Here is a 57,671-nt window from a genome sequence, read left to right as displayed (position 1 = left end):
CCTTTCTCTGGTCTGGAAGTGAATTGATTGCAAAAATTGACGGTCTCTGGGCTTCGCAAATGCAGTTCCCTGTAAGGATATTTTAGGCTTGACTTCTCCGGGTTTTGCAGAGGCGGCTGTGATTCGTTATACTTTGCAGGGTCATAGACCGTGCTTTTTCACCAGCCCCAAGAATGGTAAAATTGTCACAACCCGAACAGAAAATTAGTCCCGAGCCCTTAATTGGTTACTCGATATCAATTTACTTCAAAATCCTCATAGGGAATCAACCTTAGCTCTTGACGAAACGTCTGCCTTTTGAGCCATACTTACGGCTTTGCTTCGCGATTCTATAATTTGACCTATCTCGCGCCCCAAGCTTGGTTGGCGTTCAATCATCGTATTTACAGCATCTGAGTAGATGACAAGAACTTGCAAATCGTCAACGGCGGCGATTGATACCGGACTCGGTTCCCCACTAAATAGTGCCATTTCCCCAAAAAACTCACCACGCAAGATAGTCATTACCTCCAACTCCATGCCAAACTGGTTCCTGACTGTGACCTTAGCCTGACCCGCAATGATAATGTACAAAGCATTACCAGGCTCGCCTTGCCGGATGACCTTCTCTCCCGCACCAAACTTCTGTAAAATAGTTCCCTTAGCTAAGTCATCCAAATTTTTGGGTTCTCTAGCTAAAGGCATAAATCCAGGAATTGAGTGCAGGCTTTGGGCTAACTTAGTTGAAGCGCTATCTGCCTTATCAGCAGCTTCCACAGGATATGAGTATCGGTAACGATATAACGTTAAGTTGTTTCGCTGTGCTGCGTACCAAATTCGTGTCATAAATCGATCGACTATCTGGTCTACATCCTCAAAGTTTTTGATAAAGAACTCCACCTCATACATAATTGCAGTCTCATCATAGGATTTGGTTTTGATATTTGGTTGGGGTTCGGCTAATACTCCTTGGGTAGCCAAGGCTGTACTTGTTAGTACCTGCTTCACGAGGTTAGGCGGGCTATCGTAGGAAAAACCAATATTGAAGCGTTGGTTATAAATGCGTTCTGGTTGGCTGTAATTATGGATGATTCCTTTTCCAATGAACTGATGAGGAACGATTATCATCTGGCGCTGGAGAGTGAGCAGGCGAACCGATCGCCAATTGATATCAACTACCTCACCTTCGATATCTCCAATCCGCAACCAATCACCAACACTAAAGGGACGTTCTAGAAGCAGCGCCATGCCAGACATGACGCTACCTAGTGTATCCTGAAGCGCCAAACCGATCACAATTGAGCTAACGCCCAATCCAGTAGCAAGACCGGCCAAATCAGCACCCCACACTGCCGCTAGCACGATCGCACTTCCTACAAGCACCAAAAAAAACTTAGAAAGATCGATCAGCAATTTGGGCATCCGTGCCCGCCATGTATTAGCCTCAGCTTCTTCAAACAAAATCACATTAAGCAGCGAGAGAGATGCGTAGATGGCAGATATCCAGAACAGTGTTGCTACGAGCTTGGGAAAATTCCCATTAACGTCAAGCTTCAGGACATTCCTGATTAAAATCATCACCATTAAGACCGGCAGGACAAGGTTTTTTATAACCAGCAGGGTAGTCGCCAGCGGTCTAGCGTGCCTTTGTAGGTGATAAATAACCTCTCCTAATAAAACGACGAGGAGTGGGAACCCTAATCCGACAATTACTGCCCACATCTCCCAGTCGTTTGAAGAGCTTAAATTATTCATGGACTTCCTCCGATCCAACATTTACTGGAAGCTTATAACTTGTGATTTGCCAAGCTATTAACTTTTCTTTTCCAGATTCTTGAATTTCACCAACCAACTCAAAATCGTAGAGATCGTGCAGGCGATCGTAGATATCTTGAGACACAAAGATTGCACCGGGGGGACAAGCCGACTTCAATCTATTGGCAATATTTACGGTCTCACCCCAAACGTCATAGAGCAATTTATTTTTACCAATGACACCTGCAACTACATCTCCTGAATTGATACCGATTTCTACGTCTAGATCCAAGCCTTTTTCATAATTAAATCGGTGGACAAATGCCAGCATTTCCAAGGCAAAATCTACCGTGCGTTTGTCATGATCCAAACGTGGCACACTCAGCCCGCATACAGCCATATAACCATCACCAATAGTTTTAATCTTCTCCAAACCGTATTTTTCGGTCATTTCATCGAAGGCTGTTACCAGTTCATCAAGCAGATCGATAACTTCGGGAGCTGACATGGTTTGAGAGAGCTTAGTAAATCGATGGAGGTCGGAAAACAAAACCGAGACATGAGAAATCTGATCGGCAATTGCTCGATCGCCCTGTTTGAGGCGTTTGGCTATTGCGGGACTAAATATATTTAAGACTAATGCTTCATTTTCGCGATTTTTCTGTTGAATTAGTTGAGTTTCGGCACGAAGGCGGCCTATCGTTTGGTTAAATGATTTAGCTAAGTCTCCAAATTCATCTTCTGAACCCGATTTCACTACCGCGTCAAATTCCCCAGCCCCCACCAGGCGGGTGCTAGCGATTAACTTCTTGATGGGTCTGACAAAGATTGCGGTCAGCCACATGGCAACAACCGTGATTAGCGCGATGATTGCAGTAGCTGCGATCGCAATTGTTTTTTCAAAGGAGTGAATTGACGCATAGGCTTCGGAAACATCCATCTCCGCCAATATCACCCACCTCAATCCATCAATATCTAGTGGAGAATAAGAACTCAAAACAGGAATACGACGATAATCGTCGATCACCTGCGTGCCCTGTTTCCCAAACAACGCTTCCTTCACTGCTGTTGTTTGCGCTGGCTGTAGGAGGATTGTAGTATTGAACTCTTTGATTTTCTTGATGGTCTTTTCATCAGTACCGATAGAGGCTAAAATTTTTGCATGACCTTCTGGGTCTTCAATCTGGAAACGAGATGCAGAGCGCATTAGATAATCCGACCCAACCAGATAAGTTTCTCCTGAATCGCCCAGACCGCTTTGTTTCCAATTTTTGTTACCAGTCATCACATTGTTAATTTTGTCAACGGGAAACTGGAACGCCAAAATACCAATAAATTCCGAGCCGTTAAAGATTGGGGCAGCGATAAAAGCCGCAGGCGCACCGTAGGAAGGGCTGTAGGGCTTAAAATCTACTATTTTCACATACCCCTTTCCCTTTGCCTGTCGTGCCGCGGCGATCGCGTTCGCTAGGTTACTCTCTTTGTACGGGCCGTCGATCAAGCTTGTGGTAAAGTCGGCTTCTTTAAAAACCGTGTAGACAACAGTTCCTTCGCGATCGATCAAAAACATATCGTAGTAACCATATTTTTCAACTATATTGCGAAAAAGAGGGTGGTAGCGGGCGTGAACGCGGCTGTAAGCGCTGGCGTCGCCTGGAGTATCAAGGAGAAGTTTCTTGCCAGCGGGGTTGGGATTAGCAGCGATGTAGTGGTACTGTAGGTAACGAGCAGCGGGTGTTTTTGGCCTGTATGCTGCCAGAACAGGCGAACCCTCGTTAGTTCGCGTTAGTTTGGTTAAAAATTCTTTCTGGTAGTAGGTATCAATTTTTGCGTCAAAATTCGCTGGAATTTTAGATTTTTCAAGTTCGCTGTAAGCTGTCTTAAATTCCTGTAGGGCGGCGACTACTGTCAAGTCTTCGCTGAGGGTTTGGGTGTGGTTTTTAAGGGTTTCAAAATAATCTTGGATTTGATAAGCTTTCACAGCCCTAAGGCTGGTTAATTGATTGAAGACTTTTTCGGTCAGAATAGCTTTCCCACTGCTAGAGCATATAAACGTGCTCGCAAGCATAGCGCAAAGGCTGACTACCAGCAACATGACTATGAGTTTTGTTTTTATACTTAAATGATTCACTAATTGCATAGGATTTTTCCTGAGAGTCTGGGTATTATTTCTTTCATCTCTAAGAAGTTAAAGAGTAATCTTTCACCATTGGTAGCGATCGCTTTTGATTTATAGAACCCATTTGACATTTTTTAGCGATCGCCTCACAACAGTCGCTCTACTGCCCAACAGGACAAAAAGAGAAATCCTGGATAGCAGATTCTAAGCTGCTGTGCATCTATATTGTAGAATATCAACATATCATAGGCCAATACGGATTACTTAAGGCTTGGGAGGCTTTCAGATATTAAAGATTCTTTGTTATTCCAGTACCTCTGTGTTTAACTTTTTTGGATTTAAATCTTGAAACCGTTTTTTTAACAACTCTTGGTTTTTTCTCTTGACTCTTGGCGGTAAACTTGCATCAAGTATTTCCAAATTTAACCAAGTTTTAAAAAGCAAATTTCTTGTGGTTATAACCGCTAAATTTTTGGAACAGCACGACGAATAATTCGTGATGTAACCGTGAAAGAAAGACTTAATTGGGAAATTTATGCACTATGCGCTGTTGACGAATTAATGACCGCACAGGTGTGTCATAATAATAGACCATAAATTTATTGCACTACTTTTCTTTGTCTTTGATAACGAACATGAGTTTTTCGTTATAACAGATGTACTTTGAATTCATGAATTGTATTTTCAACTTCCCAGCTTTGATGATATAGCCTTTCTCAAAAAGGTGAGGTATAATTGACAGCTTACATAACCTCCCAGACAAAGAGGGCTGAAGCCCAACAACGTACCTCATCTTTCTGAGAACCGCTATATTCGGCAGCCAATAATTTAGTACGAAATTTTTGAGTATCCCATAAACTTGTAATTAAACGATATCTAATTTCTGCTGTTGGGTCGTTTAAATTTTAAATTGTGTACTCGATTACTCTGATTTGTATGGGTTCAAATCGCATAACTTTGCAACAAAAACTAACAGGAATTACGAAGGCACGCTATATGTAGCGTGTCTGTGTTTCGACAATAGCGATCGATCGCGCAGCGCTCTAAAAGTTGTTCGGGAGAAAATGAGAATAGAGTTTAAAGCAAGCTCAAGTTAACAAAAAATAGCGCATCCGAGCGGATTCATAGACTTCACATGATAAACATTGTGCTAGAATCCATCAATACGTAGTCGTAGGTTGGGCACAGGCCGAGAAGAGCAATCTTCTTGCAGTCTAGGGGAGGTTGTAGGTCAGCCACCATTTGGGTCTTCCCAGTTGAAAGCCACCCTGCAACATGAGCCTGGAATCTGCAACCGCAGCCGAGTGCGGCTTTTGCGGTGGGAGTGTCGCGCTAGAATTGGCATTACGAGTTAACACTCGAACAAAAGCGCTCGTTGTGCGAGCGTGACCTCAAAACGGGCACATAGCAGGTGGGAATAAACCATGTTTGAACGCTTCACAGAAAAAGCAATAAAAGTAATCATGTTGGCCCAGGAAGAAGCTCGCCGCCTGGGTCACAACTTCGTAGGGACAGAACAGATCCTCCTGGGTCTGATCGGGGAAGGAACCGGAGTTGCGGCTAAAGTCCTCAAATCTATGGGGGTTAACCTCAAAGATGCTCGGATTGAGGTCGAAAAAATCATCGGGCGCGGTTCGGGCTTCGTAGCAGTCGAAATTCCGTTCACCCCGCGCGCTAAGCGGGTTCTAGAACTGTCCCTCGAAGAAGCTCGCCAACTCGGACACAATTATATCGGCACTGAGCACCTGCTGCTGGGCCTGATTCGCGAAGGTGAGGGAGTCGCGGCCAGAGTTCTGGAAAATCTGGGAGTAGATTTGTCGAAAGTCCGCACCCAAGTGATTCGGATGCTGGGAGAAACGGCAGAAGTCGCAGCCACCGGCGGCGGAGCTCGCACTAAAACCCCAACCCTGGACGAATTTGGTGCCAACCTGACTCAAATGGCGGTCGATGGTAAGCTTGACCCCGTAGTCGGACGGCAAAAAGAAATCGAACGGGTAATTCAAATCCTCGGTCGCCGTACTAAAAATAACCCGGTACTCATTGGCGAACCCGGAGTCGGCAAAACTGCGATCGCCGAAGGCCTGGCCCAACGCATCGCTAACAACGATATCCCAGATATCCTCGAAGACAAGCGCGTCGTCACTCTCGACATCGGTTTGCTGGTCGCCGGTACGAAATACCGGGGGGAATTTGAAGAACGCCTCAAAAAAATCATGGATGAAATCCGCACTGCGGGTAACGTGATTTTGGTGATTGACGAAGTGCACACTTTGATCGGTGCTGGTGCGGCTGAAGGGGCGATCGACGCAGCCAACATCCTCAAGCCGGCTTTGGCGAGGGGCGAACTCCAGTGTATCGGCGCTACAACCCTCGACGAGTACCGCAAGCACATCGAACGCGATGCCGCCCTAGAACGGCGCTTCCAGCCCGTGATGGTCGGCGAACCGACAGTAGACGAGACGATCGAGATTCTGTTCGGCCTGCGGGAACGCTACGAACAGCACCACAAGCTGAAAATCTTGGATACAGCCCTGGAAGCCGCAGCCAAACTGTCTCACCGCTATATTTCTGACCGCTTCCTCCCAGACAAAGCAATTGACTTGGTAGACGAAGCTGGTTCGAGAGTCCGCCTGATCAACTCCCAACTGCCGCCCGCAGCTAAGGAACTTGATAAAGAACTCCGCCAAGTCCTGAAGGATAAAGACGAAGCGGTGCGTTCTCAAGACTTTGACAAAGCAGGTGAATTGCGCGATCGTGAAATGACGATCAAAGCCGAAATCCGCGCTATTTCCCAAGCCAAAAAAACCGACTCGGCGGCCCGCGGCGAAACAGATCCATCGCCAGTAGTTACCGAAGAAGATATCGCTCAAATTGTGGCAAGTTGGACGGGCGTACCGGTCAACAAACTGACTGAATCTGAATCCGAAAAACTGCTGCACATGGAAGATACCTTGCACCAGCGCTTGATCGGCCAAGAAGAAGCAGTGAAAGCCGTTTCCCGCGCCATCCGCCGCGCTCGCGTGGGCTTGAAAAATCCCAATCGCCCGATCGCCAGTTTCATCTTCTCCGGCCCCACAGGCGTCGGCAAAACCGAACTGACGAAAGCTTTAGCCGGCTACTTCTTCGGTTCCGAAGACGCCATGATTCGGTTGGATATGTCCGAATACATGGAACGTCACACCGTCTCCAAACTTATCGGTTCTCCACCAGGGTACGTCGGTTACAACGAAGGCGGCCAACTCACAGAAGCAGTCCGCCGCCGTCCTTATACCGTCGTACTGTTCGACGAAATCGAAAAAGCCCACCCCGATGTCTTCAATATGCTCTTGCAAATATTGGAAGACGGCCGCTTAACAGATGCCAAAGGTCGTACCGTGGACTTCAAAAACACGCTGCTGATTATGACCTCCAACATCGGTTCTAAGGTCATTGAAAAAGGTGGCGGCGGCCTCGGTTTCGAGTTCGGCGACAACCAAGCTGATGCTAATTACAACCGCATTCGCTCCTTGGTTAACGAAGAACTGAAGAACTACTTCCGCCCAGAATTCCTCAACCGACTTGACGAAATTATCGTCTTCCGTCAGTTGAACAGGGAAGAAGTCAAGGAAATTGCCGTTATCATGCTCAAAGAAGTGTTCGGCCGCTTGACGGAACAGGGAATCACTCTGGAAGTAACCGAAAAATTCAAGGAACGGCTAGTAGAAGAAGGCTATAACCCCAGCTACGGAGCCAGGCCCCTGCGCCGCGCGATCATGCGGTTGTTGGAAGACAGCTTGGCTGAGGAAATCCTTTCTGGCCGCATCAAAGATGGCGATATCGCTGTTGTAGATGTGGGCGACGACGGAATTGTCAAGGTGCTGCAAGGTCAAAAACGGGAATTGCTGCCCCAAGGCGCTGAGTAAGATTGAGTAAGTGCGATCGCGAGTAAAGTTGCGAAATAACCAATCTGGCGATCGCAGATAACTAGAAATCCTTACATAAAAAAGGTAGAGAATCTTAATTCTCTGCCTTTTTCATGAGTTAATATCAAGAGTAGACTTATAGCGGTTTTCAGAAAGATTCGCGGACGTTGTTGGGCTTGGGCCCTCTTAGTGGAACTGGTTATGTAAGCTGTCAGTCGTACCTCATCTTTTTGAGAAAGGCTATATTAAATCAATTTTTGATTGATAGGGAAACCGCAGATAAATGCAAATAAACGCAGATAATTGTAAGATAGTTTGCAATTTGTGCAGTTCAAGTCTAATAATTAACAGCGATATACAGCGGTTCTCACAAAGATGAGGTACGTTGTTGGGCTTGGGCCCTCTTTGTCTGGGTGGTTTTGTAAGCTGTCAGTCATACCTCATCTTTTTGAGAAAGGCTATATAGCCTTTTTTAGAAAGATGAGGTACGACTGGGCATAGGATATACCTTACTTTTTCGAGAACCGCTATATTTCAAAGGTAAGCTGTTCGTAGTGCGGACTTAAGTCCGCTCTCAGGCTGCGGACTTAAGTCCGCACTACAAACCCATTTTATGTCGCAACAGCTTATTAGATAATTTGTGGCAATTATTATAGAGAGGACTCAATGACATCTGAAGAAAAGAAGTTAGGTACAGAAGTAGCAGAAATGCAGCCTGAAACATGGTGGCAGAAAGCCTGGAAATCGCAGCGAGAAAATCTTCAGATAGTGATTATTGCTTTGGGTTTAGCAATAGTGATTCGATCGTTCGTGGCAGAACCGCGCTTCATACCCTCAGATTCTATGGTACCAACTCTGCGCGTGGGCGATCGCGTCGTAGTCGAAAAAATATCCTACTACCTAGAACCTCCAAAAACTGGTGACATCGTAGTATTTGTGCCGCCGGAACAGTTGCAAGAACAAGGCTTTACCCAAGATCAAGCATTTATCAAGCGGGTAATTGGCTTGCCCGGGCAACAAGTAGCTGTCAAAAAAGGTCTAGTTTATCTCAACGACAAACCCCTCGTCGAAAAATATATTGCCGAACCTCCTAAATACCAGTGGGGGCCTTATGTCGTCCCGGAAAACCAATACTTCGTCATGGGAGACAACCGCAACAACAGTAACGACTCTAGCAGGTGGGGATTTTTACCTAAAAAAAATATCATCGGCCGGGCTGTATTGAGGTTTTGGCCGTTTGAACGCATCGGACAAGTTTGAAGAAGTCAGTTGACAGTTGACAGTTGACAGTTGACAGTTGTCAGTTGTCAGTTGTCAGTTGTCAGTTGTCAGTTGTTATTGCAAGCCCAATGCCATAAAGACCCCATGCCCCATCCCTCGACTTGGCTTCGCGCAATTCCCAATTCCCGATGCCCATGCCTTATCCTGTACGGAAATTGCTACTAATTTTTGCGCCTTGAGCGGTAGAGAGTTCCTCCGGCAACTGATAAAATAGTACCAAAAGCAGCGGGATTTCCCGCCTAGATCAAAATCACTTCAATATTAAAAATTAGGAAAGCTATGGGATTTTTTGATTCAGAAATTGTTCAGCAAGAAGCTAAGCTGTTGTTTGAAGACTATCAATCTCTCGTCGCACTAGGCGGGAATTACGGCAAATTCGATCGCGAAGGCAAGAAGATGTTCATCGCTCAGATGGAGTCAATGATGGAGCGCTACCGTATTTTTATGAAGCGCTTCGAGCTGTCTGAAGACTTCATGGCTCAGATGACAGTCGAGCAGTTAAAAACACAGCTAAATCAATTTGGGATTACGCCCCAGCAGATGTTTGAGCAAATGAACTCAACGCTGGAGAGGATGAAATCTGAACTGGAAAAGCAATCATAAGTTGACAATTGACAGTTGACAGTTGACAGTTGGTAATTACCATTACTTCTTTCCTCCTTGCTTATTCCTTTACTCAACTTTTAACTGTTAATTATTAACTGTTAATTCATCCTTATTCCTTCGCTCAACAATCAACAGTCAACTGTTAACTATTCCTTCGCTCAACAGTCAAATGTCAACTGTCAACTAAGAGGGCTCTCACGGGGGCACTGCCCCTACAACTGTCAACTGTCAACTGTCAACTGTCAACTGATAATTAAGGTCGTTCAAAAGAGGAAGGAGATTTGAAATCTTCTTCAGGAACGCCCTGCAAAGCTTGGCTCATAAAATCGCGCCAAACAGGGGCAACGATAGTACCGCCAGTAGCACCGTAGCTCATCGGTGTGTAATCGTCATTGCCTATCCAAACAGCCACCGACAACTGCGGCACGTAACCCACAAACCAGATATCCCTTTCTGAGGAGGTTGTGCCAGTTTTCCCAGCAGCGGGCCTCCCAATTTGGGCAGCCTTGGCAGTACCGTTGTAAATTACTCCTTGCAGGGCGCTGTTGACAGATGCCGCAGCCCAGGCGTTGAGTACCAATTTGGGTTTGGGCGTGTTGTCTAGTAATACATTGCCGCTGCTGTCGGTGACTTGCACGATAAATGTGGTGTCGGAATGCCAGCCGTTGTTGGCGAAGGTAGCAAAAGCTCCGGCCATTTCTAAAGGAGTGAGGTCAACTGCACCCAAGGGTAAAGAAACTACGGGTTCCATGGGGCTTCTGATGCCGAGCACCCGGCAAATTTCAATTACTTTATTCAATCCGACTTCTTGGCCGAGCTTGACAGCGGGAATGTTCAGTGATACTTCCAAAGCTCTGCGGATGCTGACGGCACCGGAGAAGCCGCCGCCGTAGTTTTGAGGGTAGTAGTAGCCGTCGCCGTCGCGGTAGCCGACAGGGGAGTCGTAGACAACTGAATCGGGGCCGTATTTGCCTGTAGCAAAGGCAGCGTAGTAGATGAAGGGCTTAAAGGAAGATCCGGGCTGGCGGCGTGCTTGAATGGCGCGGTTGAATTCACTCTTTTGGTAATCGACGCCACCAACCATGGCTTTGACGAAGTGGGTGCGGGGATCGACGGCTGCTAGGGCAATTTGACCTTGGTCGCGATCGTAAAAAAGTCCTTGATAGTAAAGTCGATCGTGCCACGCTTTGACGGTTTCTTCGGCGATGCGCTGTAGTTTGAGGTCGATCGTAGTTTGAACGCGCATTCCACCCTTAACCACGGCATCTCGCCCAAAACGCCGTGTCAACTCCTGGACGACGGCTTGTGTGACGTAAGGAACTTGAGAGCCGCCAAAAGAAGTGATTTTGCCCAGCTTAATTTTTTGCGCTCGGGCGCTTGCTTCTTCAGCTATTGTAATCCACTTGAGTTCCCTCATCCGGGTTAAAACGATTTCCTGCCGTTCTTTTGCCAACTTGTAGTTGACGAAAGGACTGTATTCTTCGGGGGCGGAAATTAAGCCGGCCAGCATCGCTGATTCTGCAAGGCTCAAATTCTCGGCTGACTTGTTGAAATAGCTTCGAGAAGCTGTCTCTACGCCGTACAAGTTGTGACCTAAATAGATTTGATTTAGGTACAGTTGCATAATTTGGTCTTTGTTGAGAATTTGCTCCAAGCGGATAGACATTACCGCTTCAGCTATCTTGCGACTAAATTTTGATTGGGGAGATAGAAACAAGTTCTTGACTAGCTGCATCGTCATAGTCGAGCCGCCTTCAACAGTTCTACCTTTCTCTAGGTTGACTATGAGAGCTCGGGCTATCCCGCCGGGGTTGATACCTTTGTGGGTAAAGAAGTTGCTATCTTCGATCGCCAGAACAGCCCGTTTCAGGTTCGGGGAGATTTTTTCAAGGGGTACGACATCGCGGTTAGCTTCATCGTGGATGCTGGCTAGGGGCCGGCCGTTGATGTCGTAAATGTGGGTAGTTTCGGTGGGAGAGTAGGTTTGCAAGATGCGAACATCTGGCAAATTGCGGAAGCTGATCGCTAGGCCAACCAGTCCGCCGGCGACTACGGAACTGGCAAGCATTGTCATGCTGAGTATGGTTCCGGCGGTCACTTTGCTGACTGACTGAACAAACTCGAATACAGGGGCTGGGTTTTCCGTATTTTTGCGGACTGCGTTGGTTGACACGTGGATTTCACTTCCTCACTCGATTTGGGGTTTAAGACTTTTAATTTTAGATGGCAACCCTGGAGGCTGTCAGTCGATCGATTTTAGATTTTAGATTTTAGATTTTAGATTTTAGATTTACTCCAAAGATAAATTTAGGAGTTTGAACCTTAGTCTAAAATTGTGGGATGTCGGCGACTCCTGTCGGGGTTGGTATCCGTTTCTGGATGGGTTTGCTAATAAAAGCCGGTCAGCTTTGGGATTATAGTAGCTTTATAGTTTTGTGTTTATGTGTCAATCAGTGAGTGTAACGAATTATGCTGCACTTTGGCAAAAATATCATGGACGATCGCTCTTTTATGATTTCTCCTAACTTTTCTGGAATTTACCGCGGCATCAGCGAAATTTTTCCCGATCGACCTGATTCTAGCAACCCTGACGAAAATCTGGCCCAACTGCTGGCAAAAGTCGATCGACCGTTGCGAGTCAAACTGGGAATCGACGCCACAGGGGCGAACATTCACTTGGGACACAGCATTTGCTTCCGCAAGCTGCGAGCTTTTCAGGATGCAGGCCACACGGCGGTACTGGTCATCGGAGATTTTACCGCAAGAATTGGCGATCCGACAGGGAAGTCGGAGACGCGCGCTCAGTTGACAGCCGAACAAGTGGCGGAAAATGCCAAGACTTATTTAGACCAAGTGCGTCCGATTCTAGATTTTGACACGCCCGGACGTTTGGAAATTCGCTATAACTCCGAGTGGTTGTCCAAATTGGACATGGCGAAGATTTTGGAACTGCTAGGCACGATGACGGTGCAGCAGATGCTCGCTAAAGAGGGATTTGATAACAGGATGCAGCAGGAAAATGCGATTTTCCTGCACGAGTTTCTGTATCCAGTAATGCAGGGTTACGATTCAGTAGTCTTGGAAGCGGATGTGGAGTTGGGCGGAACCGACCAAAAGTTTAATATTGCGGTGGGGCGAGATTTGCAGCGGCATTTTGGGATGAAGCCGCAGTTTGGTTTGCTGATGCCGATTTTGATCGGGACTGACGGGGTGCAGAAGATGTCGAAGTCTTTGCATAATTATGTGGGTTTGTCGGAAGATCCGCTGACGATGTATTCTAAGTTGGAGAAAATATCCGATCGCTCGATCGCCCAGTATTTCGAGCTATTGACAGATTTGCCGCTTGATGAATTGCCAGAAAATCCGCGCGAAAAACAGAAACTTTTGGCTGTGGATGTGGTAAGCCAGTATTATGGTTCGGAAGCGGGCGATCGGGCGCAACAAGATGCGATCGCATTAGTGAAAGGCGCAGCGGGACAAGCTGATGCTGTAGCGGAGTTTTCTTTGCTAAGCGTGCAGTTTCCGGCCAAGTTGTTTTATATTCTGAGTGCTAGCGGGCTTTGTAAAAGCAGCGGCGACGCGCGGAAGTTGATGCAAGGCGGCGGAGTGAAACTGGATGGCGATAAAGTTTCGGATGTTAATCTTACCTGTGAATCTCCTGCTGAATTGGCAGGTAAGGTTTTGCAAGTGGGCAAAAATAAATTTGTCCGCTTAGTGGATTGAGTTGGGATTTGTTAACCGCCATTGATGTCAACTTAAGTGTAGAACCCTTGATAAATCTCGCTTTTCTCCGAGGCCAGATCCCCCTAAATCCCCCTTAAGAAGGGGGACTTTGAGAATACTCTTGTCCCCCCCTTCTTAAGGGGGGTTAGGGGGGATCTAGACCCAAACGCCAAACAGCAGTCTGTGACTACGTTTGACGTTTTGACACCAATCGGTATGAAGTTATTACTACGAAAGGTACTATGGTCACAGATAAAATTATTGTTCCTTTAGATGTCCCGAGTCAAGAAAGTGCGATCGCCCTGATCGACCAACTCCCCGATGTATCATTTTGGAAAGTCGGTTTAGAGCTATTCGTTAGCTGCGGGCCGGCAATTATCGAGATTCTCAAAGAGAGGGAAAAACGGATTTTCCTCGATTTGAAATTTCACGATATCCCGAATACTGTAGCTGGCGCTTGTCGGGCTGCTGCTAAATACAATGTAGATTTATTGACTATCCATTCTACTTGTGGTAAAGATGCTCTAAAAGCGGCACAATCAGCTTTAGTAGAAGGGGCGCTGGCGGTTGATAAACCGACTCCTAAATTGATTGCAATTACGCTGTTAACGAGTTTGAATTCGCGACAGTTGGCTTTTGAGTTGAAAATACCTTTAGAGTTGCCGGAATATGCTTTGCACATGGCATTGTTAGCTAAGGAAACGGGTTTAGCTGGTGCGGTTTGTTCTCCCCAAGAAGCGGAACAGTTAAGAATGAGTTGCGGGGATGATTTTTTGTTAGTTTGTCCGGGCGTGCGTCCGAAATGGGCCGATGGTGGCGATCAAAAGCGATCGATGACTCCGAAGGCTGCTTTGAAAGCTGGTGCGGATTATTTGGTGATTGGGCGGCCGATTACGGCGAACGACGATCCGGTGGCGGCTTTTGCGCGCATTTGTGAAGAGTTGGGATAAACAGAATCGATGAACACAGATCAACTTCCATCCGCGTTAATCTGTGTTTATCTGCTAACATCTGCGATCGCAAGTCCGACTTTGGCTGCTAATTTTGTCACAAAGGGCGATCGCATTATAAACGCAAGTCGGTACAGTTTGTTAGCCCGATCGCCCTGTCCGACTGATTTGGAAGCTTTAGTCGATCGCCTGTTGCCAGATTTGCCGAGTTATGCTAACCGCGTAATTGTGCGATCGGGCTTTGCTCCTAACAATTCTAGGGCGATCGGTTACATACCGCGTCAAATAATTTTAGCAGGTCGCCCGGAGTTTGAACCGCTACCTTTAAATTTTGAAGAACCACTTCCTGAAAATGCCAGTCAAGTTTTTATTACTACTTTGGAAACGCAGTATCGCGGAGGAAAACGAGTCGAGATTCAGCAATATCACTGGCTGTTTTTAACTAAAACTGAGAAGGGGTGGGAATTGGTAAAAATTGTTTCTCGGTTTGGTACAATGGCGGATGTTCGTCCGTTGTTGCAACTAGAGGACGAGAAAAGCGCAATTGCTGAGGCGATTCGTTTGTGGTTGCGAGATTGTCGTGCAAAATGAGAAGTGTAAATGTCTAAAACTTTAGGCAGGCGCACAGAAAACCCAAAAACACATGATACCTTTATTGTCTATCTAAAGAGAACGACCATAATAATATTAGTTCGTAATGAGGGGTGCGAGTCAAGAGTCATGGATGCGGACTAAAGTCCTCACTACGAACCGTTTTTATTGCGGGTAATTCAGCTAAGATAATATAGTTAACGATTAACTTACTGCTTTGAATTCATCCAATTTGGCTTTTACTGTCTGCATATCTTGCCACATAAACCATTTTGGTGTCTCGGGTTCGCGGGAGGGATTTCGCAACAAGTATGATGGGTGAAAAATTGGCATACACAAACGTCCTTCCCATTCAATCCATTGACCTCGAATTTTACTAATTGGTCGCTTATCGCTTAACAAACCTTTCAGGGCTGTTGCACCAGTTAATAAAATTATTTTGGGGTCTAAAATGCGAATTTGTTCGAGCAAGTATGGTTTGCAAGCTTCGATTTCTTTGGCTGTCGGAGGGCGGTTGTTGGGTGGGCGACATTTGATGACGTTCGCTATGAATACGTCGGTTTCTGTGCTCAATTCTACGGATTCTAAAATCTTATCTAACAGTTTACCCGATCGCCCTACGAAGGGTAATCCGGTTTCATCTTCATTTTGTCCGGGCGCTTCTCCCACAATCAAAATCGAGGCTTGAGGATTGCCGCGCCCGATGACGGCGTGAGTGCGGGTATTTCCCAATTCGCAGCGGTGACAGCGGTTGCAGTGTTCGCCGATTTGTTCCATGTTTTGATAGGTGCCGGCGGGAATGGGAATTTTGGCATTTGCTGGGATTGAGTCGTTTTGGAAAGCGGCACTTTGATTGCTATCAAACAGGCTGAGTTGCAAGTCGCTGGACATATGTTTAAACAGTTGACAGTTGACAGTTGATAGTTGACAGTTGGCAGTTGACAGTTGATAGCGAAAATCAGATCTAGGTTTTGCTGTAATTGTCTGCTGTCAATTGTCAACTGCTAAAGATGAGGGAGATTTTTCGGAAGCTAGAGTTTATAGTTTAGATCGGGTTGGCTCTTACAGGCAGGAATATGTTGTCTATTCCGTTTTTTGACGATCGCGCCGATGCAGGCGAAAAACTGGCCGAGGCAGTTGCAGACGAGCTCTGCCAGTTGAATTTAACAACACAGGATACTATTAAACCGATTGTTTACGCCTTGCCGCGCGGGGGTTTGCCGGTTGCTGTACCGATTGCGCGCCGCCTGGGCTGTGCTTTGGATGTAGTAGTTGCAAAAAAAATTACTCGCCCAGATAATTTGGAATTGGCGATCGGGGCTGCAACTGCTGACGGCGAGGTTATCTGGCAAAAGCAAACTCAGCAAAATTTACGCTTGCAAAAATCAGCACTCCAGCAGGCTGAAAATAGCGCTCAATCTCTGTTGGCAGATTTGGCTTCGGGACGGCCCAATGTCAGCGCGGCGGGGTCATTGGCGATTTTAGTGGACGATGGGATTGCGACGGGGATGACGGTGGCTGTGGCGGCGCAGGCTTTGCAGTCGCAGCAACCGGCGGCTTTGTGGATTTGCGCGCCCGTCGCCCCGCCAGAGTTGATGGGATTTTTGGCCCAAATCGCTGATAAGTCGATTATTCTGGAGACTCCTCACCCTTTTTACAGTGTCAGCAGGTTTTACGCCCAGTTTCCGCAGGTGGAGACGGGGGAGGCTTTGGTGTGTTTGCAGCGACAGATTGAATGGCGATCGTAGGTTAAGCTAGAAGGCTACATCCAAAAGCTCGATCGTTAAAACATGAGAAGTTGGGAATATTGGTTGAACACTGTGATTCTGTCTAGCCAGCAAAATCCGCCTCGCTTTGTTGAGTTGGTGATGTTGACTTTGGCGATGATTTTTCTCGGGCTGTGGAGTGTAACGTTGCAGTGGCAGTATTTAACTCTGTCTTTGAGTTATATTATTGGTTCGTCTTTTTCAATTTTGGTGCGGGAATCTATGGGGCCGCGGCCTCAATTTCAGTTAACTCATTTGACTGCTTTGTTGTTGTTAATTATCAGTTTTTATAGTTTTGCTGAATTGATTAGATAGTTGAGGGGTTTTCAATGAACCACAGGCGGGACGCCTGTTCCACTGAGGAAGAGGAACTCGATGGTTGATAGCAAATCCGGCTGTACCGGAATGATTGAACCGCAGAGGCCGCAGAGGACACAGAGGAAGAGAGTAGAGAGATGAATCATGCCGATGAGGAGGGGATTTGAGATTGCAAATCATTAACTCTTATCTACTGATTCGATTGATGCAAAATTATGCGATTTCCGGCGGGATCGAAGGCATAGATTTCTAAGCCGTGAGAAGCTTTAATAATTTCTCCGGCGGGGGGATATCCTAAGGCCCAGATTCGGGCGATCGCAGTTTCGATGTCGCTGACTTCTAAACACAAACTCATGCCTGTTTTTGCCCGATTTGCAAATTCCGATTTGTGGGAGTCTTTGGGTTTGAATATGCCGAGTCTTAAGCCGGGGAGTTGAAATTCAGCATAGGTATTCGGAATATAGGGGTTCGGTTCTAGGTCGAGAAATTTTGTGTAAAATTTAACGAGAACTTCTTTGTCAATGTCTGCTAAAGTCACGAAGGCGGCGCTGTATTGGAAACTCATATAAATTTATAATGGGGAATTGGGGGAATTGTGTTCAATCATTGGTATGTGACTAATGACTGTGGCGAAAACTCTAAACTAGATTATCATATTCTAATACAACAAATATTTCTCTATGGAACTCACCAATTTTATTGCTCTGTCTGTGATTGTTGTGGCTGCCCTGGGGATTGGCATGGGAACAATGACTTGGGCTTACTCTGGTAAGGGCAGTATTTCTGTACTGTTTAAAGAACCTATTTTAAACTCGCCAGAATTTCCCGATACAGACAGCGGTAGGAAAGCTGCCGCTTATTTCCAAGCTGGAATTGAGGCTTATCAGTCGGGAAATTACCGCAAAGCTCAAGATAAATTTACTAGCGCTTTAGCACAAATTTCTACCTTGGCTGAAGCTTACCACAATCGCGGTTTGATTTTTGCGAATTTGCGATCGGATGGCGAGGCTGTTGCAGATTTGATCCGTGCTAGCGAATTATACCAAGAGCAGGGTAATGGAAGTGCGATCGACAGCATCAAACAAAACCTGGCAGCGTTGAAGCAGCGCAAGTTAGAACGGGAGAAGCAAAAATAAATCAAAAAATAATAACGAAATTCCCGGCTTTTTTAAGAAGTCGGGAATCAGAGAAGGCAAGCTGAATTTACGTTTGGTGCCAATCAAATTTAAATATTAGTTATGATTTTAAAATAGTCTGGTATCTTCGATTCTGTCAATTTGAGCAATCAACATTTCTCGGCTACAAGCAACGTGTCGATAATTAGTAATTGGATCGTAAGCTTCCCATTCTTGAGTTACTTCGCGGTCTTGCCACATAAACCATTCGCGATAAATTTCGCCTTCATCAATATCGCCGCATACAGCCAGCCAATCATCTCCTCCCAAACTGCTGTAATCTCCTCCCACTAAGTCGATCCAAGCAGCAGCGATACAATAGTCCATGTTACTGTGAGAATTCATCCCATGATTGTTGGAATTAATTTTTTGAGAGTGTACGGAAGTTTCGGGAAAGCAAAGAGTAGATTTCATAAAAAAGTTCGGTAAGTGGGAAACTCAGTGGCTTCAGAGAAAGAGAGGGAAACGAAGAAAGCGGTTTCAACCGCCTTGAATCCCCTTGCGGGGTTGGAGGGGTATGGTTGCCCCTCCGGTGAGGTATGGTTGCCTCGATCTCCCTTGCGAGAGTAATGTTCGCCTCGCCAATGTTATAAAAGCTTTTTAGGCTAGCAGCACTGTCTCAGTGACTTTAAGACTGTTTAACCACTAGCGGCAGAGCGGAAAACTGGCGTCGCATTCTCCGGTGTCGTGACTCAAATAACGTAGTCAGTTAAGACTTAGGCTGGTCAGTACAGCTCGCGAGAGATTTCTCTTACAAGCTCAGTCCCTTTAGGGCTGAGTTACTGACATGTATTTCCTGAATGTCATGTTGTTACTTTAGAAAAAATCCCTGAGTCATGGTGTTCGCCAAATGCCACTATCCGTACCTTCACACTTTTTCGCTCGATCGCGGATGACGGGCGATCGCACTCAACCTTTTGTGCTGTATAACTTAAGAGTCTGTTTCTGCGTACAAGCAACAGACGCTAAATTCAGCCAATTCGCCAAGTGGCACAAGGGCGAAGCTGGAACCCATAGTTAGGAATCACGGACTAAGGTTATACTTGCTCAGGGGGTGAGTTTCAGTACAGTTTGCGAAGTCGATCGATAATTAATCAGGTCAATATGCTAGAGCTTCACTGCCATACAACTTACTCCGACGGTACTCTCACCCCCAGCCAACTCGTAGCAGCCGCCGCTGCCTCAGGAGTTAGGGCTTTAGCCATCACGGATCACGATACGATGTCGGGTTGGGACGAAGCCTTCGCCGCCGCTAGCTTGTACGATATTGAAATCGTACCCGGGCTGGAACTGAGTACGGTACATAACGGTCGATCGCTGCATATTTTAGGTTTTTATCCCGATGCCAACAAGCTGCGAGCTCCTTTGAACGATCGCCTGGAAGGACGGTTTCGGCGATCGCAGGAAATGGTAGACAAATTAGCAGCAATGGGATACGCGATCGAACTGCCCAAAACATCCCCAGGAATGGCACCGGGAAGGCCTCACATTGCTACCGCGCTGGTACAAGCAGGTTACGCCAAATCATCGCGGGAAGCCTTCGATCGCTGGCTGGGAGATGACGGCCCCGCCTACGTGCATTACGAGAAATTCTCGATCGCAGAAGGCATCGATTTACTCAAGAGTTGCGGTGCAGTTCCGGTATGGGCTCACCCTTATTTGTTTCGTGGCGGCGCGGTTGAGGAAGTCTTGAAAGAATTAGTAGATGCTGGTTTAATGGGAGTTGAAGTATACCATCCCAGCCACAGTTCCAGCCAAATTCATAAGTTAAAACAATTGTGCCTCGATCGCGGTTTGCTGATGACAGGTGGCAGCGATTATCACGGCCCGGAAGTAGAAAGAAATGAAAGGAAAGGTGTTGAAACTACTCAGTTGAATATGCTGCATATACCGCTAGAATTGCTCGAACCGATTAAAGTTGCTGCGGCGAGTTTAAAATAATAACTGTAGTTACTGTAGGGTGCGTCAGTTTAGAGCAGAGTAAATCGAAATAATCAAGTCATTCTGACGCACCCTACTACTAATAAAAATCAAAATTAACATGAATTAATGTGAAGTTATCGAGCAACTTCTGTCGATCTAATGTTAGGGTGGTAGTAGCGTTCAACTACTCAATGGAGCTGATTATGAGTACAGAAGACAGAGCAAAGGCGATCGGCAAAAACGTAGAAGGCAAAGCTCAAGAAATTTTCGGTAACATCACCGGCAACAAAAAAGATCAGGCAGAAGGCAAAGCAAAACAAGCAGAAGCAGCCGCCCGCCACGCAGCAGAAGATGTGAAAAATGCTGTTAAAAATATGGCGGATAAGGCTAAAAAGGCGATCGACAAATTGTAAGCTGTCGGGCATCTAGATTGTAATTGTGGGGGCGGGCGAGACGCCCGCCCCACAAGAGATAGAGCTTTCATTTAAGATTGAAATACATTTTGGGCGATCGAATGCTGTGTAGTGAATAGGGTTCGATCGAATTTATTGTTGGAATTTGCAGAAACTGATTGACTCCTGCGACATCTCTTCAAAAGCGCAATGGAGAAGTCCCTATGATGGTTAATTATACAACTGAAACGGAGAAAGCTTGGTATAAGTCTCCTGCGATTGTCGCTGCTGTGGGTGTCAGCGCGATCGCCCTTGCAGCCTTCATTTACCCAGAACTCGCCAGTCAACCCATTGTACACTACCGGGCTGACGATAATTCGCTGTCAGCCGATCGCTACACCTTACAGCGACAAACCCACTGTCAACTCAGCAGCCAACATTACAAACCCGGAGATACCGCTGTTAGCATTCCGTTTGCCGATCGAGCCGTAGTCACCAAAACCATCTCCATTGCCAACAGTTTAACCCTGATGGGGGAATGTCAACACAACGGGCGATCGATTACCAACAAACAACCCGGAACCTCTCTTGTTGCCTTATTGGAACGGAGTCAAAGTGCCATTCAACAACAGCATCAAACCAACAAAAATCCAGGCATACTAACCATTGTAGCCAATGACTTTGAGCCACGTCAAGGGGAGCGGGCGATCGATTTTAGTCGAGTCAAAACCCTCGTTGATGACATCGAAAAACAGGGAGTAGTTATCTCATTCATCATACCTCAAGGTCAATTATACGAAAACTTAACTAACGAGTTGAGCAGCAAAGAGAGTGTGTGCGTTTTAGATGAAAGCAAAGACGAAGATGCAGTAAGGCGATCGATGACACCTTGTATTGATGCAGCCTTTACCAAAGCCAGAAAAATGACAACTAAATCCAATTAATTGTATTCGGATATTTCTTAGTCCGCGAAGGCGGACTTTGTGTGTGTAGACGCGGTTTCAACCGCCGAGTCATAGAAGGGATATCTCAAATATCCCCTTTATTTCTTAGTCCGCGAAGGCGGACTTTGTGTGTGTAGACGCGGTTTCAACCGCCGAGTCATAGAAGGGATAGCCAAACATTTCTCCGAATTCTGCCTAAACCTGCAACCCGCAGCGACACTATCTTATCAACCAAAAACAACGAGGTAACACCAATGAACTCCACCAATAATCACTATAACTCTACCGCCAGCATCGTCGCATGGCAATACCTGCACCAAGAATTAACCGCCCTACTCCCCGAACAAATCAAATCCCAAATGAGTCAGCGGGAAAAACGATATGCAGAAGGAGAAAAAGCCAAAACACGCATTAACGATTTAACCCCTTTAGCAAAGCGCAACCCCAACCCTGAAACCAAGAAAATAGTCAATATTTTGGTAGGATTAATCAGTGCGATTACCTTCAGTGCAGGGGCGCGAATATTGACTTCTGGCATGGGAAGTATGAGCATTCCAGCAAGTTTGTTCATCGGTGGCGCTGCGGGAGTAGTAGCCGATAAAAAAGTGATGAAAGTCATGGAGCATTCTCGCAAGAAAAACAGCACTCAGCAAGCATTGCAAGATATCCAAAAACAAAAACAAGCTCATCCCCCCAAAAATGAATTTGGCGAACTTTATTACGAATCTCAAACCGCCTTAGTGCTACAAGTAGAAGGTCAATTTTTGGATAAACTACCCTTCAGCGATGTCGGTTTAGCCCTGGGATTGAGCGGCACGGAATATGCGATGTCTCTGGGGATTGTGATCGGGTTGGGATTGCCGGGGGGAATTGTCTTAAATGCGATCGCCGCCAGCCTGCCCGTAGTAATGTTATGGGGAGCAGCGTCCCTGCAAAACGACGCCTTTGAAATGCCCGGACACGCCCGCTCATTAATTGGGCAATACGAAAGCAGCCTCCCCCAAGAAATCACCGAAATCGAAGCAAGTCAGATTAGCGGAATAGATGAAGAAGTTGCTCTGAAACAGCGAGAATTAGCCTATGAGCAAGCCTTAAACCTGCGTCGTGAAAAATTTATCAGCGAAGGCGATACCAGCGGGCGATTGAAGAATTGGGACATGGTAGAAGCCGACTTTCAAATCGGGTGGCACTTGACCGAAAAGCATCAAATCGAAAAAGAACAGGACGAGAAACGGGAACAGCGGTACTTTAAATATAAAGCCGATGTTGCTCAAATTGCCGAAAAATACGAACCACCCGCCGGCACTTATTCACCGGAACAAATGACCCAGTTAAAAAGTGAATGGGTGGAAGTTCAAGAACAAAAATTGAAGGAAAGTTTTGCCCATGATATTCAGTGGTTGAACCACAAATACGGCAACAAAATCGACCATTGCGAAGCAGAAATCGCCACCGCCCGCCAGCGGTATGCAGAGGCCGAATCTCGATGGCGGGAAGAACGGGATTTGCAAAAAACATCTGTGAATTAATGTTGCCCAGAAACCGGGTTTCTCCGAAAAATCTTCGACTCCCAATGAGATATCTCAAAGAAACCCGGTTTCTCATCCCCCGCGAAGAAACCCGGTTTCTCATCCCCGCGCGATACCCAGAAACCGGGTTTCTCCGAAAAATCTTCGACTCCCAATGAGATATCTCAAAGAAACCCGGTTTCTCATCCCCGCGCGAAGATACCCGGTTTCTCATCCCCGCGCGATACCCAGAAACCGGGTTTCTCCGAAAAATCTTCGACTCCCAATGAGATATCTCAAAGAAACCCGGTTTCTCATCCCCCGCGAAGATACCCGGTTTCTCATCCCCGCGCGATACCCAGAAAAAACTTTCCCCGAATCTGCATAAACCTCCCAACACCCGCGACATCAATATATAAACACAAAAAAACTGGACTATGACGAGACATGATGCCGCCGTCGAACCCTTGTTTGACTTGGTTCCAGCAGCCACCAGCTTCAACTTGTGGCTGCAACCGGAATTCAAGCCGATTTGCTTGACTTTGTACTTGCTAGGACGTTACAGCGATATTTTCTCTGGGATAATCGAATTATTCCGAAACTATCCTAACTTGCTTGTGAATCCCGACAAACAGTTACGCGAACTTCTACAACTTTTGAAAGACTCTCAACAGGGGAGTCAGGAACAAGAAAGATTCAAAAATCAATTGTGCAAACTCATTCCCCATTTGCCCGGAAGTCGCAAATATCGCGAGCCCGACGCTAAGATTGATTTTGATGGAGCACTGAATGAGGCCTATGGCGGTTTTTTCAAAACGCTGCCGGCATTTTTGCAGGGAATTGACCTCGATAATATCGCTGATGATGTGTTGCGAACCAGAGTGGTTAAGCGGTTCAATAAAATAATTCAACTCAAAATTCTTGACCAGTACCGCAAGTTAAAACGGCAACCTTTTACTTTTAGTTTGGATGCTCCAAATAAGAGCAAAAAAGGTGAAGATTTTGATTCTGAAGGAATGGCTGATGATAGCACAGAAGTTGGCATTGAGCAACTGATTGAGCAAGAACAAGCGAAAAATCAGCAGCGCATCGGTCGCGAACTTTGGCAGTATATTGAAGATGACCCGGATGGAAAACTGCGAAACAGTTATCCCGATAACAAACCGGAGGCAAATTGTCAGGTACTCGCACGGCGATTGCTGCTGAAAGAACCTCCCGATAAATTTTCTGTAATTGCCAAAGAGTTAAACATTAACTATCAAACTCTCAATTCTCACTGGAAAAGAACGGGTTTGCGTCTCGTCAAAGAGATTGCACTTAAGTTTGGATATCAACCGGAGGAATCAAAGTGAATAGCATGGATACTTATTTGTTAGAAATTCCTCTGGAGCAAACTGCCTGCAATTTGGCTTTGCAATTTGCTTCAGAGCAAGCTAATCCGAAAAAAGGCAAGCGAGTTTATTTCAATACTCTTGCAGTGTGGGCGGTCAATTATTTTTTGGAATGGATGGAACTGGAAACCGATATTGATGGCGGTGATAGTTGGAATTCAGGAATGCGGGCGATTTTGGATGTCGCTGATTTAGTGTTACCGGGAATTGGCAAAATAGAATGCTGTCCGGTTATGCTTGGAGAAACGGCGATTTCTCTGCCAACAGTGCGGGAAAATCGGATCGCTTATCTTGCCGTTGGCTTTGCGGAACCTTTCGATAAAGTCAAACTTTTAGGGTTTATTCCGGCGGTGGAAATTCCCGAAGCAACTGAAGAAATTGACCTCGCTAATTTCAAGCCTGTTGAGGAATTGTTGGATTATTTGTATGGAATTGAATTTGCAATTCCGGTGTTGCAAGATGAGATTGATGAGTTGCTAGCGGATTTGGCGGCAGATGATCCGGTAGAAGCACGAGTTAGGGATATTTTGCAAAACAAATCTCTTGCAGAATTGGCGGCAATTTTGAATCGAGTTTATCGCAGCAGCGAGGAATCTGATTGGGGATATGAAGGGGCGAAAGCTTTGGCGGGAAGTGGTGCTAGCAGTGGGGGTTTGGGAAGTAGAGATTTATCTTTTTCTAGTCATAAATCTGCGTCGGTTGAGAGTTTTTCAGATATTGAGGAGGATGTGAAAGCGCAATTGAATCTGATTGCTGAAGATTTGTTGGACAAGTTAGCCCAGATTTGGGGGGATGGCAATATATCTGAATAATTTTCCAGGATTCGTAGGGGCGGGTTCGCCAACAATATCGGATGAAAATCCACCATCTTGTAAACCCGCCCTCCCCAACGATAGATCTCGAAAAATATCAAAATTTTGGGTTTTTGGGATTGGTTGGTGGGGTGGGGGCGGGTTTTTGAAATTGTTTGTTTTTGTCGCAGATGGTTGGCGAACCCGACCCTACAATATTTGGTTTTTCTGGCTCGTGCTAAAATAATTTTAGCGATTGTGTCAAGCACAGGTAAAATATTGCATGAAAACAAGATGACTCAAAATAATTTGCTGTCTCGTATCTCAATTGACTCGAATATCTGTTTTGGCAAACCCTGTATTCGAGGCCATCGCATTTGGGTTTCTCTGATTCTTGATTTTCTCGCTAGCGGCATGACTGTGGAAGAATTGCTGGAGGAATATCCGGGAATTGAACGAGAAGATATTTTCGCTTGTATTGCTTATGCCGCTGAGTTGGCAAGAGATTGTTATGTCGAAATTCCTGTTGGTGAAATAAAGGTAGTTGCAGGGTGAAGTTAAAACTTGATGAAAATTTGGGCAGCATTCGCGTTGTTTCGCTGTTACGTTTGGCGGGGCACGATGTGGCGACTGTACGGGAACAAAATTTGACTTCAACGGTGGATGGATTGTTAATTGATATCTGTCGGATGGAAGGTAGATGTTTGGTGACTTTGGATAGGGGGTTTGGCAATCGCCTCCGCTACAATCCTTCTGATTATTCTGGGATTGTGGTATTGCGTCTGCCTTCTCAAGCGCAACCGCAAGATTTGCAAGCGGCTGTAGAAATATTAATTCGCGGATTGGATGCGGCAGAAGTTGCGGGTAAATTGTGGATTATTCGAGGGGAACAGCTTTTGGAGTATCAAGCAATATCGGAAGATGAAGGTGTTAATTTCTAAGAGTGGATGGGTGGCGAGAAACCGGGTTTCTACGAGTTTTTTAGTTGAGTGACGAGAAATATTGAAAGAAACCCGGTTTCTGGGAGTCGGTGGGTGGCGAGAAACCGGGTTTCTACGAGTTTTGTAGTTGAGTGACGAGAAATCTCCCAAGAAACCCGGTTTCTGAGACAAGGTGGGTAATTGCTGAAAACATTTTTCCGGGAATTTTGCATAAATTTTCCCCAAACTGGCGATATATATACATACACCATTCAAGGTAAATTCCTATGGACGAACAACGCTTTGACGCCTATCTCCAACTGATTCAAGCCCTGCTGGCGTGCCCTAGCGGTGAAGAAGATGATATTCTCAACGCCCATCGAGAGTTAGTTGATGCCGATTTTGTACGAGTCATGGAATCGGAAGCAGAGAATATGGCGGCAGAGGGCAACTCGAATGCAGCTTGGTTGCAGAATCTGGCGGCATATTTGGCAAATTATGTCGGCAATACGGCAACTCCTGAAGAGTATTTATCTTTTTTGGAGGAGGTGTTGAAAGTAACGAGGGAAAGTAACGGAAATCCTAAAGTTGTCTATCCTATTTTACAACAAAACTTCGATAAATTGGATTTGAAATTTGCTCAAATATTACAAGCTTGGGCAACATCCACATTCACAAAAGTTACCTCAGAAAGAGCTAGATCTATTGGAGCAGATATTGGCAATTTTGGCTACTTAATTTCTCAGTTTCCCCTGGCGCGGCGATCGTGGAATTTAGAAATAAGCATCACCTGTTATATCGCAGCCTTAGAAGTCCTTACCCGCGAGAATTATCCCGAACAATGGGCAATGATTCAAAACGATTTGGGGGAAATCTATCGTAACAGAATAGCAGGAGTCAGGGCCGATAATATTGAAGAGGCGATCGTCCGTAATACCGCAGCTTTAGAAGTCCGTACCCGCGAGGATTATCCCGAAGATTGGGCAAAGACTCAAAACAATTTGGCAGTTGCCTATAGTGACAGAATAGCAGGAGTCAGGGCCGATAATATTGAAGAGGCAATTTCCTGTTATACCGCAGCCTTAGAAGTTCATACCCGCAAGGATTATCCCGAATATTGGGCAATGACTCAATACAATTTGGGGGGTGCCTATGGTAACAGAATAGATGGCGTCAGGGCGACGAATATTGAAGAGGCGATCGCCTGTTATATCGCAGCCTTAGAAGTCCGTACCCGCGAGAACGATCCAGAATATTGGGCAGATACTCAAAACAATTTAGGGCAAGCCTATAGTGACAGAATAGATGGCGTCAGGGCGGAGAATATAGAACAGGGGATCGCCTGTTATACCGCAGCCTTAGAAGTCAGTACCCGCAAGGATTATCCCGAAAAATGGGCAAATACTCAATACCAATTGGGGACTGCCTATATTTGCAGAATAGCAGGAGTCAGGGCCGAGAATCTTGAACTTGCGATCGCCTGTTATACCGCAGCCTTAGAAGTCCATACCCACAAGGATTATCCCGAACAATGGGGAGATATTCAAAACAATTTGGGTAGTGCCTATAGTAACAGAATAGAAGGAATCAGGGCCGAGAATATTGAACTTGCTATCGCCTATTATAGCGCAGCCTTAGAAGTCCGTACCCGCGAGAATGATCCCGAATTTTGGGCAATGACTCAAGACAATTTGGGTGCTGCCTATGGTAAAAGAATAGCAGGAGTCAGGGCCGATAATATTGAACTTGCGATCGCCTGTTGTACCGCAGCCTTAGAAGTCCGTAAGCGCGATAATTATCCCGAAGATTGGGCTATGACTCAAAATAATTTGGGGAATGCATATTATGACAGAATAGAAGGACTCAGGGCGGGGAATATTGAACTGGCGATCGTCTGTTATACCGCTGCATTAGAAGTCCTTACCCGCGATAATTATCCCGAACAATGGGCAACGACTCAAAACAATTTGGCGGCTGCCTATAGTAACAGAATAGAGGGACTCATGGCGAGGAATATTGAACTGGCGATCGCTTGTTATACCGCTGCATTAGAAGTCCGTAAGCGCGATAATTATCCCGAAGATTGGGCAATAACTCAAAACAATTTGGGGACTGCCTATTCTGATAGAATAGAGGGTGTCAGGGCGGGGAATCTTGAACTGGCGATCGCCTGTTACCGGGAAGCTTTAATAGTCCTTACCCCTGATAATTATCCCGAACAATGGGCAATGACTCAAAACAATTTTGGTACTGCCTATAGTGACAGAATAGAGGGTGTCAGGGCGGGGAATCTTGAACAGGCGATCGCCTGTTATCGGGAAGCTTTAATAGTCTATACCCCTGCTGCTTTCCCTTTAAAGTGTCTCACAACCGGTAGAAACCTCGGCGATACTGGTTTCACTGCTGGCTTCTGGGACATCGCCCTGGAAGGATTCGAGAAAGCAATTAAAGCAGTAGAAAAAAGCAGAAGTTGGGCAACTTCCGACGATATCCGCCAACAGATGATAGCAGAATCCATCGGCGTTTACGAAAAGGCAATTCAAGCTGCCGTCAACAACAACCAACTGGAAAAAGCGATCGAATATTGCGACAGAACCCGTGCTCAGCGGTTAGTCGATTTAATGCACAGCAATGACTTGTATGCTCAAGGCGAAATTCCGCCGGAAGTGCAAAAGTATTTGCAGGAATTTGAAGCGAAGCAGCGAGAAATTGACCAAGAAGTCGAACAACTCCGCAATCCATCTGAGGGGAATAAGGGATTAGCCAGTGTGGGGAGTCAGTCGCGGAGTCGGGCAGATTTTTCTGCTTATACGGAGAAGATTCAACAATTGGAAGGGGAGAAACAGCAAATCTGGGAAAATATCCGCAGTTTAGATCCGGTTTTAGCGGGACTTGTTGAAGTCAAGGAGCCAATGCAGTTTGCGGCGATGCAGCAATTGATTGATAATTCCCAGACGGCGATTCTCTGTTTTTACACCACGACTGATGACACTCATGTTTTTGTGATTTACAAGGATAAAGCGCCGCAGATTCACACTTGTCAGGGAGAGGGTTGGGCAAGTTTTCAGCAGTGGATTGAGCAAACTTGGTTGTTGCCTTATGATAACGACGATAAGACAAGTTGGCAACAGGGCATGGGTGAGTTTTTAAGTCAGTTGTCGAAGCGGTTAAAATTTAATGATTTGATTGGTACATATTTGGATGGAATTGAGGAATTGATTGTGATTCCGCATCGGTTTTTGCATCAGATTCCGCTGGGGGCATTGCCTATTGATGGAAACGCTTTCCTCGGAGACAAATTCCTGCTGCGTTATGTGCCCAGTTGCCGAATCTTGGAGTATTGCAGTAAACGCCCAACCATCCAATCCCTCAAATACGGGATTGTAGAAAATGCTAATGATGATTTACCTTTTGCATCTTTCGAGTGCGAACAAGTTGCCAAAATAGTTCCTGTAAAGCAACGATTAAAAGGAAGTAAAGAAGCAACTGTTGCCGAATATCGAAATATGGTGAAAACAATTAATGGACTTCACTCCAGTCATCACGCAAAATCCGATCTCACAAATCCTTTAAAATCGCATTTATTACTAGGAGATGGCAGCATTACTCTTGGGGAATTAATGACACCGGGTTGGCGGATGCCAGAATTATCTGATGTGTTTCTTTCCTGCTGCGAAACCAATTTAGGAGTGACGGAAATTACTGATGATATTCTTAGTTTGGGAACAGGGTTTTTGTGTGCGGGTGCTCGCAGTGTGGTCAGCACTTTGTGGAAGGTTGAGCCGGTAACGGGGCTGTTTTCCATCTTTTATTATCAGTATCGCCAGAAAGGTTTGAGTCGTCCAGAGGCGTTACGAGACGCACAGGTGAGGTTGCGGACAATTTCGGGTGAGGGGTTGCACCAGCTTTGCAATCTGATTATTAAGAAATTAAATGGGAAATTGCTTAAGGTGCAGGGGGAAAAGGAGGAGTTAAAATTGCGGCAGAAATCCTACAAGAGAGGGACGGTTGAGTATAAGGAGTTGAAGGATAAGTTGCTGGGAATAGTGAAGCCTGAGAGTAAGATTCAGGAAGAAATTGAATGGTATAAAGGTATCTCAAAACAATTTTCAGCGATGCCGAATCCTTTTGATGATTTGATTTATTGGTCGGGGTTTATTTGTCAGGGTTTGCATTGATTTGTGGTGTTTGATTCGTGGGTGGGTGCGGTGGATATCCGGCGGTTGAAACCCGGCGGTTGAAACCGCGTCTACACAAACGAAGTCCGCCTCCGCGGACTAAGATATCGGTGGGTTTGAATGAATTAACATATTTCACCTATAGCCTTTATCAAAAAGATGAGCTATGACTGGCAGCCCACACAACCGTTAAACTAAGAGGGCTGAAGCCCAACAACGTACCTCATCTTTCTGAGAACTGCTATACATTAATCCCCCTAAACCTGCCCTTAAAAATCCGATTCCGCGGCCAAAAGCTCGATCGCCAAATCCATCTTTTCCTTCCCCCGCGCTAGAAAACCTTCGCACTCCTGCAAACACTCCACAGCCACCGCAAACTGCTCAAAAACCTCCTCTAGAGGCAACTCTCCCGACTCCACCCGATCGATAATCGCCTCAATGCGATCGACCGTTTGCTCGTAATTCCAGTCAGACTGACGCAACTTCGACTTAACCATAACATTTATTCAGCATCCAAAACTTCCACAATTTTAACCTTCAGCACACCGCGACTCAACCTTACAGTCAACTCTTCGCCCAATTCCAAACCCTCTGTTTGGCGGACAATCGTACCGTCACCTTTGATTACCGCCGCATAACCCCTTTCCAAAACCGCCGCCGGATTTAGCGCCGCTAACTTTTCTTGCAATACCTCTAGTTTACCAGTTGCTTGCCGCAAAGTTCGCGATGTCGCAGGTAACTGTTTTAAACGATTTTGTAACTGTTGCAAATGTTGTTCTTCCTGCTGAAATCTTGCCCTCACAACACTTGCTAAATTCAGCATTCTCTGCTTGTGTTCCCAGTAAATATCTGCCAAAATTGGTACGGCTTGAGCAGCCGCCGCAGTGGGAGTATGGGCTCGTTTATCTGCTACTAAATCTGCCAGAGATTCGTCTCTTTCGTGTCCGATTCCTGTAATAATTGGGATTGTGCAATTGGCGATCGCCCTGACGACTCTTTCATCGTTAAAACAAGCCAAATCCTCCGCAGCACCCCCGCCCCGCCCTAAAATTATGACATCCGCCCTACCGTCCAATTCTACGCGCGCGATCGCCCTAACAATCGCAGCAGCAGCCAAATCCCCCTGCACTCCTGTCGGCGACAGCAACACCTGCAAACCCGGATATCTCTGCGCTAACGTGCGCTGAATGTCTCCCCAAGCCGCGCTGCTATCGGAAGCCACAACGGCGACAATTTGCGGGTGTGCGGGGATTTGGCGCTTTCTCGCCGGATCGAAAAAACCCTCAGCTTCCAAGCGCGATCGCAATTGCTGCAACCGCAAAGCCTCCAATCCTTCGCCACCCGGTAGCGATTGCACCACAGTCAACTGGTACTCGCCGCGATTTTTGTACACCCGGATGCTTCCCAAAACCAGCAATTGCTCGCCTTTTACGGGCAACTTCAATAATTTTTGGCGCTGCGAATTCCACACCACGCAGCGAATTGCAGCGCTTTTGTCGGTGTCGCACAGAGTGAAAAAGCAGCCGCTGGCGTGCTGGGAAACGTTCGATACCTCGCCGATCAGCCAAACTGATTGCAAGTTGCGATCGCCCTCCAGCAACTCTTGCAGGTATGATGTTAGTCCGCCCACCGATAACGTTGTGTCAGGGAAAATTGAATTCATCGATAGTTCTAATTCCAGAAACCTAGGCTACTATATTTCAAGACGCTTGGGATCAAAAGACCGGGCGGTTGAAACCGCGTCTATACAAACCAAACCCGCCTCCGCGGGTTGAAGACGGATTGGTTAAAATTACCTTGTTTTCTTCAGTCCGCGGAGGCGGACATCGTTTGTGTAGACGCGGTTTCAACCGCCGTCCGATCTTCGTTTGACAAGACGCGGTTTCAACCGCCCTCTTATCTAACAGCCGATCGTAAATTAACAGCAAACAAACTAATGATATCAGATGTCATGACTTCGATGAATGTGCTGCGCCAAGAGGCTGCGGCGATCGGCATTACTGATGCCGAAGCCAGAAAATATGGCGATCTCAGACATAAAAGAACTTGGTCTTTGGCGATCGAACATCACCTCTCGATGCAAGATTTTGCCGATCGCGAAGCCCTCCAACAAGATCGCACACCATCCGATTCTGACAGCGCACCCAGTCACTCTCAGACACAAGAGTCTAAAGACTACGGCATTCAACTAACGGCGAACCTGGGTGAATCTGGAGTCAAAACAGAAAACAAAACAGCATCTGGGGCTTCGTCGCAACAGCCAGGAATGGCGATCCTCTTCGAGGGCTTCGCTAACGGGCGATCGCACCACAATTCCGATTACCGCACCAACCAAAACCGAGGTTTTAAACAAGTAGTTCAAAACCACATTAAAGCCTTAACAATTGCCTCAGCCTCCCGCACTATTCAGATAAATTCACAACTGAACAATTGGGTTTGTCCTGAGTGCAGCCCAAAGGGCGAATCGGGTTGTCACCTGTGCGCCGGAGAAGGCTATGTCAGCGATCTTGCAGCTATTGGCTGGACACTAGCTTATATGGAAATGTTGGGATGTTCTGCTCGCGAAATAGAACCGCTCAGAAAATTTTCGCCTGCGTGCGAAACTCTAGAATTGAATTTAAAATCTTGTGTTGCTATCAAGAAAAGTACCGAAGTTTTAGCGCGTACAGAAAAATGGTTGATTCAGTTGACAGTTGACAGTTGACAGTTGACAGTTGACAGTTGACTTGGAATTAAGAGGATTGGATTAATGAATAGTGTGATTTTAATTTCTACCTACAATGGTTCCGGCTTTAAACCAAGTCTTGCTGGTAGTTGGCAATTCGTAATTGGTAATATCACATCATCATCCCCTCATTTCCTGTCGCTAACAAACAACACCGATTCTAGTTTTTTTAAAGCAACTTCTAAATCGTCATTGACAACTTGGAAGTCGAATTCGCCCGCAGCTTCAATCTCCTCCTTAGCCCGCAGCAACCGACGGGCGATCGCAATTTCGGAATCTTGACCTCGACTCCGCAGCCGCCGTTCCAATTCTTCCCAAGAAGGAGGTAAAATAAAAATTCGCAAAGCTTCAGAAAACTTATTTCTAATTTGCCTTGCTCCTTCGAGCTCAATTTCCAGGATTACCAATTTTCCCTCGCCGATTCCCTGTTTGAGAGCAAAAAATGGAGTACCGTAAAAATTGCCAGCAAACTCAGCCCATTCAGCCAATTCGCCAGCCTCAACCATTTCCTCAAAGCGGCTGCGGCTGACAAAATAGTAGTGTTGTCCCTCAATTTCTCCGTCACGGGGCTTACGAGTTGTCACCGATACCGAAAGATATAATTCGGGATGGCGGTTGAGGAGCGATCGCACTAGGGTGCCTTTCCCCACACCGCTAGGCCCCGTCAGAACAATTAATTTACCGGATTTCATTTTTAGAAGAGAAACGTGTCACAATTTGAGTTTTCGCTTACTCTAGACTGTAAGTGCTCAAATTGCAACCGACAAATCTCAATCATCCCGACCTTGACTGTCTTTGCCGATCGCAAAACGATTAGCAACCGTTTCCGGCTGAATCGCCGAGAGGATAACGTGACTCGAATCAGTAATAATAACCGCCCTCGTGCGGCGGCCGTAAGTAGCGTCAACCAGTTGTCCGCGCTCCCGCGCATCAGTAATTATACGCTTAATTGGCGCTGACTCGGGACTGACAATGGCAATCACTCGGTTAGCCGACACAATATTACCAAAACCGATATTAATTAATTGAATATCCATGAATATCTCAATCTATAGGTGAACAAGTAACTATCAATCCTTACGTCTCATCATATATAAAAATATATTTTCTGGCAAGGCTAAAATTATTCATAACAAAAAATTTTAAATTTTTACCTTCATTTTTTGCTCTTTTTTGAAGCAGAGTCTGCCGATCTTTATCAAAACTTTAAAAAACTACCGCTGTTGACCGCTTGATGTTAAAGATTCGGTAAAATTCTCAATTTTTCGTTGCGAATAAAGGCTTTAGCTGTATGGAGGAGAAAACCGTCAGTAAATGTTGCGAAATATAAATTAAGTGTCAGGTGTAGGTAAAGTTAAGTATCATCACTGATTAATGATAGCAAATATTCACCAAAGGCAGTTTATACTGACAGTATTGAGATTAATGCTGCTTTGATGAGCCTTCAAGCTAATCTAAAAGCTGCTGGCGATTACCTACGGGATAGCTACGCGGCGCGTACATCATCCCCAATTTTCGACAAAAAGATTGGAAATTATGTGTAAAACTACAGATGTTTGTTGCATGATGTTCTACAAAAAAAATGGTTCGTAGTGAGGACTTTAGTCCTATTAATACCAATTTAAAAGTGTTACTATAACCCTTCGATATTGTTCCTATAAAATTAGGTACGTTGTTGGGCTTTAGCCCTCTTTATCTATACTCCAAAAGAGGGCTAAAGCCCAACAACGTACCTTTATTTATTAATAAGTTGGGTCTAATACGCTACCCCAACTTTGAGGAATTAGGGGGAATCTACCTTAAGTGAACTGTATTGGATTATATGTAAATAAAAATTATAGGACTAAAGTCCTCACTACAAACTTTTTAATTTCGCTAAAAAGCGGGATTAATGCAGATGAATTTACCTGCATTAATCCTCAATTATTCGACAGTTTGTTAAGCCGCAACTAAACCGCTGTGTCTCAACAAAGCTTTAGTGCTCGGTTCGCGTCCCCGGAATGTTTTAAACACTTCCATCGGGTGCAAACTGCCGCCCAATCCTAACACTGTATCTCTGAAGAGTTTACCTGTAGAGGCGATCGCACTTTCATCTTCCAAACCCGCCTCCTCAAACGCCGCAAAAGCATCAGCACTAAGGACTTCCGCCCATTTGTAGCTGTAATAGCCCGCCGCATAGCCGCCCGCAAAAATGTGTCCGAAAGCGCACAAAAATGCGTCTTCTTCCAGAGGAGGCAACACAGTTGTCGTTTTAGCGATGCGGTTGCGGACATCCGCCACGGTTTCGCTACCGCCCGATCGATAGCGGTGGTGCAATTCGATATCAACACTGCTAAAATGTACTTGCCTAAGCATGGCACTGCCGCTCATGTAGTGGCGCGCTGCTAGCAGCTTTTGGTAATAGTGTTCCGGCAAAGTTTCCCCAGTTTGGTAATGTTTCGCCATCCCGAACAAAGTCGCCCTATCGTAACACCAATTTTCCATAAATTGACTGGGCAACTCCACCGCATCCCACTCAACATTATTGATGCCCGAAGCTCCCGGATAGTCTACCGTTGTCAGCATATGCTGCAAACCGTGGCCGAATTCGTGAAACAAAGTTTCTACTTCCAAAAAAGTCATTAAACTCGGTTTCCCGTCAACCGGAGGGCTTTGGTTGCACACCAAATACGCAACAGGTAAGCGCGTTGTTGTTTTTCCCGCTTCCACAAACTTAGCGCGCACCACGCACTCATCCATCCAAGCACCGCCGCGCTTTTCTTCTGGGCGGCTGTAGGGATCTAGATAGAAATTGGCGATCGCATTTCCGGCTTCATCATCTATTTTAAAATAACGCACGTCTTTGTGCCAGACAGGAGCTTGACCGTCCGCCGCCGTTACCGTCACACCGAAGAGCCGCTTTACTAATCCAAATAACCCCTCCAAAACCTGCGGCAAAGCAAAATAAGGACGCAATTCTTCGGCACTAAAAGCAAACTTTTCTTCCCGCTGCCTTTCCGCCCAAAAACCCACATCCCAGTGCTTCAAATCCGCAGCTTCCGGCGCGCCTTTAGAGGCAGCAAAAACTTTCAATTCTTCTAAATCTTTGACAGCAGCATCGTAGCTAGCCAAGCGCAATTCTTCTAACAAAGCTTCCACTGCTGTCACGTTAGGAGCCATTTTGCTCGCCAAGCTCAATTCGGCATAACTGCCAAACCCGAGCAAAGCAGATTTTTCGTGGCGCAGTGCTAAAATGCGATCGGTCAAAGGCCAGTTATTCAATTCTCCACTGCTAGCTCTGCCGATCAAAGCTTTGTACAACTTTTCGCGCAAATCGCGGCGAGTGCTGTGCTGCATAAAAGGCCCGTAACTCGGAAAGTCTAAAGTAATCCGCCAAGGGCCATTTTCCGCACCGGCATTTTCGGCGCCGGCACTGCGAGCCGCTTGAGCTGCTAAACTCAACAAACTCGGCGGTAAACCGTCAATTTCGTCTTTGTTTGTGAGGGTGATACTAAAAGCTTTGGTAGCGTCGAGAACGTGATTGGAAAATTGAGTAGTAATTTCTGCCATTTCTAATTGAATGGCATTGAAACGCTCTTTTTGCTCGCCTTCTAAACCGACGCCGGAGAGTTGAGCATCTCGGAGGGAGGCTTCGACAATTCGCTGTTGAGCTGACTCTAAACTGTCCCAATTTTCGCTAGCCCGCAGCGCTTTAAAACCTTCATAAAGCGGTTTGCTCTGACTGAGCTTGCTCGCAAATTTTACTACTTCCGGCTGCACTGTTTCGTGAGCCGATCGCAATTCCGGACTATTTTTCACCCCCATCAAATGTCCGACAATGCTCCAAGTCCAATTTAAACGCTCTCCGAGCCGCTGCAATGGTTCTACCAAACCGCTCCAAGTCGGCTCAACAGAGGCTTCTAAGGCAGCTAACTCGGCTTCTAGTTCCGCCAGCAGTTGGGTAACGGCGGGGACTACGTGTAGGAGTGCGATCGCATCAAACGGTGGCAATCCTTTGCCAATTAATAACGGGTTATCAGTAACAGTTACGGTTGCGGTCATTTAATTTTCTTGTAACAGGTTGAAAACAGGTGAACTAGACAGATTGCCTTTTCAATTTGTAACACAGTTGTCGGAAAAGTTACACTCCAGCCGGGTGAGGGAGAGGGGGAGAGGGGGAGAATCTGGGAGCATCTCATTTTCGCAAAAAGTATTTTTTTTACAGTGCGAGCGGGGACGCTCGCACTACAAATGCCAAACTCAGATGCACCAGAAAATATTCCTTCTGACTGATGACCAATAACTGCTGTTGACGGCTGTTCGCGAGCGGAGACAGCACTAATGATTGGTGTTCGCGAGCGGGGACAGCACTATTAAATGCAAAACTGATATGCTCCCCTGCCAACTATCAACTGCTTTCGCAGTCAACTGTCAACTGTCAACTGTCAACTGTCAACTGTCAACTGTTTTGCAACTCCTTGACAACCGAGATTAAGCGCTTGAGGTGAGGTTTGACAACTTCTTGCTGCTCGTGTTCCAAACGGTGAATTTGAGCTTGAACTACAGACAAATCCGGAGTCGATTGGTACACAGGAGCTTGCACTTGGCTTTGCAGATTAGCCATAACTTTCTGGATTTCCAAAAATCGAGTATTTACTAATTCCCAGTCATCTCGGGTGAGAGCAGTTTCTGTCAAGCTCTTCATCGCACTTTGCAGTTGTTCTATCGCCTGTTCCACAGCTTCGATATTTGTCGGTTGGCCCACCGATAAATCTTGAATTTGTTCCCTCACCTGCTGGCGAACATCGAGCACAGCAGACGCCACAATTTCTTGCAAAGAAGCTACCGACTCTCCCAAACTCAGCAATTGTCGCTCAATATCGATCGACTCCTCAAAAGCTGCATTCCTAGGCAATGCAGCCATTTGCTGGCGCAGCGCTGCAATATCTGCTGACAAATGCCTCCGCAATTTAACAATTACCGTTACCGCCGTTTTTTCGACCTTATTTACAGACTTTTGTACTTGGGCCAATTCCGAAGTTTGATGAACCCGCACTTGCTGCTCGAACCGATACCGATTAGCCACATTCAGCGACAAAGCCAAGGTTAGGGGAGCCACCCCGTAAAAAGCTTGACCAGACACTGCCACCGCCAAGGAACCCAAACCAGAGGCCGCCAGAGAGGCGTACTCTGCCACCTCCAGCCAGTGCCTTTGAGGAAAACTTGGCCTCAAGCGGTTTCTAACAGAGGGGTTTGGCTTCCGCACGACTCTTTGGGTCATAGTATTTTCTCGTTGTTGATAAGGTTGCGAGACAGAGTGGAGCATCGATTTATATCCTTTTTTCAGTTATATGTTTTACATTATTTCTGTGCACTCTTCTATTTTTACCTAATTCAGTAAGTTAAGGATGATTGACACATTATTATGTATTTGCGAGCCGTCTTGCTGTCGCCCACAATTGGGGCTGTTAAAAGCTGAACCCCAAGGCGTCCTCTATTTTACAGGACGGGGCGCGATCGCCCGCAGGCGATCGACAATCGCTGCACAGGTCGGTCGATTTGAGATTTTCCATTTTTCGATTTGAGATTAAAACTGCCACCTACTGACGGCGATCGAAGCTTTTAGCCTAGCGGTAGTTGCGTTTTTGTTCGTGCATTGGTATAATTTACTTCTTCTCAATTTCTCAGATATAATTTACAGCCAGACTTGACAAATGAAATCAGAAAAACCCGAAAAGGCCGATCGGCTCAAGTCTATTGTCAGTATCACAATCTTTATCATCCTCGTCCTAGCAGTCGGCTTTTTAAGCGTGAATTTTATTTCAGCTCTCTATGCTAAATTTGCTTAGAATAACTGATTAATTGGTAATTGGTAATTGGCTGTCAACTGTCAACCCTTTGGCTGCGCGAGCGGGGAAGCTGTCAACAGTCAACAGTCAACAGTCAACAGTGTCACAAGAGTTAATGCAAAAACTTGCGAACTTGATATTCGCGACTTTCGACGATCGGCATTTGCAAATCGCCCATTTTAGCATCCAACTCATCGATTGTGCTTTGCGGCACCGAGTTCCACTGTTCCCTAGTTTCCCAGCGAATCAACATCAGCACCTCATTTTCCACCGCATCCACCCAAACTTCTTTGCCCAAATAACCGGGAAAACTTTTGAGTCCGGCCGTCCAAACTTCTTCATCTCGCAGAATAAACTGTTCCCATTTTTCACGAGGTACTTTAAATCTCAGCCACTCAATTACCATATGATTTTAGATTGTAGATTTTAGATTTTGTAAGGTGCCCAGGCAAAAAAGGATTGGTATGTCATCTCAGATTCATATCGTGTTCTTTCGGTTAACCCGGATAAGTAAGGATCGCGCGTGCGGACTTAAGTCCGCTCTGATGATGCGGACACTCCCGACGCACTACGAACTATTTTTGTTGTGCTAAGCGACAGCACATTATATCATTCCTGACGCACCTACAAAACTTATTGAAAAAAACATTAGTTCTCAGTCACAACATTATGATAGTAAAAGCACCCTAAAATAATTCCAGATTTGGATTTAATCGATTAATCGTTACCGATCGCAATTTTAACGATTAACTCAGTTCCCTCTCCCGGACGAGAAATACACAGCAAGTCACCACCATGCTTTTCTACTACCAAATGCTGGGATATTGCCAATCCCAAACCTGTGCTCGTGGTCTGACATTTAGTGGTAAATAAAGGGTCAAAGATACGGCAGAGAACTTCTTCAGTCATTCCAGGGCCGTTGTCGCTAATGGCGATCGCCACTTCGCTCTCCCCTATCACTTCTGTCCGAATCCGAATTTCGGGATTGAATATTTCAGTTCCCGAGCTACCGGCAGACAACAAAGACTGATTTTGGATTTTACCATACTTTTCCGGATTTCTCCCCTCTGCTTCCAAAGCGTCGATCGCATTTGTCAACAAGTGCATGAACACTTGATTTAACTGTCCCGGATAGCAGCGGACTCGCGGCAAATCCCCGTATTCCTTAACTAGAGAAATACCCGGCCGTCCCCCTTTAGCTTGGAGGCGATTTTGCAAGATCAGCACAGTGCTGTCCAAACCTTCATGGATATCCGCAGGCTTCATTTCAGGTTCGTCAGTACGCGAGAACAAGCGGAGCGATCGCACAACATCCCGAATTCTCTCCGAACCGACTTTCATTGAATTTAGCAGTTTTGGTATGTCTTTTTTGATGAAGTCTAAGTCTAATTCTTCCATCAAATCTTGAATTTCCGGAGCTGGATCGGGATAATTTTTTTGGTAAAGGTCGATCGAACGCAGCAGTTCTTGAATGTAGCCAGTGGCGTGGCTGACGTTGCCAGAAATGAAACTAACTGGATTATTAATTTCATGCGCTATTCCTGCTACCAACTGCCCTAGAGATGACATCTTTTCTGTTTGGATCAGTTGAGTTTGAGTTTGCTGCAAAACTAACAGCGTCCGCTCTAATTTTGCCGCTTGCTGGCGCAGGCGTTCTTCCGATTCTTGCAAAGCCAACAAAGACTGTTTGCTTTCTGTAATGTCCAATCCCACAAATACCGCTGCCGTATTTTTTTGATATTTTTGAGCCACAATTAAATAAGTTTTATTTTCTCCTCTGATGCTCGCTGTTACTTCTTGAGAGGTCTTATGGTTCGAGCCGACAAAAAAATCGTATACTAAGTCGTTAAATTTGGGACTTGTATCTAAAAAACCTACTTTTTTACCTGCAAATAGTTCAGCAGGCATTTGATAAGCGGAAGCTAAATGTCGGTTTACTCCCAGGTAGCGCAAATCGGAACTTACCCAAGAAACTAATCCGGGCACCGCATCCAAGACGGCTTGAAGTTGCTCTTTTGCCTCTAAAAGCGCAGATTTTGCTGCGAGGCGAGCGGAAATGTCGCGGGCGATCGCGCAACAGTATTCGCAGCCGTCGTATTCTAAATAATTGAGTTGAACTTCAACGGGAACAATGGTGCCATTTTTGGTTTTATAACTGGTTTCAAAAGTAAGGTTGTTTTGCTGCTTGAGTTCAACCCAGCGCTCTGGCCAATCCGATGCTGACAATTGCGAATCGATGTCGGTGAATCTCAGCTTTAGCAGTTCCGATTCCGAGTAACCTCCTCGATCGCAAGCCGCTTTATTCGCATAGCAAATTTTCCCGTCGGAGGTGGTGAAAAAAACTGTATCAGCAGCATTGTCGAGGGCTTTTTGAGTTAGTTGTAGTTTTGTTTCTAACTTCTGGCTTTTGCCACCGGGCCTCCATATATTGTTGTAGAAATTTCTTTCTGTTATCTTTTCGGCAAACAGGATCAAACCGCCGATCGCACCTTCGTTATTTTTCCACGGCCAAAATACCCATTTTTCCGCAGCCCTGACCCCACCTTCGATTTGTCCTGCTACAGATACGGGCGATTGCCCTACGACAAACTCGCTATATTCCAAAACTCCCGCCAAACAAGCGCGAGCATTTTGGTGCCAATATTCCGGGAGATTTGGGAACAGTTCCCAATGAGACCGACCCAGGGCCTCACCGCCACCAAATCCGCAATCTGTTTCCCAGCGACGAGAAACCGACAGATAGCGCATTTCACAATCTACCATTGCCACGGCGTCGGCGGAGCGCTCCACAAACCGCCGAAATCCTTCTTTATTTTCGGACATGGCTGCATCAGGGGGTTGGTGGGCGATCGGGATTTTCCCCCCGGCATACCTTCCCAGTCGAATTTCTTGCTTAACTGGCTTAGTTTGCACGATTTGGGATTTCCTCCATAGCTGTCAAGTTTGAAAAATCTATTTCAGACCTAAAACACTCTTCCCCTGATTGGCTGTTTTGGGTGATACCCTTGGAGGGTCTCACCCATCAGTAATATCATTTTCTAGGAGATGTGTCCATAGGTACTTAATAAATTGTTCCCGAAACTTTGACATTCAGGAAATTTCCTCATAATTATTCAACATTTGAGGTGGCGCAGCAGTACGCACAGGCTAGCTATCCCTCTTCGTGAATCGCCCAAAGTGTGTGAGACTTTAGGTGCGTCGTCAAACAAATTTGTGCGTAAATTCACTGGTAAAATCCACTCTCCCTTTCCGCAGCATCGCAGGATCTAATCTTTCAATTGTGTTACAAGTGAGTAACACTACGAGTTTCTGTTGAAATTGAATCCCGTGCTCGTCCATCACGCTTTGATACAGAGTTCCATCCAGCAAACTCAAAATATGTTCAGTTTTGTTACTGCGTTGGGCCGCTGCGGTCGATCGATCTTGAGCCAAATTATCAGCCTCGTTGATAATAATGCAAATCCGCTCCAAATAACTCGGGGGGACAAAATTTTCCACCGCATCATGATCTAAGATAAAGATCACATAACCCAGCGGCACTAAAATCTCCTTTGCTATCGCTTGAGTCCAAGCAGTTTTGCCAGTCCCCGGTTCGCCACTAACCAACACAGCCAACTGATTTTGGTCAAGAATTGCCTGCTGAACAGTATCAGTAAAACTTTGAACTTCCGCAGAAAAACTCCGAATAGGAAAGTGACTGTGAACCTGTCCGACACGACTTTTGTACCCGCTGAGAATCACCGCTAAATTATAAGTAGCCTTGCTAACTAACGGCGCAATATCTTTGCAAATCAGAGTGTAGCACCGCCGACCCCTGTCGTAGCTGTCAATTTGCAGCCAACAGCCTGCTTGTCCCCAATAAGCATAAACAGTACCCAAAACTTCCAAACGTTCCCAGCTAACAAATCGCTCCCGCGGATAAGAAAAATGCCGTTCCATAAAAAACTGGGTAATCGCATCCGGTTTACCCAGCAAATCCAGAACCTTGAAAACAACAATCTCTTGGAGTTTGTTGAGAACGTAGTCGATGGGAATACTAGCGCGGCTGACCAATTGAACAACAGGCGTTTCCGTGACTAAAACATCTTTGTAACGGTAATCCGGGTAAACTGGTTGCGGAGTAATGTAATCCCAAAACTCGTCTATTTCGTAGCGAGTATTTTCCGAGAATACATTTAAGATATTCGCCCACCAAGTATACTGGTGTCGTCCCATGGCATCGGCGATATCGCTGGCTGCATCTAAAGTTTTTTGAGCGAGTTCTACAGGGTCGCTAGATGCTAAGTGCAGCAGGTGTTCCCAATCAAATTGACGGTAGAGAGGTCGCCAGCCCGATCCTAGGAGCCCTCGATTTTGAGGGTTGTTTTGATTAAAATTATTGTCGCGATCGCCCATATCTTCCGCACTCATCTTGTAAAACTCCTAGTTACTCTTATTTTAAAATATTTGTCGCACACTTGCTAGAACCAAACAGGATTTTCTCAATAAACTTTTAGATAATTGGGCGGCACCATATCTACCAACCAAACTTTGTTATCCGAGCAGTAAAATGTATGGCCGTCGCATTGCATTGCTGCGGTATCTACAATCAAGACTGCCGGGATGCCGTGTCTGGCACCTACTTTACGGGCTGTTTGAATGTCCGCCGACAAATGAACGTGATGTCGAGACATTTTCCGAATTCCTTCACTGAGAATAGACTTGACGGCAGTCTTGCCTGTTCCGTGATATAAAATATCTGGTGGAACAGCAGGTTCTAACTGCAAGTCAACCTCTACACTGTGTCCTTGGTTGGCCCGAATTAGAGTGCCTGTCGAGTCAAAAGAAAAGCGCTGTTTGTCGTTTTGGGCGACTACTTCCTTGAGTTCGTAAAGCTGAACGGAAAAGTTATTTTTTTGGCAAGCATCGAGGAGTTCGCTAACAGAAATCCAGCCCCCCGGTGCGAGTTGAATGCCGATGCGTGCGGGCGCGTGGCGCAGGTGTTTGCTGAGATATCTGCTAATTTTTATTAATCGGGCATCGTTCATCATTTTACTTAATTTATTGAGTTATTTTGTGGGTATATCGGGTTTATTTAATCTGTTTTTCCTGGGATAAGAAACAGTGTAGCTTTATTATTGAGAAAGAGATAGGTACGTTGTTGGGCTTTAGCCCTGTTTATATATATCGAAAGAGGGCTAAAGCCCAACAACGTACCTTTTTGAATGTCAATCGGTGTCCGAAAGAGGAAATGCTTGCAAAATCATTGCAGACAGTATGCCAGTTCCCGCGCCTAAATCTAGAACTTTTATGTTGGCATGGGTTTCAAAATCAATTAATTGCAATATTATTTCGTGTTGCTCGCGATACTGCGGAATGAGGCGGGGAATTAAACCATCATAATCAAATGCTCTTTCTTCAAATTGTTGGCGTACATCGTCTAAATTCCTAGATAAATTCACTAAAACTTTTCCTCAAATTTTTAATAGTTGAGTGCGTTAATGCAGTTGGACTGCTCTCTCGTTAAATGTCGTATTACATTTATAATACAAAATATTTACAGACCTGTCAAGATGTAAGGAGAAAATAATTGAACTGAAGTTGCTGACGATCGCAAAACACAGACTTGGTTAGCCATTTCCCAGCCAATTATTTGGGAAGTGTCAAGCCCTGCACATATATCTGGGATGTGGAGTTGAGGCAGAATGCGGGAGAGTCGAAAGCCTGGGGCAGAGATTTTGTGCCAGATGCGGCATATTCAACAGTTGACAGTTGACAGTTGACAGTTGACCATGGGAGAGCGACCTCTACCCTTAAGTCCGAGGATTGGAGTAATGAATAGTCTGATTTTAATTTCTCCCTCAAAGACTTGGGGCTTTCAACCAATTCTTTCTGGTAATTTTCAGAAAAAAGTTGGGTTTTTGCAGCCAGCGGCGGAGCGGGCAGATCTGAGAAAATCTGTCTTCAGATTGACCAATTTTAGTCTAAACTTCAAATAAAATTTCAGGTGACTCCAGTTTTCCAAAATAGTGCCACTGTAGGCAGCTATCCCCAACCCCGATAGTTCTTGTTCATTCCTCATCTAAAATCTCGAATCTCAAATGGTATGACTCCTGAGTGGATGTGCTGTTTGCCGAGCATTCATGAAAATAAAAATATACAAAATATTACACCCGCCGGTGCGGAAAAAACAGTGATAATTAATCAGGATGCGAGTAGATTAGGTGTCAGTCATCAGGGGACAATAGAAGCAATGGAAATTCAAGAGCGGAGCCAGGAGCGGCGCGATCGCCTCAGTCAAATTTCTACGATAAAAGAACTAGATTCGTCGCTGCAAGAAGGTTTAGATTTTAAAGTAGCGATCGACAGATCGGCACTGGCGGTGAGAACCGACGCCCGAGGAATTATCAATTATGTCAGCGATCGACTGTGCAGCATCTCTAACTATTCGCGTACTGAACTAATAGGGAGCCATTTTTGCATCCTCCATTCGGAATATAAGTCTTCGGAATTAACCAAAAATCTGCTGTCAACAGTTGCCAAAAATGAAGTTTGGGAAGGAGAAATGAAGAACCAAGCCAAAAATGGCAGTGATTATTGGGTGTACGCAGCAGTAGTTCCGCTTTTGGACTTTAACGAGAAACCCTGTCAGTATTTGGCGATCGGATTTGACATCACCGATCGCAAAGCCGTTGAAGCAGCCCAAGCCGCAGTCAACCGCGCCAAAGAAGATTTTTTGGGCATCGCCGGACACGAACTGCGATCGCCCCTGAGCGCGATTTTGGGATGGGTGCAGCTAGCTCGATCGCGCAAGTTAAACGAAGCTACCACCAACCGCGCTTTGGAAATCATCGAGCGCAACGCCAAATTGCAAAACCGGCAAATAGACAATCTCCTCGATTTGAGTCGGCTGCTGCGGGGGAAAGTCCGCCTGAACCTGGCTCGGGTTCACCTCCCATCTGTCATAGAATCGGCTATTGAGACCGTCCGCCCCGCCGCCGAGGCCAAAAACCTCCGCGTAGAAACACAGTTCTACCCCGGCGTCAGCTACGTTGTGGCCGACGTAGAGCGCTTGCAGCAAATAGTCTGGAACCTCCTGGCAAACGCCATCAAATTCACCCCAGAATCGACACCAGACCCAGTTAAAGTGCGGATCGAGCCTACAGAGTCGGGTACCTTGATTCGGGTCAGCGACAGCGGTTGCGGGATTGAACCCAAATTTGTGCCGCACATCTTTGACTACTTCCGCCCCGGAGATAGCTTCCAGTCCAAGGAACAAAATCGGCTCGGGTTGGGGCTCTCAATTGTGCGGCATTTGGTGGAATTGCACGGGGGAACTGTTTGGGCTTCCAGTCCCGGCCTGGGTATGGGGACGACGTTTGGGGTGCTGCTACCGATCGCGAACAGCAACAATTCGCGCGACGACGATCGCCAAAGCGCGATCGGCCGCACCGAAAACCACGCGGAATCGGTTCCCAAACCCCTAGCCGGAAAGCAAGTGCTGGTGGTGGAAACCAGCGCCGAGATTCGGGAATTTCTCAAAACAGCCCTCGAAGCATTTGGAGCCAAGGTAACAGCGGTGGGTAGCGCTGGCGAAGCGATGGCGCAGTTGGAACAGTCGCGGCCCGACGTGTTGGTGAGCGATATGGCGGTGTCGGAAACAGACGGCTCCGATTTGATCCGCCGCATCAGAGCCATGGAAACGTCCGAGCAGAGGGAACTGCTGCCGGCGGTGGCCCTGACGGGAGGCGTCCGTGAGGAGGATTCGGCATCGGCCCTCTCTGCGGGGTTTCAGAGGCATTTGTCGAAGCCGGTGGAGGCGAATCAGTTGGTAAGCGCGATCGTCCAATTGGCAGGGATGAGTGAATTTGGCTGCTCAGACGAGGGAAATGTTGGGGCGATCGCCCCGCTGGCGGACTCTAACAGTTGTGACGACAAAAATAATGGGGGACAATTAAAGCCTGACAGCCGAGAATTACCGCTGTTGCTCGTAGTAGAAGACAACTATTCTCTGCTGGCTTACCTCCAAACTTTATTGAGTCCGTACTATCGAGTTGCGGTGGCGATGGACGGGGTTGAAGGTTTAGAAAAAGCCAAAAGTTTGCAGCCGAATTTGATTTTGAGCGACCAAATCATGCCCCGACAAAACGGACTGGATTTGCTCAAGGAGATTCGGAAGACGCCGGAGTTGAGTTCGACTCCAGTAATCTTTTTGACAGCGCGATCGGGCATGGAAGCTCGGATCGAAAGTTTGGATGCTGGTGCTGACGATTATATTTCCAAACCTTTTGACGAGAGGGAACTGTTGGCGAGGGTTAGAAACTTGCTCAGAACCCACGCAGCCGAACAGCAGTTGACAGTGCTCAACCGCCAATTGCAGCAGCAGAAACGGCAGTTAGAAACAGTGAATCGAGCCTTGCAGTATTTGGCAACTTACGACAGTTTGACTGAGGTAAGAAACCGCCGCTTTTTTAATGATTATATGGATGCGGAATGGCGGCGTTTGGCGAGGGAAGAAGCGTCGCTGTCATTGATTATGTGCGATATCGATTACTTCAAACTTTACAACGACACTTACGGCCACCAACCGGGGGACGAGTGTTTGCGGCAAGTGGCGCAGGTTTTGCAGAAATCGGTAAACCGATCGGCTGATTTAGTTGCGCGTTACGGTGGAGAAGAATTTGCCATAGTTTTGCCGAATACGGATATTGAAGGTGCGGCTTGCGTTGCCGAAAGGATCGCCCAACAGGTGCGGGATTTGCAGATACCTCACGCGCAGTCTGCTGTCAGCGAATATGTCACGCTGAGTTTGGGTGTAGCTTGCTGCATTCCGGCGCCGATGTCGCAGCCAGCGACGTTAATTGCGATCGCCGATGAGTCGCTGTATCGGGCGAAAGCCGCTGGGCGCGATCGGGTTTCGGTTGCAGCCTTTGAAGCATAATATATATTAGTTAAAGGAGGTCGTGCCATGACAGCAACATTAGATAAGCCCAAAGACCAGCGGCTAATTCACTCCGGGATTGATTGGCAACAATTCAAACTAATCGAACAAGGCTTTTCTGACTCCCCCGGCATCAGACTGTTTTATTTCAAAGGTGAGGTAGAAATCTTGGCAGTTTCGGAAGAACACGAATCATTCAGCAGGACGATCGCAGGTCTGCTGATGGACTACTTTGTGGAAAAAGACATCGAGTTTAACCCTTTAGGTAGCTTTACTCAAGAGATTGCACAGAAAGCTTCTGTGCAATCTGACGAATCTTTTTTGATTGGAAAATCAATAGGTAAAACCCCCGATCTGGCTATCGAAGTTGTATTTACTAGCGGTAACGAGAGCAAATTGAATCGCTACCAAGCCTTGGGAGTCCCCGAAGTGTGGTTTTGGGAGGATGGAGTATTTGGTCTGTATCATTTGCGATCGCACGGTTATGAAAAAATTGCCCAAAGTGAAATATTGCCAGATTTAGATATTAATTTATTGTCTCGCTGTTTGCTGATGGCTTCCAGGGTTGAAGCGGTTAAGGAGTTTCGGCGCTGCATTTCTGGGGATTAGATGAAAAGTGTTTTGTAAGTGCGACATCGCCCGCAGTCAGAGTTACAAATTGCAATACTGGCGAGCGCGATCGGGTGGTTGATAAGTGCGATCGCACAACCCCTAAAACGCCAGAGATATGTTATTTAAAGTAGATACCGACATCAGATTTTGGCAACTTTTCCAGGAGATTATTGCCCTATGTCCTCTCAACAACCACACCCTACGACCCCTTACATCAGATTTGCCGACTGGTGCTTGCACTTTGACAGCCTTTCAGAAGAAGCGAAACATACAGTTGAGTTGCTGTTAAAAAAAGCAGGAACTTCTGACTGTTATGAAGCGGAGCAAATACTGTTAAATAGAATTCCTCTGGGTCTGCCAAGCAGTCGAATATCAGACCTCACACCACTACAATTTCTGACTGATGCGACTTATCTGAATCTGCGCGACAATCAAATATCAGACGTAACACCCCTGCAATCTCTGACCAATTTGACACATTTGAAGCTGAACAACAATCGAATATCAGACTTAGCACCTTTACAATCTCTAACTGCTTTGACTTTTCTGTCTCTGAGCAACAATCAAATATCAGACTTAACCCCCCTGCAATCTCTGACTAATTTGACTTTTCTGGATCTGAACAACAATCAAATATCAAATTTAACCCCCCTGCAATCTCTGACTAATTTGATTTCTCTGCATCTGGAAAACAATCAAATATCAGATATAAGATCCCTGCAATCTCTGACAAATTTGACTTTTATTAGTCTGAATAACAATCAGATATCAGACTTAACAACCCTGCAATCTCTGTGGAAGGCTACAGCAAATTCTACAGGGCTAGTCGATCGCACCCGTGCCGCAGCAGCGATCGAATTTGCCTACACAGCTATCGGCAAGAATTGCCCGAAGATTATTATGTTTTGTTCGAGTCCTTACTTCGCGATGGCACAGTTAAAAAAAATGGAATTTTCAACTAATAAAAATGATTTTTTCTGGCTTGTTTACAAACAGTTAGAATTAGCAGATCGGCCGTTTAGCTTAATAACATATGGAAATTCGGATTTTTCAGCAATCAGATGGGAGTGGCAGATTGAACAAGAATTACAGCGAGATTTTTCGGACTATGGAAACTACTCAATGTCGAGCGTTACTGGGAACTCTCTGTTGGACAAAATCTGCATGGCTGACTTTTGTGCCTCTGTAATTAGAATTACTCTCAACCCAGATGCACAAAAAGCTTTAGAATGCTTGAAGTGGCTTTTTGTTGAATGCGGGTGGATTTTTGCGTTTGATGATGTCTGCTATGCGTGCGATCGCCCTTTAAAACTCTCCCTCGACAGCGAAGATCGGCTGCACGCAGAAGGGGAAAGCGCGATCGAATTTACCGACGGTTACAAAATCTACTCGTATCACGGAGTAACTTTGCCGGAAAAATACGGACAAATACACCCGAATCAGTGGGAAGCACGATGGCTTTTAGAAGAAGAAAATGCCGAACTTCGGTGAGTGTTAATTCAGGGAATTGGTTACGCTAGAATTTGCTCCGAGTTGCAAGCCGTAGAATTAGATAGTTGGCAAGAATACACTCTGTTAAAAATAGATAATGCCGATGTCGAGCCGATTTATTTATTAAAAATGACTTGTCCGAGTATGGGCTTTATTCATGCTTTGCGAGTGCCTCCTGACGTGCGATCGGCCCGTGAGGCAATTTGTTGGGTGAATTGGGATATTGAACCGGAGGAATTTTCAGTACAAACTTGAATTCCATTTTTAAAGAGAGATATGTTATTTAAGGTAGATACCGATATCAGAATTTTAGCAACTTTTCTAGGAGTTGATTATCCTATGTCCTCTCAACAACCAAACCCTGTGACCCCTTACATCCGCTTTGCTGACTGGTGCTTGAACTTTGACAGCCTTTCAGAAGAAGCGAAACATACAGTTGAGGTGCTGTCAAAAACAGCAAGAACTTCTAACTGTTATGAAGCGGAGCAAATACTATCAAATTTGACTTCTCTGAATCTGTACGGCGATCAAATATCGGACTTAACACCCCTGCAATCTCTGACCAATTTGACAGAGCTGCGTCTGGAAAACAATCAAATATCGGACTTAACACCCCTGCAATCTCTGACCAATTTGATACGTCTCGATCTGTACAACAATCACAGATCAGACATAACACCCCTGCAATCTCTGAGTCATTTGACTCCTCTGTCTCTGCGCAACAATCAAATATCAGACTTAACAACCCTACAATCTCTGACCAATTTGACAAAGCTAAATCTGTACAACAATCAAATATCGGACATAACGCCACTGCAATCTCTGACCAATTTAACAAAGCTAAATCTGCACAACAATCAAATATCGGACATAACGCCCCTGCAATCTCTGACCAATTTGACAGAGCTGCATCTGTACGGCAATCAAATATCAGACTTAACACCCCTTTCATCTCTGACCAATTTGACAGAGCTAAATTTGACAGGGTTAAATCTGCACAACAATCAAATATCGAACTTAACGCCCCTTTCATCTCTGACCAATTTGACAGGGCTAAATCTGCACAACAATCAAATATCAGACATAATGCCCCTGCAATCTCTGACCAATTTGACTTCTTTGCGTCTGCAAAAGAATCGAATATCGGACTTAACACCCCTGCAATCTCTGAGGAATTTGACTTTTCTGGCTCTGGACTACAATCAAATATCAGACTTAACACCCCTGCAATCTCTGAGGAATTTGACTTTTCTGTCTCTGGACTACAATCAAATATCAGACTTAACACCCCTGCAATCTCTGAGGAATTTGACTTCTCTGTCTCTGCGCAACAATCAAATATCAGACTTAACACTCCTGCAATCTCTAAGGAATTTGACTTCTCTGTCTCTGAGCAACAATCAAATATCAGACCTAACACCCTTGCAATCTCTGAGGAATTTGACAGAGCTGGCTCTGGGAAACAATCAAATATCAGACTTAACACCTCTGCAATCTCTGACTAATTTGACACATCTAAGGCTATACAAAAATCAAATATCAGACCTCATACCCCTGAAATCTCTGACTAATTTGAAATCACTATGTCTAGACAACCAAATATCAGACCTAATACACCTGCAATCTCTGTGGAAATCTATAGCCAATTCTACAGAGCAAGTCGATCGCACCGGTGCCGCAGCAGCAATCGAATTTGCCTACGCAGCTATCGGGAAGACTTGCAAGAAAATTATTTTTTGTTCGAGTCCTCAATCGGCAATGACACAGTTGAAAAAATTGAAATATCCAACTAATAAAACTGATTTTTTCCCGCTTATAGAGCGAGAGCTAATATTAGCCTGTCGGCCGTTTGACTTCATAACATCTAATGTCTTGTATTCTTCACGAATAAGATGGGAGCGAGAGCTTGAACAAGAATTGAAACGAGATTTTTCTGACTATTGGCAATATTTAAAGTCGATCGCTACTGGGAGATATCTGTTGAAGACAATCTGCATGGCTGACTTTTGTACCTCTGTAATTAGAATTACTCTCAACCCAGATGCACAAAAAGCTTTAGAATGCTTGAAGTGGCTTTTTGTTGAATGCGGGTGGATTTTTGCGTTTGATGATGTCTGCTATGCGTGCGATCGCCCTTTAAAACTCTCCCTCGACAGCGAAGATCGGCTGCACGCAGAAGGGGAAAGCGCGATCGAATTTACCGACGGTTACAAAATCTACTCGTATCACGGAGTAACTTTGCCGGAAAAATACGGACAAATACACCCGAATCAGTGGGAAGCACGATGGCTTTTAGAAGAAGAAAATGCCGAACTTCGGCGAGTGTTAATTCAGGGAATTGGTTACGCTAGAATTTGCTCCGAGTTGCAAGCCGTAGAATTAGATAGTTGGCAAGAATACACTCTGTTAAAAATAGATAATGCCGATGTCGAGCCAATTTATTTATTAAAAATGACTTGTCCCAGCACCGGATTCATTCATGCTTTGCGGGTTCCACCCGATATGCAATCTGCAAGGGAAGCGATTCGTTGGGTGAATTGGGATATCGATTATGAGGAGTTTTCCGTCCAAACTTGAAGGAACTCATATAGCCTTTCTCAGAAAGATGAGGTACTCATGGGCATAGGGCATAGGGCATAGGGCATACCTCACTTTTTTGAGAACCGCTATAAAATAGACCTCTTGCAAAAGTCTTTTTAATCAAATTTTGGGACGCTGCTCAAAGCCCATCCCACAAGAAAAAAAATGTGGGACGGGCTTCTAGCCTGTCCTATTTTTGCAACAAGTCTAATGATTTGCCAATAAAAACTAATTGCGATCGGTTATGCTAAATCATCCTTTAATAGCAAAGTTCGCTAGGGCCTCCCGGAATTGCACCACGCTGTTTGAGCATCTGTTTTTGGGCTGGTGTAAAGTCAGGATTTCCCTCTAAAATTGTGATTCTTGCACCCTCTAACTTTGCTCCATCTAACTTAATTTGATTGCTGGAAAGAAAGCACATTTTGGCATTTCTCAGGTCGGCACCGCTGAAATCTGCATTCACAGTTTTTGCATTGCTGAGTTGTGCGCCGAATAAGTTAGCATTTTGCAAATTTGTACCGCTCAATTCTGCGTATGGTAAGTGTGCATTTTGCAGGTTAGCATTCTGAAGTTGAGCATTAGATAGAATGATATTTGGTAAACCAGCATCGGTTAAATTTGATTCTCTCAGATTAGCAGCTTGAAAGTTGGGAGGGCTTCCCCCAGAGCTTCTTGTGCCACTCAAATTTGCTTTTTTGAGATTGGCATTGCTGAAATTTGCATTGACGATATTGGAGTTACTGAGGTTGGCACCTTCAAAGTCGCCACCAGTAAAATCTGCATTGGCAAATGCAAAGACACAATTAGTACACTGCTTGGTCAAACGAAATCGCATCGGATCTAGTTGACTAAATATCAGGAGGAATCCAATGTACAATAAAGATAAAATTATGCCGATAGCGAGCGCAGTTAACAGCAAAATCTGAGGTAAACTGGGATAGCCATATAAGTTGATATATTTCATTGCTGAAACAGAAAGAATAATGCCGATCGCAATTCCGATCAAAATTAACATAAAACCTCTCAGCAAACGATAGTTTCAGTTCTGCCCGATCCAAAATTATCAAAGCCGGTTATTGACTTTTATTTGTAGTATGCTAGTATTATGTAGTGACCGCGAATCAGGCTCGATTTAGCAAAACCACCAAGCAAAATTAATAAAAACCTATGCAACCCATCCGACAAGGCGACGTAATTCTCACCCCCGTACCGCAAATCCAAGGTGACAAAAAACCTCATCTCACCCTCGCTGAAGGTGAAGTCACGGGACATTCTCACCAGATTGTTGAGGGGCAGGCTGAACTGTACGAAAAAGACGGTACCCTGTACTTGCGAGTGCTTTCGCCGACAGCTTTATTGAGTCACGAAGAACACAAAGCGATCGCAATTCCAGAAGGTAATTGGATGGTGCGGATTCAGCGCGAATACGAACCCCAAGGCTGGAGGTATGTCGCAGACTAAGGTTAAAAAACTCACGCCAGCACAAGAGGCTGAGATTCCAGTTTATCGCGACAAGTGGAGGGCGATCGCACTTTCGACTGGCCCGATCGATCGCTCTCAAGCTGCCGAAACCATTACATTAGCTTACAGGGCGAGCGGCAAACAAGCACCGGAAATCATTTTTTGCGATCGTCCCTACCAAGCCGCTAACATCATCGACAGCCACGCAGACAAGCCCAGGAGTCACTTCCGCAGCCAATTAGAGAGCAAAGTACGCAGCGAATTTGAAAAACAACTGCTGACTTGTCTGCGCGGACAACTCGAAAACCAGCTAAAACGTCAACTGCAAAATCAACTCGAAAATGAACTTTACACCCAACTGCAAAGCCAACTGTGGAGTCCCCTCCGCGAGCATTTAGCGATGGAAATAGCCAGCAAATTGCCGATCGATTTAAGCGGACAGCGGGCCCGGTATTTGCACTACACTCATCTCAACAAACAACTAGATAATTGCATTCAACCGGAATTGTGGGCTGGTGGCGGGAGTTTGTTAGATTTTTGCATTTCTGTGTTGAATTGCGCGCACTCCTACGGCAATATCTGGACAATTTTTCAATCGCTTGTCAAGACTTGTGGCTGGATTTTTCCCTATGACAAAGTTTGCGTTGTGTGCGAAAAGCCGATCGCACTTTCTGCAGACAGCAACCACCGTTTACACGCCGAAGCAGCACCCGCCGTACAATTTGCCGACGGTTTTGCGATTTACGCCTATCACGGCGTGATTTTACCCGAATGGTACGGCCGCCTGCAACCGCACGAGTGGCAGTCTAAATGGCTGTTGAAGGAGCACAACGCTCTTGTTCGGCGAGCCTTAATTCAGGGCATCGGGTGCGATCGTATTTGTCAAGAACTAGCAGCCACTGAATTAGACACTTGGCAGGAATATACCCTGTTAAAAATGGATTTTGAGGACGATTTCGACGACTCGGGAATGCCATTACCAGTTTTTTTGTTAAAAATGACCTGTCCGAGCACTGGGTTCGTTCATGCCCTGCGAGTTCCTCCAAATATGACATCTGCACAAGAGGCAATTTGCTGGGTAAACTGGGGAATTGAACCAGAGGAGTTTTCCGTGCAAACTTGACTATTTCTCTTTACCAACAAGCCTGTTAGTTCGTTTCCGGTTGCATTGGAATGATTTAACTTTTCTAGAGCGCAGAGGACACAGAGGGAGAGAATAGAGAGATGAATAATTCCGATGCTACCGGATTTGATATTAGTTCGTCCTTCCGAAAGCCCGCCAGGGGTTTAAACCCACGGGGCTTTTAGCTAAAGTCCGTTAAAACGGACTGGTAGTATTAAAACATCCCACAAATGAACAGCAAATATTTTATGAAATTGCGCTCTCACCTGCTTAATTTCTGTTTAAAATCCAATACAAAAATCTTTTTTTTACAGTCCAAGCAGTCGCCAGCCCCGGACAGCACTACAAAAGTAAAACTGAGATGCTCCATAGGACGACCGACCTGATATAATCAATTAAAAATTAATACCCTTGCCACTATATCATGACTAGCCCTACTGCAACTCTTTTGATTTCCTGTCCCGATCGCAAAGGGCTTGTCGCCTTACTTGCTAATTTTATCGCTTCCCATAATGGCAATATTATCCACGCAGATCACCATACTGATTTTGCCGCCGGATTATTTTTAAGTCGTCTGGAATGGCAATTAGACGGTTTTGACTTAAGCATCGAAGAAATGACAGATGCTTTTACTGAACTTGCCAAGGATTTACAAGCAAATTGGCAATTACAGTTCTCTGAAGAAGTTCGACGGATTGCGATATGGGTTAGCCACCAAGATCATTGCTTGTTAGATTTGATTTGGCGACAACGTTCTAAGGAAATGCCTGCGAAAATCCCCCTGATTATCAGCAACCATGAAAAGTTAAAGCCCATTGCCGAACAATATGGTATCGATTTTGAGTATATTCCCATTAATAAAGAGAGCAAGGCTATTCAAGAAGCACAACAGTTAGATACTCTCAAGAAATATAACATCGATTTAGTAGTATTGGCAAAATATATGCAAATTTTGAGTCAAGATTTTATGCGCCAATTTCCCAATGTGATTAATATTCACCATTCATTCTTACCCGCGTTTGTGGGGGCGAATCCCTACGAAAGAGCCTATGAAAGAGGGGTGAAAATTATTGGTGCTACAGCCCACTATGTGACGCCAGATCTAGATGCTGGCCCGATTATTGAGCAAGATGTTGTGCGCGTGAGTCACCGCGATGAAGTGTCGGACTTGATTCGGAAAGGTAAAGATTTAGAACGGATTGTTTTGGCAAGGGCGGTTCGATATCATTTACAAAATCGTGTTTTGGTTTATGGCAATCGCACTGTTGTTTTTGCTTGAATTTTTTAGTTGAATTGCTAGTATATTGCTCTGAATTTGGGACGGGCAAGATGCCCATCCCACAATAAAAAATAGTTTTTGTGGGACAGGCATCTTGCCTGTCCAGCTATTTAATGAAATTTTGGGACGGGCAAGATGCCCATCCCACAATAAAAAAGAATTTTTGTGAAACAGGCATCTTGCCTGTCCAGCTATTTTTATAACAGGTATAATAAGCAATCCTGGAAAGATGCGAGGTGCCTCAAATAGCTCCTCGCATTCGATCGCTCTCACGAGATTACCAGAAGAAATAATTGGTTTAAAGCGTCTGGGTTTGGCGTAGAAATTAAAATCAGACGATTCATTATTCCAATCCTAGAACTTCCAGGTAGAGGTTGCTGTCAACTGTCAACTGTCAACTGTCAACTGTCAACTGAATCAAATCCGGGCGGATAATGTTTCGGCGTAAGCGCGATCGATCAATTGGCGAGCAACCGTCTGAATTCCGGTATGCTCGTAATAATTGGTAGTCATGTCCAAAAACGCGGCGACATAATCCAATTTGTCATCGGTAACATCAACGTATTGCTTGAGATTGCCTAAAACTGTGGCTGGAGTTAAGCCGCGAGATACCACTAAATTGTTCATCCAACCTTGGGCTGAGGCAAAGGTTGCTGTCACGAATCCAAATTTTTGTGCATTGTTGGCGCCGGGAATTAGGTTGCTGATGTTTTGGAAGGTTGAGTTTTGCTGCAAGGTTCCAGGATTTAAGCCGCTTAGGGTATTTTGCGCTACTTTGATAAAGTCCGGGCCGAGGGGAATTAAGCCGTCAGCGCATACTAATGCAGCCATCCGCATTAGAGATTCGGCTTTGTATTGTGATAAGTAATTGGTAAAGCTTCCCACGTTGTCAAGGGAGATTTTGTTGAGTTTGCAGAAGACGATGAGCTCGATCGCCACTTTGACGCATAAGTCGATCGTTTGAGTGGTATCAGCCTTGGGAGTCAGGCGGCTCATAAACGACAGAAAGCCGATTTTTTCGCCGATTTTATTCGCCATAGCCGTCGCGCCCAAGGCACTGTCAGCACTGTCTGCAAGCTGGTAAAGCTTTACTGCGCCTTGATAGGGCTCGTTGGAGTTGGCGTAAAGCTCGATCGCCCGGGCGCGAATTTTTTCGACTAAAGCGCGATCGGTTTCCCCTGTGAGCGATCGAATAGTATTATCAAAACCAGATAAATTATTCCACTCCCCCGGAACCACAAAATCGAGAGATTTCAACATCATCACAGTCACGCCACCAGACGGCAAATTGTCAACCAATTCCACAATAGACTTGCTCACAACAAACTCCTGAATAGCCACATTTAAAAGTATTCTTCCAAATACTCCAACTCCCAGAAATCCGATTCCAGATTTCCCGGTAATCTCATCTGAGATCTAATGCTGGCAGTCAGATAGGTT

At 45.6% G+C, this 57,671-nt stretch carries 50 protein-coding genes (1 of these 50 running past the window's edge); 31 read left to right on the top strand and 19 right to left on the bottom strand.

The annotated features are described in order from the left end of the window. On the top strand, positions 1-86 hold the 3' end of the coding sequence (locus QZ938_RS06710) for a calcium-binding protein (RefSeq protein ID WP_293332482.1). It extends 853 nt beyond the left edge of the window; 86 of the gene's 939 nt are visible here — the last part of the coding sequence; its start codon lies off the left edge, out of view; the stop codon is at positions 84-86. Between the two features lie 169 nt (positions 87-255). Here QZ938_RS06710 and QZ938_RS06705 read toward each other — a convergent pair whose 3' ends face one another. After that, positions 256-1,734, bottom strand: a complete 1,479-nt coding sequence (locus tag QZ938_RS06705) for a mechanosensitive ion channel family protein (protein WP_293332485.1) — start codon at positions 1,732-1,734, stop codon at positions 256-258. Next, on the bottom strand, positions 1,727-3,874 hold the full coding sequence (locus tag QZ938_RS06700; protein WP_293349879.1) for an adenylate/guanylate cyclase domain-containing protein: 2,148 nt from the start codon (positions 3,872-3,874) through the stop codon (positions 1,727-1,729). The genes QZ938_RS06705 and QZ938_RS06700 overlap by 8 nt, the downstream gene beginning before the upstream one ends. A 1,403-nt stretch (positions 3,875-5,277) precedes the next feature. Here QZ938_RS06700 and QZ938_RS06695 point away from each other — a divergent pair. The 3 genes from QZ938_RS06695 (at position 5,278) to QZ938_RS06685 (ending at position 9,639) form a co-directional block, all read left to right on the top strand. Beyond that, complete coding sequence (locus QZ938_RS06695; RefSeq protein WP_293152918.1) at positions 5,278-7,755, top strand: ATP-dependent Clp protease ATP-binding subunit; 2,478 nt, start codon at positions 5,278-5,280, stop codon at positions 7,753-7,755. Positions 7,756-8,421: 666 nt separating this feature from the next. Then, complete coding sequence (gene lepB, locus QZ938_RS06690; RefSeq protein ID WP_293152921.1) at positions 8,422-9,015, top strand: signal peptidase I; 594 nt, start codon at positions 8,422-8,424, stop codon at positions 9,013-9,015. A 300-nt stretch (positions 9,016-9,315) separates the two neighbouring features. Continuing rightward, the gene (locus QZ938_RS06685) at positions 9,316-9,639 is read left to right on the top strand and encodes a DUF1825 family protein (protein ID WP_293152924.1); all 324 of its coding nucleotides are present in this window, start codon (positions 9,316-9,318) and stop codon (positions 9,637-9,639) included. Positions 9,640-9,895: 256 nt separating this feature from the next. Here QZ938_RS06685 and QZ938_RS06680 read toward each other — a convergent pair whose 3' ends face one another. Beyond that, positions 9,896-11,815 carry a transglycosylase domain-containing protein gene (locus QZ938_RS06680; RefSeq protein ID WP_293152927.1) on the bottom strand — a complete coding sequence of 640 codons (1,920 nt, stop codon included), beginning with the start codon at positions 11,813-11,815 and terminating at the stop codon, positions 9,896-9,898. A 296-nt stretch (positions 11,816-12,111) separates the two neighbouring features. On the opposite strand from QZ938_RS06680, the gene tyrS reads away from it, so the two are divergent. The 3 genes from tyrS to QZ938_RS06665 all read left to right on the top strand — a co-directional run bounded on the left by tyrS (position 12,112) and on the right by QZ938_RS06665 (position 14,906). Continuing rightward, on the top strand, positions 12,112-13,365 hold the full coding sequence (gene tyrS / locus QZ938_RS06675) for a tyrosine--tRNA ligase (protein WP_293349876.1): 1,254 nt from the start codon (positions 12,112-12,114) through the stop codon (positions 13,363-13,365). A gap of 242 nt (positions 13,366-13,607) precedes the next feature. Beyond that, positions 13,608-14,315 (top strand): orotidine-5'-phosphate decarboxylase, encoded by a 708-nt coding sequence (gene pyrF / locus QZ938_RS06670; protein ID WP_293349873.1) that lies wholly within the window; start codon positions 13,608-13,610, stop codon positions 14,313-14,315. A gap of 9 nt (positions 14,316-14,324) precedes the next feature. After that, positions 14,325-14,906: a hypothetical protein gene (locus QZ938_RS06665; RefSeq protein ID WP_293349870.1), complete on the top strand. Its 582-nt coding sequence runs from the start codon at positions 14,325-14,327 to the stop codon at positions 14,904-14,906. Between the two features lie 204 nt (positions 14,907-15,110). Here the strand turns inward: QZ938_RS06665 and QZ938_RS06660 are convergent, their stop codons facing one another. Then, the gene (locus tag QZ938_RS06660; RefSeq protein ID WP_293349867.1) at positions 15,111-15,797 is read right to left on the bottom strand and encodes a uracil-DNA glycosylase; all 687 of its coding nucleotides are present in this window, start codon (positions 15,795-15,797) and stop codon (positions 15,111-15,113) included. A gap of 185 nt (positions 15,798-15,982) precedes the next feature. On the opposite strand from QZ938_RS06660, the gene QZ938_RS06655 reads away from it, so the two are divergent. Next, positions 15,983-16,654: a phosphoribosyltransferase gene (locus QZ938_RS06655; protein ID WP_293149516.1), complete on the top strand. Its 672-nt coding sequence runs from the start codon at positions 15,983-15,985 to the stop codon at positions 16,652-16,654. Positions 16,655-16,726: 72 nt separating this feature from the next. Continuing rightward, positions 16,727-16,987: a hypothetical protein gene (locus QZ938_RS06650; RefSeq protein WP_363318793.1), complete on the top strand. Its 261-nt coding sequence runs from the start codon at positions 16,727-16,729 to the stop codon at positions 16,985-16,987. Positions 16,988-17,180: 193 nt separating this feature from the next. Here the strand turns inward: QZ938_RS06650 and QZ938_RS06645 are convergent, their stop codons facing one another. Beyond that, positions 17,181-17,555 (bottom strand): VOC family protein, encoded by a 375-nt coding sequence (locus tag QZ938_RS06645; RefSeq protein WP_293349861.1) that lies wholly within the window; start codon positions 17,553-17,555, stop codon positions 17,181-17,183. A gap of 115 nt (positions 17,556-17,670) precedes the next feature. Between QZ938_RS06645 and QZ938_RS06640 the strand changes: the two genes are divergently transcribed. Further along, positions 17,671-18,126: a hypothetical protein gene (locus QZ938_RS06640; RefSeq protein ID WP_293349858.1), complete on the top strand. Its 456-nt coding sequence runs from the start codon at positions 17,671-17,673 to the stop codon at positions 18,124-18,126. 108 nt (positions 18,127-18,234) lie between these two features. Here the strand turns inward: QZ938_RS06640 and QZ938_RS06635 are convergent, their stop codons facing one another. After that, positions 18,235-18,579: a hypothetical protein gene (locus QZ938_RS06635; protein ID WP_293176124.1), complete on the bottom strand. Its 345-nt coding sequence runs from the start codon at positions 18,577-18,579 to the stop codon at positions 18,235-18,237. A 436-nt stretch (positions 18,580-19,015) separates the two neighbouring features. On the opposite strand from QZ938_RS06635, the gene QZ938_RS06630 reads away from it, so the two are divergent. From QZ938_RS06630 to QZ938_RS06585, 10 genes are all read left to right on the top strand, one after another. Next, positions 19,016-19,186, top strand: a complete 171-nt coding sequence (locus QZ938_RS06630) for a hypothetical protein (RefSeq protein WP_293349855.1) — start codon at positions 19,016-19,018, stop codon at positions 19,184-19,186. Positions 19,187-19,269: 83 nt separating this feature from the next. Beyond that, positions 19,270-20,106, top strand: a complete 837-nt coding sequence (locus QZ938_RS06625; protein ID WP_293349852.1) for a PHP domain-containing protein — start codon at positions 19,270-19,272, stop codon at positions 20,104-20,106. Between the two features lie 185 nt (positions 20,107-20,291). Continuing rightward, on the top strand, positions 20,292-20,501 hold the full coding sequence (locus QZ938_RS06620; RefSeq protein WP_293149530.1) for a CsbD family protein: 210 nt from the start codon (positions 20,292-20,294) through the stop codon (positions 20,499-20,501). A gap of 203 nt (positions 20,502-20,704) precedes the next feature. Continuing rightward, positions 20,705-21,424, top strand: coding sequence for a hypothetical protein (locus tag QZ938_RS06615; protein ID WP_293349849.1), 720 nt, complete (start codon positions 20,705-20,707; stop codon positions 21,422-21,424). A 254-nt stretch (positions 21,425-21,678) separates the two neighbouring features. Further along, positions 21,679-22,953 carry a hypothetical protein gene (locus QZ938_RS06610; RefSeq protein ID WP_293349846.1) on the top strand — a complete coding sequence of 425 codons (1,275 nt, stop codon included), beginning with the start codon at positions 21,679-21,681 and terminating at the stop codon, positions 22,951-22,953. Between the two features lie 416 nt (positions 22,954-23,369). Beyond that, complete coding sequence (locus QZ938_RS06605) at positions 23,370-24,284, top strand: hypothetical protein (RefSeq protein ID WP_293349843.1); 915 nt, start codon at positions 23,370-23,372, stop codon at positions 24,282-24,284. A gap of 5 nt (positions 24,285-24,289) precedes the next feature. Continuing rightward, the gene (locus QZ938_RS06600; RefSeq protein ID WP_293349840.1) at positions 24,290-25,135 is read left to right on the top strand and encodes a DUF1822 family protein; all 846 of its coding nucleotides are present in this window, start codon (positions 24,290-24,292) and stop codon (positions 25,133-25,135) included. A 273-nt stretch (positions 25,136-25,408) separates the two neighbouring features. After that, positions 25,409-25,669, top strand: coding sequence for a DUF433 domain-containing protein (locus tag QZ938_RS06595; RefSeq protein WP_293349837.1), 261 nt, complete (start codon positions 25,409-25,411; stop codon positions 25,667-25,669). Then, entirely contained in the window at positions 25,666-26,055 is a 390-nt protein-coding gene (locus QZ938_RS06590; RefSeq protein WP_293349834.1) for a DUF5615 family PIN-like protein, read from the top strand. The genes QZ938_RS06595 and QZ938_RS06590 overlap by 4 nt, the downstream gene beginning before the upstream one ends. A 266-nt stretch (positions 26,056-26,321) precedes the next feature. After that, positions 26,322-30,212, top strand: coding sequence for a CHAT domain-containing tetratricopeptide repeat protein (locus tag QZ938_RS06585; RefSeq protein WP_293349831.1), 3,891 nt, complete (start codon positions 26,322-26,324; stop codon positions 30,210-30,212). Positions 30,213-30,481: 269 nt separating this feature from the next. On the opposite strand, the gene xseB is transcribed toward QZ938_RS06585, so the two are convergent. Together xseB and xseA are read right to left on the bottom strand one after the other, a co-directional pair. Then, on the bottom strand, positions 30,482-30,709 hold the full coding sequence (gene xseB, locus QZ938_RS06580) for an exodeoxyribonuclease VII small subunit (protein WP_293349828.1): 228 nt from the start codon (positions 30,707-30,709) through the stop codon (positions 30,482-30,484). 5 nt (positions 30,710-30,714) lie between these two features. Beyond that, positions 30,715-31,875, bottom strand: coding sequence for an exodeoxyribonuclease VII large subunit (gene xseA, locus QZ938_RS06575; RefSeq protein ID WP_293349824.1), 1,161 nt, complete (start codon positions 31,873-31,875; stop codon positions 30,715-30,717). Positions 31,876-32,148: 273 nt separating this feature from the next. On the opposite strand from xseA, the gene QZ938_RS06570 reads away from it, so the two are divergent. Continuing rightward, positions 32,149-32,916: a hypothetical protein gene (locus QZ938_RS06570; RefSeq protein ID WP_293349821.1), complete on the top strand. Its 768-nt coding sequence runs from the start codon at positions 32,149-32,151 to the stop codon at positions 32,914-32,916. A 149-nt stretch (positions 32,917-33,065) separates the two neighbouring features. On the opposite strand, the gene gmk is transcribed toward QZ938_RS06570, so the two are convergent. The 4 genes from gmk to QZ938_RS06550 form a co-directional block, all read right to left on the bottom strand. Then, positions 33,066-33,629, bottom strand: a complete 564-nt coding sequence (gmk, locus tag QZ938_RS06565) for a guanylate kinase (protein ID WP_293349818.1) — start codon at positions 33,627-33,629, stop codon at positions 33,066-33,068. A 78-nt stretch (positions 33,630-33,707) separates the two neighbouring features. After that, positions 33,708-33,974 (bottom strand): extracellular matrix/biofilm regulator RemA, encoded by a 267-nt coding sequence (gene remA / locus QZ938_RS06560; protein WP_106149020.1) that lies wholly within the window; start codon positions 33,972-33,974, stop codon positions 33,708-33,710. A 901-nt stretch (positions 33,975-34,875) separates the two neighbouring features. After that, positions 34,876-36,978, bottom strand: a complete 2,103-nt coding sequence (locus tag QZ938_RS06555) for a M3 family metallopeptidase (RefSeq protein WP_293349815.1) — start codon at positions 36,976-36,978, stop codon at positions 34,876-34,878. A 397-nt stretch (positions 36,979-37,375) separates the two neighbouring features. Next, a complete protein-coding gene (locus tag QZ938_RS06550) occupies positions 37,376-38,197 on the bottom strand; it encodes a hypothetical protein (RefSeq protein ID WP_293149547.1) in 822 nt (273 codons plus the stop codon). A 127-nt stretch (positions 38,198-38,324) separates the two neighbouring features. Between QZ938_RS06550 and QZ938_RS06545 the strand changes: the two genes are divergently transcribed. Further along, entirely contained in the window at positions 38,325-38,501 is a 177-nt protein-coding gene (locus QZ938_RS06545; RefSeq protein ID WP_293149549.1) for a hypothetical protein, read from the top strand. A 129-nt stretch (positions 38,502-38,630) separates the two neighbouring features. Beyond that, positions 38,631-38,765: a hypothetical protein gene (locus QZ938_RS06540; protein ID WP_293149551.1), complete on the top strand. Its 135-nt coding sequence runs from the start codon at positions 38,631-38,633 to the stop codon at positions 38,763-38,765. A gap of 112 nt (positions 38,766-38,877) precedes the next feature. Here the strand turns inward: QZ938_RS06540 and QZ938_RS06535 are convergent, their stop codons facing one another. The 5 genes from QZ938_RS06535 to QZ938_RS06515 form a co-directional block, all read right to left on the bottom strand. Next, positions 38,878-39,171: a TIGR03792 family protein gene (locus tag QZ938_RS06535; RefSeq protein ID WP_293149554.1), complete on the bottom strand. Its 294-nt coding sequence runs from the start codon at positions 39,169-39,171 to the stop codon at positions 38,878-38,880. 311 nt (positions 39,172-39,482) lie between these two features. Beyond that, positions 39,483-41,678 carry a PAS domain S-box protein gene (locus tag QZ938_RS06530; protein ID WP_293349812.1) on the bottom strand — a complete coding sequence of 732 codons (2,196 nt, stop codon included), beginning with the start codon at positions 41,676-41,678 and terminating at the stop codon, positions 39,483-39,485. 288 nt (positions 41,679-41,966) lie between these two features. Continuing rightward, entirely contained in the window at positions 41,967-43,175 is a 1,209-nt protein-coding gene (locus QZ938_RS06525) for an AAA family ATPase (protein ID WP_293349809.1), read from the bottom strand. Positions 43,176-43,246: 71 nt separating this feature from the next. Then, on the bottom strand, positions 43,247-43,795 hold the full coding sequence (locus QZ938_RS06520; RefSeq protein WP_363318791.1) for an RNA 2'-phosphotransferase: 549 nt from the start codon (positions 43,793-43,795) through the stop codon (positions 43,247-43,249). A 177-nt stretch (positions 43,796-43,972) separates the two neighbouring features. Further along, complete coding sequence (locus QZ938_RS06515; protein ID WP_293349806.1) at positions 43,973-44,206, bottom strand: hypothetical protein; 234 nt, start codon at positions 44,204-44,206, stop codon at positions 43,973-43,975. Positions 44,207-44,850: 644 nt separating this feature from the next. Between QZ938_RS06515 and QZ938_RS06510 the strand changes: the two genes are divergently transcribed. The 5 genes from QZ938_RS06510 (at position 44,851) to QZ938_RS32995 (ending at position 52,365) form a co-directional block, all read left to right on the top strand. Next, the gene (locus QZ938_RS06510) at positions 44,851-47,685 is read left to right on the top strand and encodes a diguanylate cyclase (protein WP_293349803.1); all 2,835 of its coding nucleotides are present in this window, start codon (positions 44,851-44,853) and stop codon (positions 47,683-47,685) included. A 27-nt stretch (positions 47,686-47,712) separates the two neighbouring features. Then, a complete protein-coding gene (locus tag QZ938_RS06505; protein WP_293349800.1) occupies positions 47,713-48,294 on the top strand; it encodes a Uma2 family endonuclease in 582 nt (193 codons plus the stop codon). A gap of 180 nt (positions 48,295-48,474) precedes the next feature. Further along, entirely contained in the window at positions 48,475-49,788 is a 1,314-nt protein-coding gene (locus QZ938_RS06500; RefSeq protein WP_293349797.1) for a leucine-rich repeat domain-containing protein, read from the top strand. Next, on the top strand, positions 49,789-50,043 hold the full coding sequence (locus QZ938_RS06495; RefSeq protein WP_293349794.1) for a hypothetical protein: 255 nt from the start codon (positions 49,789-49,791) through the stop codon (positions 50,041-50,043). Positions 50,044-50,064: 21 nt separating this feature from the next. Then, positions 50,065-52,365 carry a leucine-rich repeat domain-containing protein gene (locus QZ938_RS32995; protein WP_363318790.1) on the top strand — a complete coding sequence of 767 codons (2,301 nt, stop codon included), beginning with the start codon at positions 50,065-50,067 and terminating at the stop codon, positions 52,363-52,365. A 262-nt stretch (positions 52,366-52,627) separates the two neighbouring features. On the opposite strand, the gene QZ938_RS06480 is transcribed toward QZ938_RS32995, so the two are convergent. Further along, positions 52,628-53,383, bottom strand: coding sequence for a pentapeptide repeat-containing protein (locus QZ938_RS06480; RefSeq protein ID WP_293349791.1), 756 nt, complete (start codon positions 53,381-53,383; stop codon positions 52,628-52,630). A 152-nt stretch (positions 53,384-53,535) separates the two neighbouring features. On the opposite strand from QZ938_RS06480, the gene QZ938_RS06475 reads away from it, so the two are divergent. From QZ938_RS06475 to purU, 3 genes are all read left to right on the top strand, one after another. Then, entirely contained in the window at positions 53,536-53,829 is a 294-nt protein-coding gene (locus tag QZ938_RS06475; protein WP_293149568.1) for a hypothetical protein, read from the top strand. Continuing rightward, a complete protein-coding gene (locus QZ938_RS06470; protein WP_293149570.1) occupies positions 53,816-54,952 on the top strand; it encodes a DUF6745 domain-containing protein in 1,137 nt (378 codons plus the stop codon). Before QZ938_RS06475 ends, QZ938_RS06470 begins: the two co-directional genes overlap by 14 nt. Positions 54,953-55,376: 424 nt before the next feature. After that, positions 55,377-56,231, top strand: a complete 855-nt coding sequence (purU, locus tag QZ938_RS06465) for a formyltetrahydrofolate deformylase (RefSeq protein ID WP_293149572.1) — start codon at positions 55,377-55,379, stop codon at positions 56,229-56,231. A 417-nt stretch (positions 56,232-56,648) separates the two neighbouring features. Here purU and QZ938_RS06460 read toward each other — a convergent pair whose 3' ends face one another. After that, the gene (locus tag QZ938_RS06460) at positions 56,649-57,551 is read right to left on the bottom strand and encodes a hypothetical protein (protein ID WP_293349788.1); all 903 of its coding nucleotides are present in this window, start codon (positions 57,549-57,551) and stop codon (positions 56,649-56,651) included. Between the last annotated feature and the right edge of the window lie 120 nt (positions 57,552-57,671).

The sequence above is a fragment of the Microcoleus sp. CAWBG27 genome, assembly GCF_020883145.1.
Taxonomy (GTDB): Bacteria; Cyanobacteriota; Cyanobacteriia; order Cyanobacteriales; family Microcoleaceae; genus Microcoleus.
The sequence above is the reverse complement of the archived record's forward strand: the minus strand, read 5'-3'. Positions and strand labels throughout refer to the sequence as shown.

What these genes read in the sequence shown, in the direction of transcription:
- xseA (WP_293349824.1), bottom strand. Translation starts at nt 31,875, where the DNA reads ATGAATTCAATTTTCCCTGACACAACGTTATCGGTGGGCGGACTAACA.
- pyrF (WP_293349873.1), top strand. Translation starts at nt 13,608, where the DNA reads ATGGTCACAGATAAAATTATTGTTCCTTTAGATGTCCCGAGTCAAGAA.
- QZ938_RS32995 (WP_363318790.1), top strand. Translation starts at nt 50,065, where the DNA reads ATGTTATTTAAGGTAGATACCGATATCAGAATTTTAGCAACTTTTCTA.
- QZ938_RS06470 (WP_293149570.1), top strand. Translation starts at nt 53,816, where the DNA reads ATGTCGCAGACTAAGGTTAAAAAACTCACGCCAGCACAAGAGGCTGAG.
- QZ938_RS06505 (WP_293349800.1), top strand. Translation starts at nt 47,713, where the DNA reads ATGACAGCAACATTAGATAAGCCCAAAGACCAGCGGCTAATTCACTCC.
- QZ938_RS06550 (WP_293149547.1), bottom strand. Translation starts at nt 38,197, where the DNA reads ATGACCCAAAGAGTCGTGCGGAAGCCAAACCCCTCTGTTAGAAACCGC.
- QZ938_RS06510 (WP_293349803.1), top strand. Translation starts at nt 44,851, where the DNA reads ATGACTCCTGAGTGGATGTGCTGTTTGCCGAGCATTCATGAAAATAAA.
- QZ938_RS06480 (WP_293349791.1), bottom strand. Translation starts at nt 53,383, where the DNA reads ATGTTAATTTTGATCGGAATTGCGATCGGCATTATTCTTTCTGTTTCA.
- gmk (WP_293349818.1), bottom strand. Translation starts at nt 33,629, where the DNA reads ATGAAATCCGGTAAATTAATTGTTCTGACGGGGCCTAGCGGTGTGGGG.
- QZ938_RS06555 (WP_293349815.1), bottom strand. Translation starts at nt 36,978, where the DNA reads ATGACCGCAACCGTAACTGTTACTGATAACCCGTTATTAATTGGCAAA.
- lepB (WP_293152921.1), top strand. Translation starts at nt 8,422, where the DNA reads ATGACATCTGAAGAAAAGAAGTTAGGTACAGAAGTAGCAGAAATGCAG.
- QZ938_RS06525 (WP_293349809.1), bottom strand. Translation starts at nt 43,175, where the DNA reads ATGAGTGCGGAAGATATGGGCGATCGCGACAATAATTTTAATCAAAAC.
- QZ938_RS06640 (WP_293349858.1), top strand. Translation starts at nt 17,671, where the DNA reads ATGGAACTCACCAATTTTATTGCTCTGTCTGTGATTGTTGTGGCTGCC.
- QZ938_RS06705 (WP_293332485.1), bottom strand. Translation starts at nt 1,734, where the DNA reads ATGAATAATTTAAGCTCTTCAAACGACTGGGAGATGTGGGCAGTAATT.
- QZ938_RS06630 (WP_293349855.1), top strand. Translation starts at nt 19,016, where the DNA reads ATGCCACTATCCGTACCTTCACACTTTTTCGCTCGATCGCGGATGACG.
- QZ938_RS06585 (WP_293349831.1), top strand. Translation starts at nt 26,322, where the DNA reads ATGGACGAACAACGCTTTGACGCCTATCTCCAACTGATTCAAGCCCTG.
- QZ938_RS06610 (WP_293349846.1), top strand. Translation starts at nt 21,679, where the DNA reads ATGAACTCCACCAATAATCACTATAACTCTACCGCCAGCATCGTCGCA.
- QZ938_RS06535 (WP_293149554.1), bottom strand. Translation starts at nt 39,171, where the DNA reads ATGGTAATTGAGTGGCTGAGATTTAAAGTACCTCGTGAAAAATGGGAA.
- purU (WP_293149572.1), top strand. Translation starts at nt 55,377, where the DNA reads ATGACTAGCCCTACTGCAACTCTTTTGATTTCCTGTCCCGATCGCAAA.
- QZ938_RS06625 (WP_293349852.1), top strand. Translation starts at nt 19,270, where the DNA reads ATGCTAGAGCTTCACTGCCATACAACTTACTCCGACGGTACTCTCACC.
- QZ938_RS06635 (WP_293176124.1), bottom strand. Translation starts at nt 18,579, where the DNA reads ATGAAATCTACTCTTTGCTTTCCCGAAACTTCCGTACACTCTCAAAAA.
- QZ938_RS06645 (WP_293349861.1), bottom strand. Translation starts at nt 17,555, where the DNA reads ATGAGTTTCCAATACAGCGCCGCCTTCGTGACTTTAGCAGACATTGAC.
- QZ938_RS06700 (WP_293349879.1), bottom strand. Translation starts at nt 3,874, where the DNA reads ATGCAATTAGTGAATCATTTAAGTATAAAAACAAAACTCATAGTCATG.
- QZ938_RS06600 (WP_293349840.1), top strand. Translation starts at nt 24,290, where the DNA reads ATGGATACTTATTTGTTAGAAATTCCTCTGGAGCAAACTGCCTGCAAT.
- tyrS (WP_293349876.1), top strand. Translation starts at nt 12,112, where the DNA reads ATGCTGCACTTTGGCAAAAATATCATGGACGATCGCTCTTTTATGATT.
- xseB (WP_293349828.1), bottom strand. Translation starts at nt 30,709, where the DNA reads ATGGTTAAGTCGAAGTTGCGTCAGTCTGACTGGAATTACGAGCAAACG.
- QZ938_RS06605 (WP_293349843.1), top strand. Translation starts at nt 23,370, where the DNA reads ATGACGAGACATGATGCCGCCGTCGAACCCTTGTTTGACTTGGTTCCA.
- QZ938_RS06545 (WP_293149549.1), top strand. Translation starts at nt 38,325, where the DNA reads ATGATTGACACATTATTATGTATTTGCGAGCCGTCTTGCTGTCGCCCA.
- QZ938_RS06540 (WP_293149551.1), top strand. Translation starts at nt 38,631, where the DNA reads ATGAAATCAGAAAAACCCGAAAAGGCCGATCGGCTCAAGTCTATTGTC.
- QZ938_RS06520 (WP_363318791.1), bottom strand. Translation starts at nt 43,795, where the DNA reads ATGATGAACGATGCCCGATTAATAAAAATTAGCAGATATCTCAGCAAA.
- QZ938_RS06475 (WP_293149568.1), top strand. Translation starts at nt 53,536, where the DNA reads ATGCAACCCATCCGACAAGGCGACGTAATTCTCACCCCCGTACCGCAA.
- QZ938_RS06685 (WP_293152924.1), top strand. Translation starts at nt 9,316, where the DNA reads ATGGGATTTTTTGATTCAGAAATTGTTCAGCAAGAAGCTAAGCTGTTG.
- QZ938_RS06660 (WP_293349867.1), bottom strand. Translation starts at nt 15,797, where the DNA reads ATGTCCAGCGACTTGCAACTCAGCCTGTTTGATAGCAATCAAAGTGCC.
- QZ938_RS06500 (WP_293349797.1), top strand. Translation starts at nt 48,475, where the DNA reads ATGTCCTCTCAACAACCACACCCTACGACCCCTTACATCAGATTTGCC.
- QZ938_RS06615 (WP_293349849.1), top strand. Translation starts at nt 20,705, where the DNA reads ATGATGGTTAATTATACAACTGAAACGGAGAAAGCTTGGTATAAGTCT.
- QZ938_RS06620 (WP_293149530.1), top strand. Translation starts at nt 20,292, where the DNA reads ATGAGTACAGAAGACAGAGCAAAGGCGATCGGCAAAAACGTAGAAGGC.
- QZ938_RS06595 (WP_293349837.1), top strand. Translation starts at nt 25,409, where the DNA reads ATGACTCAAAATAATTTGCTGTCTCGTATCTCAATTGACTCGAATATC.
- remA (WP_106149020.1), bottom strand. Translation starts at nt 33,974, where the DNA reads ATGGATATTCAATTAATTAATATCGGTTTTGGTAATATTGTGTCGGCT.
- QZ938_RS06655 (WP_293149516.1), top strand. Translation starts at nt 15,983, where the DNA reads ATGTTGTCTATTCCGTTTTTTGACGATCGCGCCGATGCAGGCGAAAAA.
- QZ938_RS06570 (WP_293349821.1), top strand. Translation starts at nt 32,149, where the DNA reads ATGATATCAGATGTCATGACTTCGATGAATGTGCTGCGCCAAGAGGCT.
- QZ938_RS06695 (WP_293152918.1), top strand. Translation starts at nt 5,278, where the DNA reads ATGTTTGAACGCTTCACAGAAAAAGCAATAAAAGTAATCATGTTGGCC.
- QZ938_RS06665 (WP_293349870.1), top strand. Translation starts at nt 14,325, where the DNA reads ATGAACACAGATCAACTTCCATCCGCGTTAATCTGTGTTTATCTGCTA.